We start from the raw sequence: 57671 nt of genomic DNA, 5'->3' as shown, positions 1-57671 counted from the left end.
GAGTTCACCTATGGTGTGCTGAAGAAGCTCGGATGGGACAAGGATCTCACCGAGGCCGAACTCGCCACCATCAACAAGATCGGCGGCAACAATCCGGATGGCGTCGGCTGGGCGGTCGATCTGTCGGGCGGCATCATCCGCGTTACGCTTGAGCACGGCGTAATGGCCTATGGCAACGGCAAGGCCCGCGCGGTGGCGTGGAATTTGCCGGATCCGGTGCCAGTGCATCGCGAGCCGATCTACACGCCACGTCCTGAACTGGTCGCCAAGTATCCGACACGTCCGGACGGACGCCAGTTCCGCATGGCCAATCTCGGCTTTTCGATTCAGAAGGCGGCGGTGGACAAGGGACTTGCCAAGCAATTCCCGATCATCCTCACATCCGGGCGCCTCGTGGAATACGAAGGCGGCGGCGAAGAAACGCGGTCGAACCGCTGGCTTGCCGAATTGCAGCAGGACATGTTCGTTGAAGTGAACACGTCCGACGCGGCCGAGCGCGGCATCAAGGACGGCGGTTGGGTTTGGGTCACAGGACCGGAAAACGGATCGAAGGCGCGCGTCAAGGCGCTCGTTACCGATCGCGTCGGCAAGGGCGTGGCATTTATGCCGTTCCACTTCTCCGGCTGGTTCCAGGGCGTCGATCAGCGCTCCAAATACCCGAAGGGAGCTGACCCGATCGTGCTCGGCGAAAGCGTGAACACAATCACATCCTACGGCTACGACCCGGTCACAGGTATGCACGAGGGCAAAGTGACCCTGTGCCAGATCCAAACGGCGTGAGAGGAGAATAAACGATGGCTCGCGTCAAATTTCTTTGTGATGCCGACCGTTGCATTGAGTGCAACGCCTGCGTGACCGCCTGCAAGAACGAACATGAAGTGCCTTGGGGCATTAACCGCCGCCGCGTCGTCACCATCAACGACGGCAAGCCCGGTGAGCGCTCGGTGTCCATGGCCTGCATGCATTGCACCGACGCGCCTTGCGCAGCGGTCTGCCCGGTGTCGTGCTTCTACACCACGGCAGACGGTGTGGTGCTTCACTCGAAGGACCTCTGCATCGGATGCGGATATTGCTTCTACGCATGTCCCTTCGGTGCACCTCAATATCCGAAGGTCGGAAACTTTGGCTCGCGCGGCAAGATGGACAAGTGCACCTACTGTGCGGGCGGTCCGGAAGCTGACAACTCGCCGGCCGAGTACGCCAAATACGGCGCGAACCGTCTTGCCCAAGGCAAGCTGCCGATCTGCGCCGAGATGTGCTCGACCAAGTCATTGCTTGCCGGCGACGGCGCCATCATCGCGGAAATCTACAAGGAGCGGGTGATGAAGCGCGGCTACGGTTCGGGCATGTGGGGCTGGAAGACAGCCTACAGTGATTCACCGACTGGTTAGCGCGCGTTGCCCGGGGCCCTAACGGCCTTCGGGCAACGTTCGAAGTTGCTCTTGATTGAAAACTGGAAGGTCGTGCCGATGTCGATCTCGCTCTCAACCCTCAAAACCTTGTGTGTCGCGATCGCGTTGCTGTTTGTGCTCGCGCAGCCAACAGCGGCGCAACTGTCCTTCAAGCCTACCGCCGATGCTGTGCATGAAGACCAGCTACTCAAGGCGCTGAAGGAAGGCGACAAGATTACGGGGCGGATCACCATTCCCGATCCGATGGCGTCGAGTCTGATCCAGCCTGCTGGAAAGGACTGGCGCGATTTCCAGCGTCATCAGCTCCCCATCATTGGCGGCGTCGCTATCATTGGAATGCTTGCGTTGCTAGGCATCTTCCTGATGATCCGCGGCCGGATTCGCGTGGAGCACGGCTTCTCAGGTGTCAAGATTCTCCGCTTTGCGAGCTTCGAGCGTTTCACGCATTGGTTGACTGCAAGTTGCTTTATCATTCTGGCGTTGTCGGGCCTGAATATCAGCTTCGGGCGCGTGCTGATCCTGCCTGTGTTCGGCCCCGAGGCGTTCTCCACGCTGACGTCGTGGGGCAAGATCGCCCACAACTATCTCGCATTCCCGTTCATGCTGGGTCTCGTGATCATGTTCCTGATCTGGATCAAGGATAACATCCCTGGAAAGGTCGATCTGCAATGGGTGAAGCAGGGTGGCGGCATTCTGAACAACGGCAAGCACCCACCAGCCAAGCGCTTTAACGCCGGTCAAAAGGGAATTTTCTGGATCGTTATCATTGGGGGGGCGCTGATGTCGTTGTCGGGCTGGTTCCTGCTGTTCCCCTACATTCCTGCCAATGTCACAGCGTTGCAGTTCTGGACCGTCATTCATGCCGTGATCGCCATGCTGTTCATCGCGGCCATGCTCGCCCACATCTATATCGGTTCAGTGGGCATGGAAGGCGCGTTTGACGCGATGGGCACCGGCGAAGTGGATCTCAACTGGGCGAAGGAGCATCACTCGCTCTGGGTTGAGGAGGAGCAGACCAAGGGCCGGGCTCCCGACACCGGCAGTCCCCGGGCCATGCCAGCCGAATAATTCAAGCTATCGATAGGGCTCATATCTATATAAAGGGACTGTCCGGCACAGCTGGGCGGTCCCTTGATTTTTCGGAGTTCGGAATGAGGGTGATAGGTCTTTCGGGGTGGAGCGGGGCAGGCAAAACAACGCTGCTCGCGCGCCTTATCCCGCATCTGATCGCCGATGGCTTGCGTGTCTCGACGATGAAGCACGCTCACAGCAATTTCGATGTCGATATTCCCGGCAAGGACTCGTGGCTGCATCGGCAGGCCGGCGCGACCGAAGTTCTGGTCTCGTCCGGGCGTCGTTGGGCGTTGATGCATGAACTACGCGGTGCACCGGAACCGCCTTTGGCCGAGTTGCTCGCAAAGATGTCGCGTGTGGATTTGCTGATTGTCGAGGGTTTCAAGGCGGACCGGCACCCCAAGATCGAGGTGCATCGCGCGGCGAACGGCAAGCCGCTGATGTTTCCAAAGGACCCGACCATCGTTGGCATTGCCGCCGATATCATGGTGAATACGGAACTGCCCGCCGCCCATCTCGATGACATTCCAGCCATCGCGCGCATTATGCGGGCGGCTGCAGTGCGGATCGAAGATGTACTTGCCCACGAGGCGGCCGGAGCCTGATCACCGATGGCACAACTCTCGGATGACTGCTTCGCGTTTGGCGGACCGATGATGTCCATCGATGAAGCTGTCGCCACTATTGCGGCGCGAGTCACTGCAGTTGCAGACACAGAATGGGTCGATCTCGTCGAGGCCGACGGTCGCGTCCTCGCATTCGACGTCATGGCGCCGTTGGCTCTGCCGCCATTCACCAATTCAGCCGTTGACGGGTATGCTGTGCGCAGCAGCGACCTTCCGCTTGAAGAAGAACAAGCGTTTCCGGTATCCGGGCGCATTCAGGCGGGCGCGTTAATTTCAAGCGCTATCGTACCTGGAGAAGCGGTTCGCATTTTTACCGGTGCCCCGATGCCCGCGGGCGCCGACACTGTGTTTATGCAGGAGGACGTTCGGATTGACGAGGCAGGCAAAGTTATTTTGCCGCCGGGTCTCAAAGCCGGCGCCAATGTCCGTCCAGCCGGCGAGGATATTCCGGAAGGTCATCCGGCGCTGCCCGCAGGGCGGTTGTTGCGACCTCAGGATATAGCACTCTTGGCGGCACTCGGACTGACGCGCGTTGAGATGAAACGCCGACTCCGTGTTGCGGTGTTTTCGACAGGAAATGAAGTGGTGCCGCCCGGCACACAGCGGGGGGCTGCACAACTCTTCGACTCAAATCGCTTCATGCTTACGGCAATGTTGAAGCGGCTCGGCTGTGACGTCAGCGATCTCGGTATTCTGCGTGACGATCGCGCTTCTCTTGCGTCCGGTCTGAAAGACGCAGCAACTCGTCACGATTTGATCCTCACATCGGGGGGCGTCTCTACGGGGGAAGAGGATCACGTCAAAGCCGCAGTCGAGAGCGTGGGTACTCTGGTGCTTTGGCGCATGGCAATTAAGCCGGGGCGCCCTGTGGCGATGGGCATTATTGGCGGTACGCCGTTTATCGGGCTGCCGGGAAATCCGGTGGCAAGCTTTGTGACGTTTACCTACGTCGTCCGTCCGACAGTCCTGGCGCTTGCCGGTACGGCACAACGAAACCCGGTGCCGATGCCTGTGCGCACGGCCTTTACCTACGCCAAGAAAATCGGACGCCGCGAGTATGTCAGGGTGAACCTGCGCAAAGCTGCCGACGGCATGCTGGAGGCGGTGAAATTCCCGCGAGAGGGTGCAGGGCTTCTCTCTTCCCTCGTGGATACAGATGGCCTCGTTGAGCTCGGCGAAGACATCACGTCAGTGAAGCCCGGCCAGATGGTCGGGTTTCTGGACTATTCAAGTCTGGTCTAGTGATGTTAGCCCGGTCCTATCAAGTTATGGCCGGGATCACCCACGCGAGCTCCACTGGTCGTGAATGCGACGTAACCAGGCTCCTGAAACTTATTGAGGAGCACCGACACCGCGGCAGCGGAGAGGCCCGCGAAAATCAATGCGACGATAAAAATTCTCATGGCGTTCCCCAGCAATCATTCCGTCCGTCTATTTTATGGGCGTCGGTACTGCGCAAAGCAAGTTACCCGTTGTCGCGCTTTCGTCGCAGAGTGGCCTTGGAAAGGAGTTTTGAAAATGATGCAGTGCGAGAGGTCGCGTCTGTTCCCCGTTGACGCTGGATTGAGCCTCCGCCATTGAAGAAGCATGACCATGACCAAGCTCGATCTGACCGGTCTTAAGTGCCCGCTGCCGGTGCTGAAGACGCGAAAGGCGCTGAAAGCTTTGCTCGCGGGCGACCGGCTTGAGGTGCATTGCACCGACCCGTTGTCTGTCATCGACATTCCCAACCTGATCCGGGAAACCGGTGATCGCGTTGAGATCACCGAACGCGCCGAGCAACGCATCGTGTTCATAATCGAGAAGGTGGACGGAGCACCCGCTTGAGTGGCCCTGAAACTTCGCCGGCCTGGCCGGTCGAAATCCGGCTTGCCAAAGACAGGCGCTCTATGACCGTCGCCTTCGATGATGGCCAGAGCTTCACTTTCTCCGCGGAACTGCTCCGAGTGACCAGCCCTTCGGCCGAGGTACAGGGGCATTCCGAGGCGGAGCGGAAAACCGTCGGTGGCAAGCGCAACGTTGCCATTCTTTCCGTCGATGCCGTCGGAAACTACGCGGTGCGGATCGGCTTTGATGACATGCACAACACCGGCATTTATTCTTGGACATTCCTGCACGATCTCGGGATCAACGCCGAGCTTCGCTTTCAAAACTATCTCGATGATCTGGCCGCCAAGGGCCTAAGCCGCGACAAGCCCGGCGTCCGCTAGCTTTCGTTATCCAGGCTTGGTGTGCCGGGCGGGCCGGCGGCCATCGGAACTCCGTTTCATATTGCAAGGGACTACAGCAATCGGCTGTTCTGAGCTAAGACATTGGAATAATTCTTGGCATACGAAATGCCAGAAGCTATCGTCCAAAGCTCGAAGCACCTGCAAATGAGACATTCGAATGAGCCATAGCGTCCAGACAGTTCAGCCATTCGAACACCCGGGAGAGGGGCGCAAACGCGCCAAATCAACCCCCAAGGGCCGCCAAATTGACCCCCAAGCGGCTGAAGAAATTGAGATTTTGCTCGGCGACCGGTCGCGGCAGCGGGACCTCCTGATCGAGCATCTCCATCTCATCCAGGACACCTACAACCAGATTTCTGCGGCTCATCTTGCAGCCCTTGCCGACTCGATGAAGCTGGCTTTCTCGGAGGTGTTTGAAACCGCGACCTTCTACGCGCACTTCGATGTGGTCAAAGAAGGCCAGCCCGACCTTCCGCCGCTGACCATCCGGGTTTGCGATTCTCTCACCTGCGCGATGCTTGGCGCGGAAACGTTGTTAGGCGAGTTGAAGAAGAGCGCCGGGCCGGGCGTACGCGTGGTGCGCGCGCCTTGTGTGGGGCGCTGCGACACGGCGCCGGCTGCGGAGGTGGGGCATAATTTTGTCGATCATGCGAGCGTTGAGAGCGTTCTGGCTGCCGCGAAAAGCGGCGACACGCATGCGCACCTGCCGAAGTACATCGATTACGATTCGTATGTCGCCAAGGGTGGCTACGCGTTGCTGACGAAGTTGCGCTCCGGTGCGATGACGAAAGAGGATTTGCTGAAGGCGCTTGATGACGCGTCGCTGCGAGGTCTTGGCGGCGCAGGTTTTCCAACCGGCCGCAAATGGCGCGCCGTGCTTGGCGAGCCGGGGCCGCGCCTGATGGCGATCAATGGCGACGAAGGCGAACCGGGGACTTTCAAGGATCGCTATTATCTTGAAACCGACCCGCATCGCTTTATCGAAGGCATGCTGATCGGCGCGCACGTTGTCGAAGCGCCCGATGTCTATATCTACCTGCGCGACGAATATCCGGCATCGCGCGAAATCATTGAACGCGAAATCAAGAAGCTGCCACCGGGCGGTCCAAAGCTGCATCTGCGCCGCGGCGCAGGTGCGTATATTTGCGGTGAAGAATCCGCACTGCTCGAAAGCATTGAGGGTAAGCGCGGACTGCCGCGCCATAAGCCGCCATATCCGTTCCAGGTCGGGCTGTTTGGTCTGCCGACGTTGATCAACAACATCGAGACGTTGTGGTGGGTGCGCGACATCGTTGAGAAGGGCGGCGACTGGTGGAAATCGCAGGGTCGCAATGAACGCCAGGGCCTGCGCAGCTATTCGGTCTCCGGGCGCGTGAAGAACCCCGGCATGAAGCTCGCACCTGCAGGTGTCACGGTACGTGAGTTGATCGACGAATTCTGTGGCGGCATGGCCGATGGGCACACGTTTCGCGCGTATCTGCCGGGCGGCGCCTCGGGTGGCATTCTGCCGGCGTCGATGGACAACATCCCACTCGATTTTGGCACGCTGGAAAAATACGGCTGCTTTATCGGGTCCGCCGCGGTTGTCATTCTGTCCGATAAGGATGAGGTCAAGGATGCAGCGCTGAACCTGATGCGCTTCTTTGAGGATGAGAGTTGCGGCCAGTGCACGCCATGCCGTGTCGGAACACAGAAGGCTGCGACGCTGATGGAACAGCGCGTCTGGAACCGCGATCTGCTCGATGAATTGAGTCAGGCGATGCGTGACGCATCCATTTGCGGTTTAGGGCAGGCGGCTTCAAACCCGCTAACCACCGTCATCAAATATTTTCCCGAGGAATTCGCGCCCAAGGAAGCTGCAGAATGACGAAGATCCAATTTGAGCTGGACGGGAAAATGGTCGAGGCCCAGCCGGGCGAGTCGATCTGGCAGGTTGCCAAGCGTGAAGGGACCGAGATTCCGCATCTTTGCTATTCGCCGGAACCAGACTATCGCGCCGATGGCAATTGCCGCGCCTGCATGGTCGAGATCGAAGGCGAGCGCGTGCTGGCTGCTTCCTGCAAGCGTATGCCGAATGTTGGCATGAAGGTGAAATCCGCGAGCGCGCGTGCTGTCTCCGCCCGCAAGATGGTGATGGAGTTGCTGGTCGCCGATCAACCGGCACGCGAGACGTCACACGATCCGGATTCCAAATTCTGGAACTGGGCCGACAGGGTCGAGGTCACGGAAAGCCGCTTTCCTGCCAATGATCGCTGGGCGGGCGACAGCAGCCATCCGGCCATGAGCGTCAATCTCGATGCTTGCATTCAGTGTGGGCTGTGCGTGCGTGCGTGCCGTGAAGTTCAAGTCAACGACGTCATTGGGATGGCGTACCGCAATCACGACGCCAAGATCGTGTTCGATTTCGATGACCCCATGGGAGAGTCCACCTGCGTCGCGTGCGGCGAATGCGTACAGGCGTGTCCGACCGGCGCGCTGATGCCGTCCGCGTATCTCGACGCCAACCAAACCCGCACAGTTTACCCCGACAAGACAGTCGCTTCGCTCTGTCCGTTCTGCGGCGTCGGTTGCCAGGTGGAATATCAGGTCAAGGACGAGAAGATCGTCTATGCCGAGGGGCGCGACGGTCCCGCCAACCACAATCGCCTCTGTGTGAAGGGGCGATTCGGCTTCGACTACATTCATCATCCTCATCGGATTACGAAGCCGCTGGTGCGGCTGCCGAATGCGAAGAAGGATGCCCGCGATCAGGTTGATCCCGCCAATCCCTTCACGCATTTCCGCGAAGCGTCGTGGGAAGAAGCCCTCGACATCGCGGCGAACGGCCTCCTCAAGATCCGGAATGAGAAGGGTCTGAAGGCGCTCGCGGGGTTTGGCTCGGCGAAAGGATCTAACGAGGAAGCCTATTTGTTCCAGAAGCTGGTGCGGACCGGCTTTGGCTCGAACAACGTCGATCACTGTACGCGGCTGTGCCACGCGTCTTCGGTCGCGGCCTTGATGGAAGGTCTGAACTCAGGCGCTGTGTCGGCGCCGTTCGCTGCCGCAGCGGATGCGGAGGTGATTATCGTCATCGGCGCCAATCCGAGCGTCAATCATCCTGTCGCCGCGACCTTCATCAAGAACGCGGTGAAGAAAGGTGCGAAGCTGATCGTCATGGATCCGCGCCGGCAAACCTTGTCGCGTCACGCCACCATGCATCTGCAGTTCAAGCCCGGCAGCGATGTTGCGATGTTGAATGCTATGCTGCACACGATCATCACCGAGGGTTTGACTGACGCGCAGTACATCGCCGGCTACACCGAGGGATTTGACGATCTCAAGGAGAAGATCAAGGAATTCCCGCCTGAAAAAATGGAGCCAATCTGCGGTATTCCCGCCGAGACGCTGCGCGAAGTTGCGCGCATGTATGCGAAGGCGAAGTCCTCTCTCATCTTCTGGGGTATGGGCATCAGCCAGCACATTCACGGCACCGACAACGCCCGCTGTCTGATCGCGCTGGCTCTGATCACCGGGCAGATTGGGCGGCCGGGCACCGGACTACATCCGCTGCGCGGACAGAACAACGTGCAGGGCGCCTCGGATGCCGGCCTCATCCCGCTTGCCTATCCGGACTACCAGCGCGTCGAACAGGACCAGGTGCGCGAGTTGTTCGAGAAGTTCTGGGGCCAGCCACTCGACCCGCAGCGCGGGTTGACTGTGGTCGAGATCATGAACGCGATCCACGCCGGCGATATCAACGGCATGTATATTGAGGGCGAGAATCCGGCGATGTCCGATCCGGATTTGCAGCATGCGCGTGAAGCGCTCGCGAAGCTTGACCATCTCGTGGTGCAGGATCTGTTCGTGACGGAAACCGCGTTCCATGCCGATGTCATCCTTCCCGCCTCCGCATTTGCCGAGAAGGTCGGCACGTTCACCAACACGGACCGGCGTGTGCAGATTGCGCGCCAGGTGATCAAGCCGCCCGGCGACGCAAGGCAGGATCTCTGGATTATTCAGGAGATCGGCAAGCGCATGGGTCTCGACTGGAATTACAGCGGTCCCGCGGATGTCTTCACGGAAATGACGTATGTCATGCCGTCACTGAAAAACATCACGTGGGAACGGCTTGAGCGTGAAGGTGCAGTGACTTATCCGGTCGACGATCCCTTCAACCAGGGCAACGAGATCATTTTCACCACCGGTTTTCCGACGGAAAGCGGGCGCGGCAAGATCGTTCCGGCGCGCGTCACGTCGCCCGACGAAATTCCGGACGACGAATACCCTATGGTGCTCTCGACGGGCCGCGTGCTTGAGCACTGGCACACGGGATCGATGACGCGCCGGTCTGAGGTGCTCGACAGTATCGAGCCGGAAGCAGTTGCTTTCATGTCGCCAAAGGATATGCGGCGGCTGAACGTGTGGCCGGGCGATTTCATAAGACTGGAAACGCGCCGCGGCGCTATCCAGGTCAAGATTCGCTCCGATCGCGACGTGCCGGAGAACATGGTGTTCATGCCGTTCTGTTACGCCGAGGCGGCAGCAAACCTTCTGACCAATCCCGCGCTTGATCCGTTCGGGAAAATTCCTGAGTTTAAGTTCTGCGCTGTGCGTGTGGAACGCGCAGAGATTCGCACTGCGGCGGAGTGAGAACCAGTAGGCCGATGTAGAGGGCACGACGCTCGATGCCGCCGTACCCTTTATTGTGCGGCGCCGGACCGGATAATTCACAGTTGAGTATCGGCTGGACCACGCAGCCGGATTTCCCGCGGTCGCATATCTGCATAATCGCCAGATCTTGCCGCGCGTGCGCGGCTTTATCGATTGGCGTGCGTCTGAGTTCGCTCACAGTGGCAACAGTGGCACATGACTCGTTCAAGCCTAAATCGCTCGCTGATTGAGCATTTTAGGCAATCGTAGGCAGGTGACCGGCTGGGAGCCCGTCAGCTTGACCAGAAGCGCTCAGCCATTCTGCACGGAGCTTCGGAATTAGCGCCGATCGCGGGGCGTACACAGTTGTTAAAAATTCCTTTCGGCCCACATTTTGAACGGGCAAGATGAGGTGTAATTCGTGAAATATATCAATGTGATAAGCGGGTGAGTTCAGAAGTGTTCTGTGCCGTCACACGGTGTCACACGACTGTCATCCAACCTCCATAAAAGCTCTATGCCGGACCTCTAAGGAGACGGCCCCGGGAAACAATCTCCGATGATTGTGCACCCGCTCACACGATGGAGAGACCCAGTGAATTTCGTCAAAACAGTCGTCGCTGCTGGCCTTGTCGCCGTATCGACCTCGGCCTTTGCCGCCGACATCACAGGTGCGGGTGCGACGTTCCCGTTCCCCGTCTATTCGAAATGGGCTGACGCTTACAAGAAAGAGACCGGCAATGGTCTGAACTACCAGTCGATCGGTTCCGGCGCCGGCATCAAGCAGATCCAGGCCAAGACCGTGACCTTCGGCGCGACCGACGCGCCGCTCAAGGCTGAGCAGCTTGAGAAGGATGGCCTCATTCAGTGGCCGATGGTGATGGGCGCGATCGTGCCTGTCGTGAACCTCGAAGGCATCAAGCCAGGCGAACTGGTGCTCTCCGGTGAACTGCTCGGCGACATCTATCTCGGCAAGATCACCAAGTGGAACGATCCTGCCATTGCCAAGCTGAACGCGAAGCTTACCCTGCCTTCGGATGCCATCACCGTCGTGCGGCGCTCGGACGGGTCGGGAACAACCTTCAATTTCACCGACTACCTGTCCAAGGTCAACGCCGAGTGGAAGGCCAAAGTCGGCCAGGGAACCGCGGTTGAGTGGCCCACCGGCGTCGGCGCCAAAGGCAACGAAGGCGTTGCAGGCAACGTCGGCCAGACCAAGAATTCGATCGGTTACGTTGAGTATGCTTACGCCAAGCAGAACAAGCTGACCTATGCAGCGATGACCAACAAGTCTGGCAAGACCGTTCAGCCGACTGTAGCGTCATTCCAGGCTGCGGCGTCCAACGCCGATTGGGCCAAGGCTCCCGGTTACTACGTGATACTGACCGACCAGCCGGGCGAAGGCTCATGGCCGATCACCGCTGCGACCTTTATCCTCATGCACAAGGTTCCGGTCGACAAGGCTGCGTCCGCGGAAGCGATCAAGTTCTTCAAGTGGTCGTTCGAGAAGGGCGCCAAGATGGCTGAGGATCTCGATTACATTCCGATGCCCGAACCGGTCGTCAAGATGATCGAAAAGACCTGGTCGGCAGACATCAAGAGCTAAGCAAACGTTCCGGAGGAGAGGCCAGCCTCTCCTCCGCTTTCTTTGACGGCGACCGGCGCCAGACGTGTACGGCCAGCAGACATCAACTAGAGTGAGTGGGACAGGGGACGAGCGTGGCAGAGATGGCCGTTCAGAGCACCTCGATAGACGAAGCCGGGCCTTACGACCGCGCGAAGGCACTGAGCGCCTTCAAGTTCGGTGACAGGGCATTCTACTGGACCACCCGAGCCTGTGCACTCGCGGTCCTTCTCATTCTCGGCGGCATTATTCTCTCGCTGATAGCGGGCGCGTGGCCTGCGATGAAGGAATATGGGTTTGCGTTCCTTTGGACGCAGCGCTGGGCGCCGTCCGCCGATCCACCGGTTCTCGGTGCCCTTGGCCCGATTTACGGCACGCTGGTGACGTCAGTGATTGCGATGATGATCGCTATTCCGATCGGTATCGGCATCGCAATCTTTCTGACCGAGTTGTGTCCGCAGTGGCTGCGTCGGCCGATCGGCATGGCAGTCGAACTCCTCGCCGGCGTTCCGTCGATCATCTACGGCATGTGGGGTTTCTTCGTGCTTGGCCCGTTCCTGGCAAATACCTTTCAACCCTTCATGATCAAGATATTCAGTGGCGTACCTATTCTCGGCACGATTTTCGCGGGGCCTCCGTCTTATCTGAGCCTGTTCAACGCCGCGCTAATCCTCGCGATCATGGTGCTGCCGTTCATTACCTCGATCTCGGTTGACGTGTTCAAGACGGTCCCGCCCGTGCTGAAGGAGGCCGCTTACGGTGTCGGTTGCACTACCTGGGAAGTCGTTCGTAACGTCGTCATTCCCTATACGCGGGTCGGCGTGATCGGCGGCATCATGCTGGCGCTCGGCCGCGCGCTCGGCGAGACGATGGCCGTCACCTTTATTATTGGAAATTCGTTTCGGATATCCTCATCGGTCTTTGCGCCCGGTACGACAATTTCAGCTGCAATCGCCAGCGAATTTGCCGAAAGCGACGGCCTGCACCAGTCCGGCCTCATTCTGCTTGGCCTGCTCCTGTTCGTTCTGACGTTCTTTGTGTTGGCCGCCGCGCGGTTGATGCTGATGCGTCTTGAGAAGAAGGCGGGGAACTGAGCCATGAACCCGATTTATGCTTCCCGCCGCCGTTCTGACATTGTAGTCCAATTTCTGTGTCTCGGCGCCGCACTGTTCGGCGTTACCTGGCTTGCACTAATTCTGTTCACGCTGTTCTACAACGGCCTTGCGGGTCTGAATCTTCAGATCTTCACCGAGAACACGCCGCCGCCAGGATCAACCGAGGGCGGACTGCTCAATGCCATCGTCGGTTCGATCATCATGACGGTCCTCGGTGTCGGCATTGGCGCGCCGATTGGACTGTTTGCTGGCACTTATCTCGCTGAATACGGCAAGCACGACCGGCTGACGTCGGTGATCCGCTTCATCAACGACATCCTGCTGAGCGCGCCGTCGATCATCATAGGCTTGTTTGTGTACGGTGCAGTGGTGGTGCCGATGGGCGGATTCTCGGCGTTGGCGGGCACACTGGCGCTGGCGGTCATCGTCATTCCAGTTGTGGTGCGTACGACTGAAGATATGCTTGGCCTTGTCCCTAACCCGCTGCGAGAAGCGGCGTCTGCGCTCGGCTTGCCGCGCTCGCTGGTTATCAAACGTATCGCCTATCGTGCTGCGCGCTCAGGTCTCATCACCGGTGTGTTGCTGGCCACCGCGCGCGTTGCCGGTGAAACCGCGCCACTGCTGTTCACGGCGCTCAGCAACCAGTTCTTTAGTCTCGACCTTACCAAGACGATGGCCAACCTTCCGGTGACCATCAACAACTTCGTCCAGAGCCCATACGAATACTGGAAGCAGCTCGCATGGAGCGGCGCTCTGCTGATTACCCTGACCGTACTTGCCCTTAACATTGGCGCGCGCATTCTTGGCGCCGAGAGGACATCGAAATGAGCGAACAGCTTTCAGTGAGTGTTGATCTTCCACGCGGGCACGTGCCTGGGATGGCTGGCCATGCCGAACCGCGGGCCAAGGTGACAGCGCGTGACCTAAATTTCTACTACGGCGAACATCACGCCTTGAAGAACATAAACCTTACTCTCGGCGAGAACCGCGTCACCGCGTTTATCGGTCCGTCTGGCTGCGGTAAATCGACATTGCTGCGTATCTTCAATCGGATGTACGATCTCTATCCGGGCCAGCGCGCGGTCGGACATCTCATGCTGGATTCGACCAACATGCTTGATCCAAAGCTCGATCTCAATCTGTTGCGCGCCCGGATCGGCATGGTGTTCCAGAAGCCGACACCATTTCCGATGACGATCTATGAGAACATCGCGTTCGGGATCAGGCTCTATGAGAGGATTTCAAAGTCGGAGATGGATGGCCGCGTCGAGGCCGCATTGAAGGGCGGGGCGCTCTGGAACGAAGTCAAGGACAAGCTGAACGCCAGCGGTCTCAGCCTGTCGGGCGGCCAGCAGCAACGCCTGTGCATCGCGCGGACTGTCGCCGTTCGCCCCGAGGTGATCCTGTTCGACGAGCCTTGCTCGGCGCTCGATCCGATCTCGACTGCGAAGATCGAAGAACTGATCCAGGAGCTGAAGGAAGACTACACAATCGCCATTGTGACGCATAATATGCAGCAGGCGGCGCGTGTGTCGGACAAGACCGCGTTCATGTATCTCGGCGAACTGATCGAATTCGACGACACCAACAAGATCTTCACATCGCCGACCGATCGGCGCACGCAAGACTACATCACCGGCCGCTTCGGCTGACGCGTATTTCGCGGGAGAGAAATATCATGGGTTCAGATCACACAGCCAAGGCGTTCGATGAAGACCTTCAGGAACTCAATCGGCTTGTCGCCGAGATGGGCGGCCTGGCCGAACGACAGATCGTCGATTCCGTTGACGCGCTGATCCGGCGTGATGTTGTGCTCGGCAAGCGCGTGGTCGCTGCCGATCTTGATATCGACAAACTGCAGCATTTGATCGAGGAGCGTGCGGTCCTGACGATTGCACGCCGTCAGCCGATGGCGGTCGATCTGCGCGAGATCGTCAGTTCGATGCGCGTTGCGACTGACCTCGAGCGTATCGGCGACCTTTCCAAGAACATCGGCAAGCGCGTTGCTGCGCTCGATAGTGATTTCCATCCGCTGAAATTGATCCGCGGCCTCGAGCACATGACCGACCTTGTGCAGTCGCAGGTGAAGTCGGTGCTGGATGCCTACGCGGCGCATGATCTGCCTGCCGCCATGGTGGTCTGGAAGGGCGACGAGGAGGTCGACGCGATCTGCACCTCGCTGTTCCGTGAGCTGCTGACCTATATGATGGAGGATCCGCGCAACATCGGCTTTTGTATCCACCTGATGTTCTGCGCGAAGAATATCGAACGGATCGGCGATCATGCGACCAATATTGCAGAGACCGTGTTCTATATGATCGAAGGCCAGCAGATGATCGATCAGCGCCCGAAGGGTGACATGACGAACTTTGCAACGGCCGCGTCAGGAAGCTAACGTGTATCAACTGAAGGATCGAGCATGAGCGCCCGAATTCTTGTGGTCGAGGACGAAGAAGCGCTAACGACGCTGCTTCGCTACAACCTTGATGCCGAGGGTTACGACGTCGAAACGGTAGCACGTGGCGACGATGCAGATACGCGGCTCAAGGAGCACATTCCTGATCTTATCGTCCTCGACTGGATGCTCCCCGGTCTGTCCGGCATTGAGCTTTGCCGTCGGCTGCGTGCGCGGCCCGAGACCAAGCAGATTCCGATCATCATGCTGACGGCGCGCGGCGAGGAAAGCGAGCGGGTGAGGGGGCTTGCGACCGGTGCGGACGACTACATCGTGAAGCCGTTCTCGGTGCCTGAACTGCTCGCGCGCGTGAAGGGTCTGTTGCGGCGCGCCAGTCCTGAGCGCCTCGCCAGCGTGCTTGCATTTGGCGACATCGAACTGGATAGAGACAGGCGGCGCGTTGCCCGCTCGGGCCGTCCGATCGATCTCGGGCCGACTGAGTATCGGTTGCTGGAATTTTTCCTTGAGCATCCGGGGCGCGTGTTCAGCCGCGAGCAGTTGCTCGATGGCGTCTGGGGACGCGACATCTACATCGACGAGCGCACGGTAGACGTTCACATCGGCCGGCTGCGGAAGCTGCTGAACCTCGGACGCGAATCGGACCCGATCCGCACCGTCCGCGGCGCGGGCTACGCGCTCGACGATCGCTTCGCCAAGGCCGAGTAGAAGGCGTGTGGTCTGTTGGACGGAATCTGCCGACGGCCAGATGCAGCTTAGCGATCTGACGATTCCATGCGTCCGGCATAGCGTGGCAATTCGGCTGACTTGTCCGGTTTGAGGACGCCCATCACAGCGCGCGCGTGCCCAAGGCTGATGACTGCGATGTCGCGGGTGGGCTGGCCTGCGCGGGGTTGCGCTTTTTCAACCAGCAGCAATCCGCCTTCCTCGTAGATTTTTTCCGTGCCGACACCTGTCCAGAGCGTTTCTCTCGCGTCGTAGAAATCTTCAACGCTTTCCGTAGTGAACGCGATTTGATCAATATCGAGTTTATAGCCGAGCCGCTCAAACCGGCTGACAATGTCTGCGTCCGACATTTTGATGCGCGCGCGAGGCAAGCTCAACGTGGATTTCCTCCCTGTTGCAGGCTTTCTCACCGTGGTGCGGCGGAAGGCTGCATGGACCCATGATGTTGTGGAGAATCGCGCCGTTTGCGGCGTCATTATTGGCGACAGGTTGGGTGTGGCGGGTACGGGTGTAAAGTCCCCTTTCTGAGAAACCGGCCTTTCGCGTCGCAGCAGGGTCCGAGCCCGGCGTTGGTGCGTCGCACACGCCAGCGTGCTTCACTCACAAACTTGTGCCGCCAGCGGCTGAAATTCGATGGCGGGGTTTGGAAACTCCATGTTAGCCTTGCCCTTGACGAGGATGCAAAGTCCCGTCCCGCTAATGGGCAAGGAGACCAAAATGGCCTGGAAGACCCCAAGGATCGTCGAAGTGCCGGTCGGCATGGAAATCAACATGTATGCCTGCGCGGCGCGGAAGTAGCACGCAACGCGCTATCAAACTCGCAGTGAAGCGATCCAGTTTGCGTCAGGAATCCCTCGAATGACGAGGTGTTCGTGCGCGGTGTCGGATTTGTTGGCGTCTGTGATGCCGACGTCTGCCATCAACCAATCCGGTCATTGAATCGAAGGCGGAGCCTAATGCGCGTCGTCGTTCTTGGGGCTGCGGCGGGCGGCGGAGTTCCTCAATGGAATTGCAATTGTGAGGTCTGTCGGGTCGCGCGCGATGAGCGTCCCGAACTGCGTGCGACACAGGCGTCGGTCGCCGTTAGTGCGGACGGTGAACACTGGTTTCTGATCAATGCCTCGCCGGATCTGCGCCAGCAGGTGATTGCGACGCCGCAGCTCCACCCCAGGGCAGGCCAGCTGCGGCACAGCCCCATTGTCGGCGTCATTCTGACCAACGGCGAAGTGGATGCTGTGGCCGGACTGCTGTCCCTGCGGGAGGGATGGCCGTTTACGATCTACGCCCACCAGCAGGTTCTTTCCATCCTCAAGTCGAACAGCATTTTCAATGTGCTTGATGAAAAGCGCGTGCGGCGAGAGCCGATTGAGTTTGACGTGGCATTTGAGCCGAAACTCCCTGACGGTTCTCCGTCGGATCTCGAGGTTCTTCCATTCGCCGCCCCCGGAAAGCGGGCATGGTACCTCGAAGGTGAGACACGTGCTGACGGCACCGAAGATCTTGGCGATACACTAGGCCTCCGGATCTCCGACAAGCGGAGCGGGGAGCGCCTCTATTTTCTCGCTGCCTGCGCGGCGCTGACCCCAGAGTTGAGGCAGCGTCTTCAAGGTGCGCCCCTGATTTTCTTCGACGGGACATTGTGGCGCGACGATGAACTGATCGCCGCAGGCCTCGGCGTCAAGACTGGACAGAGAATGGGGCACATGGCGATGTCTGGCGAGGACGGGGCGATGGCCGCCCTTGCGGACCTCGGTATTACCCGCAAAATTTTCCTGCACATCAACAATTCGAATCCAGTCCTGCTTCCAGGCTCTGCGGAGCGTCAGGCTGCCGACCGCGCGGGCTGGCAAATTCCTTCGGATGGGATGGAGATCATCATTTGATCGCGACGAGTGTGTTTGCACTAAAGGCAGGAACTTCGCTTGCGACAGCGGATGAACTCGAGACTGCGCTACGAGAGATTGGCGCGACGCGCTACCACAACCTGCATCCGTTTCACCGGTTGCTGCATGGTGGCAAGCTCAACAAGGGACAAGTGCAGGCTTGGGCGCTGAACCGTTACTACTATCAGAGTTCCATTCCGATCAAGGATGCGGTCGTGATTTCGCGGTTCCGCGATCGCAATATCCGGCTCGAATGGCGGCATCGGATCGAGGACCACGATGGCGATGTCGACACGGAGGGCGGGATCGAACGCTGGCTGAAACTAACCGAGGGGCTTGATCTGGACACCGCTTACGTCGAATCCGCCGAGGGAATTCTCCCCGCAACGCGCTTCGCCGTGGATGCCTATGTGCACTTCGTCCGAGATCGGACGCCACTTGAGGCAATCGCATCATCCCTGACCGAGCTGTTTGCCCCGAACCTGCACGAGGAGCGCATTTCGGGAATGCTCGCGCATTACGATTTTGTCAATCCGAGTATCATGAGCTATTTCAAGCGGCGCATGGAGCAAGCACCGCGCGATGCCAATTTTGCCCTCGATTTCGTCAAGAAGCATGCAAAAACGCCGGAAGAACGTGAAGCCGTCTGCAATGCACTGATCTTCAAGACCAACGTGCTTTGGGTCCAGCTTGACGCGTTATATCATGCCTATATCGATGGCCATGTTCCGCCGGGTGCTTTTGTGCCGGAGAAGGGCTGAAGGCATTGCGAAGCCGACGGATCGACATAACTGAGCAGAGCCGGCCGGTGCTTGCACGGCATGCGAAGCTGAAATTCGACGAGGCGCGGCAAGTCTGGGTTATTCTGGTGCCGGAGAGGGTGCTTGCACCGGATGAGATTGCGGTGGAAATTTTGCAGCTCTGCGATGGCGTGCGGAATGTCGATCAGATCATCGACGTTCTTGCCGCGAAGTATGCCGCTGATCGTAGTCTGATCGGCGCCGATGTTATCGCAATGCTGCGAGACCTCGCGGAGAAGGGCTTTCTCGCGGAGGCACAGGACACCAAACCATGAGTCCGACGCTGACCGATGCTTCTCGTGTACGCGCCGATCCATCCGATGGATTGGCGGTGCTGGAGGCGCGCAAGTCGCAGGCGGAAACTTTCGGCATTCCATTGGCGGTCCTTGCAGAACTCACACATCGCTGTCCGCTGCAATGCCCATACTGTTCGAACCCGCTGGAGCTTGAGCGTGGCGGCGCAGAACTCACCACCGATGAGTGGAAGCGCGTTCTGAGTGAACTCGCCAAAATCGGCGTACTCCAGATTCATTTTTCCGGCGGCGAGCCGACGGCGCGTAAGGATCTCATTGAGATCGTTCAGCATGCCACCAATGTCGGACTATATTCAAACCTGATCACGTCTGCTGTGCTGCTCACGAAGGACAAGCTGGCCGCTGTGGCCGATGCGGGGCTGTGCCATGTCCAGATCAGCTTTCAGGGCAGCGAGTCGGGCGTGGCTGATCGTGTCGCCGGATTGAAAGACGCCCACACGAAGAAGATCGAGGTTGCGGGTTGGGCCCGTGAGCTTGGTCTGCCGTTGACGGTGAACGCGGTCATGCATCGCCAGAACCTGTTTCAGCTTGCGGATGTTATTCAGATGGCCGTCGATCTCGATGCCGACCGGCTCGAAGTTGCCAACGTTCAATATTACGGCTGGGCGCTGAAGAACCGTGCAGCGCTGATGCCGACAATGGAACAGATCGATGAAGCCTCGCGCATCGTCGAGGAGGCGGAGGTGCGGCTGAAAGGCATCCTCGCTATCGATTATGTCGTGCCGGACTACTATGCGTTGCGTCCCAAGAAATGCATGGGTGGCTGGGGACGGCAGTTCTTCAACATCTCGCCGTCGGGCAAGATCCTGCCGTGCCATGCGGCGGAAACGATCACGGGTCTCAAATTCGAGTCGGTGCGGGATCATCCGATTGCGTGGATCTGGCAGAATTCGGAAGCATTCAACCGGTATCGCGGCACTGGCTGGATGCCGGAGCCGTGTCAGAGCTGCGAGTACAAGGAAGCCGATTACGGTGGCTGCCGCTGCCAGGCCTTTGCGTTGACCGGGAATGCCGGCAACACCGATCCGGCCTGCGCGCTCTCGCCAGTTCATGAACAGATTTTCAGGGCTGCGATGAATGAGGCGGCCGGTGGCGACCGACGCTTCATCTATCGCAATTTTTCCGGCGGCACGCTCGAGGCAGATACGCATGGGGCCTGACGCCGCCGACATTGTGACTTCGGGTAAACAGGCAGGTCGTTCTGCACCGCTCTCCGCACAGCATATGACGGTTGGTGACGGTCACGAGATTTATGTTGAGACAGTCGGACGCGCGGATGGCATTCCCGCGGTCTATCTCCACGGCGGCCCCGGCAGTGGCTGCCAGCCCGATCATCGGCGATTGTTCGATCCGCTGCGGTTTCACGCGGTGCTGTTCGATCAGCGTGGCGCGGGCAGGAGCCGCCCCAACGGCGCGCGCGATGCCAATACGCTGCCGCATCTGATCGCGGACATGGAAATCATCCGCGAAAATTTTAGGTTCGAGCGATGGCTCGTAGTCGGCGGCTCGTGGGGGGCGACGCTGGCGCTGGCCTACGCGCAGGCTTATCCGCAGCGCATTAGCGGGATCGTTCTACGCGCAACGTTTCTGGGGACGCGGGGCGAATTGGAAGGCGCGTTTCTCGATCGGCTGCCCTGTCTCTATCCGGGTTTGAACGAGGACTTCCTGGGTCTGCTTCCTCCTGAGGAACGTTCGCGACCGCTTGAGGCCTATTGGCGGCGTATTCTCGATATTGATCCTGCTATCCACGGACCCGCGTCTCGCGCCTGGCACGACACCGAGCGCATTCTGTCGGAGCATAAGCCCGCGAAAACACGGCTTGATCTTGCTTCGGTGAAAGATGTTGCGCGCGGTCTTCCGTCGACACCATTCATGGAGGCTCATTACTTCCAGAACGGATGCTTCATGCAGCCCAGACAACTCTTGAAGAATGCCGGACAGTTAAAGGGGATTCGCGGAACAATCGTGCAGGGACGTTACGATCTGCTTTGTCCGCCCTCCACTGCGCACGCGTTGCTGAAGGTCTGGCCGGACGCAACCTTCCGGATGGTCGAGGCTGCTGGCCATTCGCTGTATGATCCCGGTGTGAGAGATGCGGTCATAGCGGCGATCGATGAACTGTCACAAGCCTGAGAGGGAGGACGAGCACGTTTTCCGATTGAAGACCGGAAGAGAAGTAGGGGAAACTGTAACCTTAGGTCCATGCGTGCCTGTTACGGCACGTAATAAGGGCCTTTTCGCAGGGAGAAACGAATGACGATGCTATCATCCGCGTCACGTAGCGTGTTACTTGCAAGCGTTTTCGCCGGGTTGTTCGCGTTCAACGCGAATGGCCAACAGCCCACCGCGCCAAGCGACTCATCGCCACCCACTGCAGCGCCGGCACCCGCAACTCCGACGACGCCCGCCACGCCTCCGCTTCCCGCACCAGCGGCCGCAGCACCGGCTCCCGCGCCGACTGCGCAAGCTCCCGCAGCTCCAGCATTGCCGCCCGGTTCACCGCTGATCGGACGTCCGGACAATGCCGCCGCCGCCAAGCTTGCACCCATGTCTATGCCACCGATCGCGGCTGCGGCAGACAGGTTGCCAACAGCCAAGCTGAAGCTGCCGCCTGGATTCAATATCGAGGTTTATGCCTCTGGCATGGCCAATGCTCGCTCACTCCGCGAAGGAGACAAGGGCACGGTGTTTGTCGGTAGCCGCCTCGTCGACAAGGTCTATGCCATTACCAGTAAGGACGGCAAACGCAGCGTCAAGGTTCTTGCTTCAGGTCTTTACCGTCCGAACGGTCTCGCGTTCCACAAGGGGACTCTTTACATCGCTGAGCTTTCGAAGATCTCGAAGATAGAGAATGTCGAGGACAAGCTCGATAATCCGCCAAAGCCGACGATGATCTATGACGACCTTCCGAAGGACGAGGCGCATGGCTGGAAGTTCATCGGCATTGGTCCCGACAATAAACTTTATGTGCCGATTGGCCAGCCGGGCAACAACGTGCTGCCGAGCGACAAGCACGCGCAGATTCGCCGGATGAATCTGGACGGCTCTGGTGTCGAAGTCGTAGCGCTGGGCGTGCGCAACACTGTCGGGTTCGATTGGAATCCGGTAAACAAGCAGCTTTATTTCACCGACAACGGCCGCGACTGGGCCTCTGAGGACATTCCGGAGGATGAACTGAATCGTGTGACGAAGACCGGCGAACATTTCGGAGCACCGTTCTGCCATCAGGGTAATTTTTCTGATCCGGAGTTCGGATGGGGCCGATCCTGCAAGGAGTTCACCGCCCCGGTGGGCTTGATGGGACCGCATACCGCCGTGTTGGGCATGCGTTTCTATACGGGAGATATGTTCCCGAAGACATACAAGAATACGATCTTCGTGGCGCGCCATGGATCCTGGAACAAGAGCAAGAAAGAGGGCGGTGACGTCATTGCCGTCAGGTTAAGCAAGGACGGCACTGTCAAATCGATCGAGCCGTTCATCACCGGATTCCTGGAGGAAAACAAGTACATTGGCCGCCCTGTCGATGTGCAGCAGATGAAGGACGGCTCGCTTCTGGTCTCCGACGACTGGAATGGCGCGGTCTATCGTATCACCTACGGCAAGCAGAAGACGGCTGCAAAATAGACGTCTTGGTTTCACTCATGACCGGAAGCGGAAACGCTTCCGGTCGCTTTCTGAAGTGGTGCCTGTTAGCAACGCTACGGTATTGCTGGAATTTCGAATGCGCTGTTTTCTCGTTTTTCTTGCCCTTGCCATTATACCGGTGGTGGCATGGGCCGAAACAGTTCAGGAGCGCGCCGCGCCGTGTCTGGCCTGTCACGGCGAAAGCGGAAGGTCCGAAATCGAAAATACGCCATCGCTTGGGGGGCAACAGCCAGCCTATGTGTTGATCCAGCTTTACATGTTTCGCGAAAAAATGCGGACCTTCGACATCATGAACGAGATGGCGAAGGATTTGACGGATGACGATCTACGCGCGTTCTCCGACCATATTGGAACTTTGAAGAATCCGCCTCCACCGGATGACGCGGGCGATCCGATGCGTATGCTGCAGGCGCAGGATCTGGCGCAGCGGTACCGCTGCAACGCCTGCCATAACGTCGACTTCGCTGGCCGTGACAACGTTCCGCGCATTGCCAATCAGCGTGAAGATTATCTCGCTAAGACCATGCGCGAGTACAAGGACAACAGCCGCCGTGGCTATGATGCGACCATGGCCGATGTGCTTCAGTCAGTGACCGATCAGCAAATTCTTGATCTAGCCTATTATATCGCCCGGGTGCGCTGACGTTTTCGTACACAATGATCAGTTTGGCAGCGTCACGTCGACTGTTAGCCCAGAATACCAGGCCGCAAGATCGGCGATGTCCGTGTCCGACAGCGGCTTAGCTACCACATTCATGGTCTCATCCTTGCGCTCCTCGGAGCGGAAGGCCTTCATTTGCTTTTCCAGATACATCGCGGGCGAGCCCGCGATGTTGGGCGCCATTGGCATCTTGGAAATTCCGTCGATGCCATGACATGCTGAGCACATCTGAGCCTTTTTGCGTCCGGCCTTGGCATCGGCGGCCTGGATTGTACCGCTAGAAGAAACTATCACGCTCAAGACAAGCAGGCCGACAAATACGCGCACGCTCATTTTCTTGTTTCCGTTTTGCGTCGTCACGTTATGACGCCTATAAAGACCCGCCGCGAAAGAGGTTAGGCTCGTTCGCAGCGGGTATATCGTTATGCCTGATGCTTACTTGCCGTCGTAGGTAATCCTGTAGAGCGCGCCGGCGAGATCGTCGGACACCAGGATCGAGCCGTCACGCAGAGTTGCGATGTCGACAGGACGTCCCGTATATTCGCCGTCCGACGTCAACCAACCAGACGCGAAGACTTCTGTCTTGTCGGCACTGCCGTCAGCTTTGAGTGACGTGAACATCACCCTTGCGCCGACCGGATCCGTGCGATTCCACGATCCATGCTGGGCCGAGAAGATGCCGCCGCGATATTTGGCCGGAAACGACTTGCCGTTATAGAAAGTCATGCCGAGGTCGGCGGCATGGGCGTCCATCTCGACTTCCGGATACACGACGTTGGCCGGGGGAGTATCGGTCTTGTACTCGACGGTGCGAACCTTGCCGCCGCCGAAATACGGGAAGCCGAAGTTCTGCCCCATCTGGGTCGCACGGTTCAACTCGCCGGGCGGGATGTTGTCGCCCATGCCGTCGACCTGATTGTCCGTGAACCAGAGCTGATTGTTCTTCGGGTTGAAATCCATGCCGACCGAATTACGGACGCCCTGGGCATAAACTTCGCGGTTCTTGCCATCCTGATCGATGCGGATGATGCCGCCGATCCCGTGCTTCGCATAGCCTTCAAGTTTGTCTTTCGCGGGCACGTTGAATGGTTGCCCGAGCGAGACATAAATCTTGTTGTCAGCGCCGACGCGGCAGACACGGGCGGTGTGATTGAAGCTTTCGTCTTCCTTGGGGATCAACTCACCCTGCGGGACGACCACAGCGACAGCGATATCCGGGCTCTCATAGAAGAACTCGGCGGCAGGGAAGTTGAGGATACGGTTCTGTTCTGCAACGAAGAGGAAGCCATCCTTGGAGAAGCAAACACCGTTCGGAATGGTGAAGCTGACAGACGGAGCGAACTCTTTCACTTCTTCCGCAAAACCAGCCTTGCCACGATCCGTGACGGCGTAGACCTTACTCTTGCGTGTTCCGACGAAGGTCACGACACCTTGCGGTCCGACGGCGATATGCCGGGCGTCCGGAACGAGCGCATAGAGGCTGATTTTGAAGCCAGGTGGCAGTTTGATCTTGGCAAGGTTCGCCTTGATCGCGTCGACCTTGCGGCCGGTCTGCGGCACGGTTGGAATTTCAGTGACGCCGGTCTTCTGGAAATTGCCGAGCTTGTCCAGATTGTTGTTGGGAGTTTGAGCAGATCCGGAAATTGCCGATGCGTAGACAAATGCAACGGCAGCGACTGAAGTCAGGGCGTGATTTTTGAAAGCGTAAAACATGATTTATCCTCCCGGTAGGGTCTAATTTTTGGCGTTTTACGGGCGAGAGCCTATCGCAGCATCACCGTTACGCAAGGTGATGCGCTTCAGAAGTTTTTCTGGCGGCGCAGCATTTCGCCGCGATGGTATCGCGTGATTGTGATTTGTTATGGAAGGAGACAGCCGTTTGAGCGGATGACGCGAGGCTTCCAACCACCAATATTGCGATCGCGAGGGCCGATACACTGCCGGCTGAAGCGCGCCCTTACCGAGATAGATTACGGCTGTGTGACACCGACGACCTCGCCATCCTCTTTGACGAAGGAGGTGACTGGATTTTGCAGCAGTTCAAGCACCAGCTCCGACGGGCGGCAGAGGCGCACGCCTTTGGGTGTCTCGACGATCGGTCGATTGATCAGGATCGGATGGGCCATCATCGCATCCAGCAACTGGTCATCGGTCAATGCCGGATCGGCAAGACCAAGCGCCTCAAACGGCGTACCTTTTTCGCGGAGCAATGCGCGCACCGGAATGTTCATGGCCTTGATCAGGGAGGCGAGTTGGTCGCGGGAAGGCGGCGTATCGAGATACTCGATGACCTTCGGATGTTCGCCACTCTGCCGGATCATTGCGAGCGTGTTGCGCGACGTTCCGCAGGCAGGGTTATGATAAATGGTGATAGTCATGACGAGGTATCCAGTTTTGCGCTTCCAAACGGGACGGCAAGATCGGTGACCTGCTCCGGCGTTAGAGTGCGCGGGTTCATGCCGCGGGTCATCAAATAGAGCTTTGCTGTTTCTTCAAGCTCTTCCATGGCAAAGACGGCAGCTTCGAGTGTATCGCCGGCAACAACTGGACCATGATTGGACAGCAGCACGCAGGAGTATTGTCCGGCGAGCCCGCGGATCGCGTCCGCCACCGCAGAATCGCCCGGACGAAAGTAGGGCAACAGCGCCGTCGCGCCACAGCGCATCATGTAATAGGGCGTCAGCGGCGGAAGCGCCGCCTTCGGGTCGATCTCGGGGAGCATGGACAACGCGACGCAGTGGGCGCAGTGCAGATGCACGACAGCCCGTGCGCCACGCCTCGTTTCATACAGGGCTGCATGGAGTGGAATTTCCTTGGTGGGAGCGTCCCCCGACAGCAGGCGGCCGGATCCGTTCAGCCGCGAAATACGGGCGGGATCGAGAAAGCCGAGTGAGGCATTGGTCGGTGTAACCAGCCAGCCGCCATCGTCAAGGCGGACACTGATATTCCCTGAAGACCCCGGGGTCAGGCCCCGTTCAAACAATGAGCGGCCGAATTGGCAAATTTGATCGCGAAGCCGTGTTTCCGTCATGGGGCCGCCTTTCGGCTCGCTTTTTCCCACGGTTTTGAACGCGGCTCAAATGCCATTTTGGACGCGCCACGAGCCATGCTACCAAACCTCTAACCGCTCGACGCCAACGTACGAGCAAGCAACAAAATGAGGAAACATGTCCATCAAAGTTGGGCGCGTCGGAGTCGTCGGTCTCGGGTCGATGGGCTTTGGCATGGCGTTGTCGCTCATGCGTGCCGGATTCGACGTGGCGGGCTGTGACGTTGCATCGGACATCATTGCGCGCCTTGCCGCAGAGGGGGCCCGGGGCACATCGTCGCCGGCAGAGGCAGCAGACGGCGCCGATGCCGTGGTCAGCGTTGTTGTGAACGCGGCGCAGACTGAGGCTATCCTGTTCGGTGCTAAAGGCGTCGCCGAGACGCTGCCGAAAGGCGCGGTTTTCATATCCTCGGCGACGATGGACCCGGACGTGGCCAGGAGCTTGGCTAAACAGCTTGAGGCGAGCGGCAGGCATTACCTCGACGCGCCGATCAGCGGTGGGGCGCAACGTGCAGCGCAGGGCGAATTGACCATTCTTGCGTCCGGCAGTCAGGCGGCATTTGCCAAAGCGAGGCCGGCGCTCGACGCGATGTCCGCAAAGCTCTACGAACTTGGCGATGAGCCGGGGCAGGGTGCCGCGTTCAAGATGATCAATCAATTGCTGGCCGGAGTGCATATCGCTGTCGCCAGCGAAGCGATGGCTTTTGCGGCGAAGCAGGGCCTCGACATTTGCAAAGTTTATGAAGTGATCACGGCATCCGCAGGAAACTCGTGGATGTTCGAGAACCGAATGCCGCATGTGCTGGACGGAGATTACACGCCGCGTAGCGCGGTCGATATCTTCGTCAAGGACCTCGGTATCATTCAGGACATGGCACGAACCGCGAAATTCCCGGTGCCCGTATCGGCGGCTGCCTTGCAGATGTTTCTGATGACGTCCGCTGCCGGTATGGGCCGCGATGACGATGCCTCGGTGGCGCGAATGTATGCGCGCGTGACGGGAACGAAACTGCCTGGGGAAAAGAACTGACTGTGTATTAGGAGCCGAGATGCCTCACTTTGCCGCCAATCTCAGTATGATGTTTAACGAAGTACCGTTTCTCGATCGCTTCGACGAAGCGGCGAAAGCGGGCTTCGCGGCAGTGGAATTTCTGTTTCCCTATGAGCATTCGCCTGACGATGTTGGCGAGCGGCTTCACCGCAATGGCCTGACGCAAGCATTGTTCAACTTGTTTCCAGGTGACTGGAACAAGGGTGAGCGTGGGTTTGCCGCCTTGCCGAACCGCTTCGCCGATGTGCAGGCTAGCGTCAAGCAGGCTCTCCCGTACGTCAAAGCGACGGGCGTCAAGCGCCTGCATTTGATGGCGGGCATCGCTGACCGGAGCGACCCAAAAACGGTCGATGCATTTTGCCGCTCTGTGGTATGGACCGCGGAGGCGCTGGCCAAGGAAAATGTCGATCTGATGCTTGAGCCGATCAATCCGCGTGACGTGCCAGGTTATTTTCTCAACGATTTCGATTTTGCCGCAGGCGTGATTGGCGACCTCAACATCCCGAACCTGAAACTGCAATTCGATATCTATCACCGGCAGATCGTTCACGGCGACGTCACCATCGCCCTGCGGAAGATGATGCCGATAATCGGACATATCCAGATCGCCAGTGTGCCCTCACGCAACGAACCGGCGGGAGAGGAACTGAACTACCCGTTCCTGTTCGATGAACTGGACCGGCTCGGTTATAACGGCTTCGTTGGTTGCGAGTATCGACCGAAGGGAAATACGGTCGATGGCCTCAGCTGGTTCGGGCCGTATGCCGCGAAAACGGGAGCGCGCGCGTGACGCTGGCGCTGGGCTGCATTGCCGACGATTACACTGGGGCATCTGATCTCGCCAACATGCTGACCCGTTGCGGTTTGCGCACAGTGCAGACCATTGGCGTCCCAAACGATGCGCTGGCGCTGCCCGATGTCGATGCAGTAGTGGTGTCGTTGAAAAGCCGTTCTATCGAGGCATCTCAGGCGGTGACACGGTCGCGCGAGGCCGACAAATGGCTTCGGGCCCACGGTGCATCCCATATCTTGTTCAAGATCTGTTCGACATTCGATTCCACCGACGCCGGGAATATCGGCCCGGTGATGGATGCACTGCGCGCGGACTCGGGCGACGACATCGTGCTTGTGACGCCCGCGTTTCCAGGCACGGGGCGCACGGTCTATCAGGGCAACCTGTTCGTCGGCAGTGTCCCGCTCAACGAAAGCCCGCTGAAGGATCATCCGCTCAATCCGATGCATGACTCCAATCTGGTGCGCGTGCTGGCGCGGCAGAGCAGGTCCAGGATCGGTCTTGTCGATCTCGCGGCTGTCGCAAAGGGTCCCGACGCGATCCGAGCGCGCCTCGCCGAGTTAGCGAAGCAGGGGGCTGGCGCTGCCGTTATCGATGCTGTGTTCGATCCCGAACTTGAAGTTATTGGTCAGGTTGCCCTCGATCATCGGTTGTCGGTTGGAGCGTCCGGGATGGGGCTTGGACTCGCGCGAGGATTGGTCGCGTCGGGCAAGGTAACGCCGGCTTCATCGGGCTCGGATCACAAAGCGATTGGAGGGCCAGTTGCATGCCTTGCCGGAAGCTGCTCACAGGCGACGCTGGCGCAGATCGCGCAGGTGGAAAAATCGATGCCGGTGCTGCACCTCGATCCGGAAGAGATCGTTGCGGGTGAAGCGGAAGCGGAACGCGCGCTTGAATGGGCGCGGGCGAATATCGGCAAGGGACCCGTGCTGATTGCCAGCAGTTCGACGCCTGATCAGGTTTCAGCGCTTCAGGCCAAACACGGTCGCGATGCCGCAGGTCACGCCATCGAGCAGACATTGGCCGCGATCAGCGAGGGGCTTGTTGCCGCCGGTGTGCGGCGTCTCGTTATCGCGGGAGGCGAGACATCCGGCGCCGTGGTGGACCGTCTTGGCATCCCGGCGTTTCTGGTCGGACCAGAAATCGCCGCTGGCGTTCCGGTCCTTCGTTGCGTCGGTTGGGGCAAGGGTGAGGCCGTGATGGCGCTGAAGTCCGGTAATTTCGGCGGTCCGGATTTCTTTAACGACGCCATCCGCCTGATGCCATGATCTCGCGGAAAGTCAGCCTTCCTTGAAGCCGTACTCTTGCTGATTTCCGGTTGCGCCGTAATATTTGTACGGCAGGAATTTGCCCGACATTGTGATTTGCACGAAACAGGAGGTGAAGCAGGGGCGCTTTCGCGAGGATCTTTACTTCCGGCTCAACGTATTTCCGGTTGAGACCGTGCCGCTACGTGATCGTCGCGAGGATATTCCGTTGCTGGCGCAGCATTTCCTGGCCAGCGAAAGCAGATCGTTCAAGTCCGATCTGCGATTGTCGGAAGGCGATGTGCGCCGCCTGATGCTATATGATTGGCCTGGCAACGTTCGCGAACTGCAGAATGTGATCGAGCGCGCGGCGATCCTGGCTCAGAACGGCCGGCTGCGGATTGATCTGCCGATCCAGCAGGGCGAAACTGAATTACTCGCCGCATCGCGCCGTCCCGAGAATTCACCGCAGCCCATCATGACCGATGATGAAATGCGTGAGCACGAGCGCAACAACATTCTGGCGGCGCTGAAGGTGTCCGGCGGCAAGGTTTTCGGAAAGGGCGGCGCAGCGGAACTGCTGGCCATCAAGCCGACCACGCTGGCGTCGCGGATCAAATCGCTCGGAATTTCGGCACGAAACCTCGATTCGCCAATGCGTTAGGCAGTCCTTGCCCGTTGTTAGCGCTTGATAGCGGCTTGTTCAGGTGTTCTGCTCAAAAAACGAGCCATCGAGGTTGTCGCGTCGTGTCCATTGCCGTCGCCCTGCACCACGTCACACGCTATAAGTATGACCAGCCAGTCAGCCTCGGACCGCAGGTCATCCGGCTGAGGCCGGCGCCGCATTCCCGCACCCGCATTTCCAGCTATTCGCTGAAAGTTCTGCCCGAGACGCATTTCGTCAACTGGCAGCAGGATCCGCAGGGGAACTGGCTCGCGCGTTTCGTATTTCCGGAACCGACACGCGAGTTCAAGATCGAGGTGGGTTTCATCGCCAACATGGCGGTGGTCAATCCGTTCGATTTCTTTGTCGAACCTTATGCCGAAACGTTTCCGTTTCTGTATCCGCCGGATATCGCGGACGAACTCGCGCCATATCTGAAGACCGAACCTGTGACACCATCGCTTGCGCAGTATCTTGCAAGCATTCCGCGCGAACCGACCAACACGGTGAACTTCCTCGTTGATCTCAACGCAAAGCTGCGCGACAGGGTCAGCTACGTCATCCGCATGGAGCCAGGCATCCAGACGCCCGAGGAAACGCTGCAAAGCGGTGCAGGTTCTTGCCGCGATTCCGCGTGGCTTCTGATCCAGGCGCTGCGCCATCTCGGATTGGCCGCGCGGTTTGTCTCGGGCTATCTCATTCAATTGCGTCCCGACATCGACCCGCTACAGGGACCGCGCGAAGTCGAGACTGATTTCACGGATCTGCATGCATGGGCGGAAGTCTATCTGCCGGGCGCTGGATGGATTGGATTCGACGTGACATCCGGTATGCTGACAGGTGAGGGGCACATTCCCGTGGCCGCGTCCCCGCATTACCGAACGGCCGCGCCGATCAGCGGCAACGTCGGTTCGGCGAACGTCGAGTTTGGCTTCGAAATGAAGGTGACGCGCATCAATGAAGCGCCGCGCATCACCAAGCCATTCTCTGATGACTCCTGGCGACGTCTCGATTCGCTCGGCGAAAAGATCGATGCTGATCTGGCGGCGGACGACGTGCGCCTGACGATGGGTGGTGAACCGACGTTTGTCTCTATCGACGATCTGGAATCTGCCGAGTGGAATACCGCTGCGGTCGGCCCGACAAAGCGCGGTATCGCTGACGACCTCATCCGTCGTTTGCGCACGCGGTTCGCGCCGGGAGGCTTGCTGCATTACGGACAGGGCAAATGGTATCCCGGCGAGAGTCTGCCGCGCTGGGCGTTCGGGCTTTACTGGCGCAAAGATGGTGTGCCGATCTGGCGAAATCCGGATTTGATCGCGCCGATGGAAGGTCCGCGCTCGGCGAAGATTGAGCAGGCGGAAAAGTTTGCAGCGCATGTTGCCGAGAAACTGGGCGTGGATGCGAGCAATGTACTTCCCGCTTACGAGGATCAGGCACACTGGTTGCTGAAGGAGAACAGTCTTCCCGGCAACGTTGATCCGAGCGATTCAAAACTGGCGGATCCCGAAGAGCGTTCGCGGATGGCGCAGGTGTTTCAGCAGGGATTGAACGTGCCGCGTGGTTTTGTGCTGCCGGTGCAGCGCTGGAACGCGAAAGCTGCGAGCCGCTGGCGCAGCGAGAAATGGAATTTGCGGCGTGGAAACCTGTTTCTGATGCCAGGCGATTCGCCGCTCGGGCTGCGGCTGCCAATGAGTTCGTTGCAATGGATTCCGCCGGAAGACTATCCCTACATCGTCGAGCAGGATCCAATGGAGGAACGCGGACCGCTGCCGGTGTTCGATGGCGGCTCACCACCACCCGAACCGGCCGCGCGACCTCCCGTATTCGACGACGGCTCGCAGATGGGCGTCGCGCCGCGTCAGTTCATCCAGGAGCAGCAGGTTGGGGACGGCAAGGGCGGTGTCCGCACGGCCTTGTCGATCGAAATCCGTGACGGGATTCTGTGTGCGTTCATGCCACCGGTCGAGAAGCTCGACGATTATCTTGAATTGATCGCCGTGGTCGAGGCGACCGCTGAGGACATGAAACTTCAGGTTCATGTCGAAGGCTATGCGCCGCCTTACGACCCGCGTGTCGAGGTGATCAAAGTCACCCCTGATCCCGGCGTGATCGAGATCAATGTTCATCCGGCAAAAAACTGGCGCGAGATTGTCGATACGACAATCGGTCTCTACCAGGAGGCGGCGCATGTTCGCCTCGGCGCGAACCGTTTTCTGATCGACGGCCGCCACACCGGCACCGGCGGCGGAAATCATGTCGTGATCGGCGGCGGGACTCCTGCGGATTCGCCCTTCCTGCGACGGCCTGATCTGCTCAAGAGCGTGGTGCTGTTTTGGCAGCGCCATCCATCTTTATCGTATCTGTTCTCGGGCATGTTCATCGGTCCGACCAGTCAGGCACCGCGTATCGACGAGGCGCGACACGATGCTCTTTATGAACTCGAAATCGCCATGGCACAGATCCCGCCGAAAGGCGAAAAAGTCCCGCTGTGGCTGGTCGATCGCACGTTCAGGCATCTGCTGGTGGATATTACCGGCAACACCCATCGCGCAGAAATCTGCATCGATAAACTGTACTCGCCGGACAGTCCGACGGGTCGCCTCGGTCTGGTTGAATTCCGCGCGCTTGAAATGCCCCCCGATGCGCGCATGAGTTTGGCGCAGCAACTTGTGATCCGCGCGCTGATCGCAAAGTTCTGGCGCGAACCACAGGACGGTCGTTTTGTGCGCTGGGGCACGACGCTGCACGATCGTTTCATGCTGCCGTATTTTCTCTGGCAGGATTTCAAGGACGTGCTGTCGGATTTGGAAGAGGCGGGCTACGACTTCGAGCCCGAATGGTTCGAGGCGCAGCTTGAATTCCGCTTTCCACTTTTTGGCAGGGTGCAGCACAGCGGCGTGACGCTGGAGTTGCGTCAGGCGCTGGAGCCCTGGCATGTGCTCGGCGAGGAAAGCACCGGCGGTGGCACGGTGCGTTACGTGGACTCCTCCGTGGAGCGCCTGCAGGTCAAGGTCAGTGGTCTCGTCCAGGGACGGCACGTCGTCACCTGCAATGGCCGTCGCTTGCCGCTGACAGATACCGGGCGCTCAGGTGAGGGCGTTGCCGGCGTGCGCTTTAAGGCTTGGCAACCATCGTCCGGGCTTCATCCGACCGTCCCGGTTCATGCGCCACTGACCTTCGATATTATCGATACTTGGAATGGACGCTCGCTCGGCGGCTGCGTCTATCACGTCGCTCACCCCGGGGGGCGCAGCTACGAGACCAAACCGGTCAATAGCTACGAAGCTGAGGCGCGGCGGCTGGCACGGTTTCAGGATCATGGCCACTCGCCCGGCCCAATATCCGTGCCTTCCGAGGAAAGAACCCTCGAATTTCCCCTGACTCTGGACCTCCGGACGCCACCCCCGCATTGAGGCCGCCGCCATAATCGGCGAAATTATCGCGGAAAGCAGAAAGCGAGTCGGGATGGCGGACACGAGGAACGGAGAGACCGGATCGCGGCGGGTGCAGCAAGACCTTCTTGACTGCACGCGTGGTTACACACCACTCCCGGGAATCCCCGACGAGTTTCTCGACGCCAAAGGCGAGCCCCGTGAGGTCTGGGCACGGTTCTTTGATGCGTTCTCCACGCTAGCGCCGGGCGAAATTGAGCGCCGTTTTGCGTCCGCCGATCAGCACATGCGCGAGGCTGGCGTTACCTACCGGACGCCGGGGGACGCGGCAGACCGGATGTGGCCGCTCAGTCACCTGCCTCTGCTGATCGATGAAGCCGAATGGAATCAGATTTCGCAAGGTGTCGCCCAGCGGGCAGAGCTTTTCGAGCAGATTTTGCGCGATCTGTATGGCGAAGGCCGATTGATCGCCGATGGGGCGTTGCCTGCGGCCGCTATCGCAGGAAGTTCAGAATATCTGCGCTCCGTCAGCGGCGTGTCGCCGCCCGGTGGCCAATATCTCAATCTCTATGCCGCCGACATCGGCCGTGGCCCCGACGGACGCTGGTGGGTGTTGAATGATCGCACACAGGCGCCATCCGGCGCGGGCTATGCGCTTGAGAACCGGCTGGTGTTGTCGCGCGCGCTGACAAACCTCTACACATCGATGAATGTCGAACGAGTCGCGCCATTTTTTGAAGCGTTCCGCGATAGTTTGCGAGGAATCGCGGATCGCGACGAGCCGCGCATCGGCCTGTTGACGCCCGGCAATTTGAGCGAGACGTACTTCGAACACGCCACGCTGGCGCGCTATCTGGGATTTCTTTTGGTGGAGGGCGACGATCTCGCGGTGAGCGAGGATCGGCTGCATGTTCGCACCGTTGCAGGTCTGAAACGGCTGGACGTGCTGTTGCGGAGGGTCGATTCCAATTCGCTCGATCCGCTCGAACTCGACGCACGATCCATGCTTGGTGTGCCGGGTTTGATCGATGTCGTCAGAAAGGGCGGTGTAGCAGTGGCCAACATGCCCGGATCCGGCGTGATGGAAGCGCGAACGTTGCTGGATTTCTGCCCAGCCTGAGCCATCGCTTCTTCGGCGAAGGGCTGAAGATGCCGCATATCGCGACGTGGTGGTGCGGACAAAAATCGGCGCGCGAGGAGGTGCTGTCGCGGCTCGACGAAATGGCAATCGAAGGCGCTTATGGCCAGTCGGTGCCCGGATTTCCCGGGCGTGGTCCGATTATCGGCGGCTCGCTGTCCAGGGAAGAGCGCGCACAACTGGTAGACGCCATCAATAAGCGCGGGATCGATTATGTCGGGCAGGAGATGGTGCGCCTTTCCACCACGCCGGTCTGGGACATGGGACACATCTCTCCGCGTCCGTTCGTGCTTCGGGTGTTTGCTGCCGCGACACCAAACGGCTGGACCATTCTGCCGGGTGGATTTTGCCGTATCGCCGATCAACCCGATGCGCGCGCCGTGTCTATGGGTGAGGGTACCCGAGCGGCCGACGTCTGGGTGGTGTCGGAGAAGGAAGTCGCCACCTCGACATTGCTGCCGCCCAGCGATTCCGTTCGCATAAAGCGCATCGCCGGGTGGGTGCCTAGCCGCGCAGCGGACAATCTGTTCTGGCTCGGCCGCTATCTGGAACGCGCGGAAGCTACGCTGCGGCTGGTGCGCGGGCTGGGTGGCGCGTTGCGCGAACCTGGCAAGGGCCCGTCGCCTATGCAGCCGGTGATCGAACGGATTCAGCGGCTGCTCGTTGCCTGGGGGGCGACCACGCCCTCGGCGCGCGCCAAGCTGGCTACTACCGCCGCGCAGTCGTTGCAGGCGCACGACAAATTCGGCTCCGCGCTCTCGCTGGTTCGCTCGGCGCAGCGCACGGCAAGGACGTTGCGCGAGCGGCTGTCCCCCGACGCATGGCATGTCATCACCGGCATGGTGGAGCGTCTGTCGGAAAGGGCCGAGGACGACGAGGCTCTGCTGGAGGCGGCGGAATGGACGCTGCAGTCGCTGGCGACATTCGCAGGCCTGGCGCAGGAGAACATGAACCGCGCGGCTGGCTGGCGCTTTCTCGAAATGGGGCGACGCGTCGAACGCGCGATCAACACCGCGCGTTTTGCCCGCCAGTTCGCCTATGACACCGCGACGGGCGAGGACCTTGATCTACTGCTGACCCTGGTCGATTGCCAGATTACCTATCGCTCTCGCTATCTGGTGGGACCACTGCTGGCACCGGTACGCGACCTCGTGGTGTTGGATACATACAATCCGCGTTCGGTGGCGTTTCAGATCGCCGCGCTCAATGAGCACATCGCCAGTCTTCCGAGCATGCGAGAAGGCGGGTTGATTGATCCGCCGCATCGTCTCGCTGTGACGCTTCAAGCCGCGATGACGGCGGGTGAGGCAGAGGCGTTCGACACCAAAGCCCTGTTCGCGCTCGAGCAAAATTTGCTCAACCTCGCCGATGCCATCGGTTCACATTATTTTCCGCATGGCAGTAGCGCATTGCGCCCGGAGAAGCTGACGGGGTTCGCGTGATCTACGACATCCGTCATGTCACGACATATTCCTATGAAAGCCCGGTCAGCTTCGCACGGTGTTCGCTGAGGCTCGAACCAAAAACTGGCGATGGACAGCAGTTGATCTCGCATAGCGTCGAGATCAAGCCGATTCCATTGGAACGAACGCTCAGAACCGATTTTTTCGGTACCCGCACTGAAAGCATTGTGATCGAGGCTGCCCATCGCGTTCTGCGTATCGATGCGCGCTCGCGCGTGGACGTCGCGCGCATCCCGCCATCTCGGGATATGAAATCTCCGCCTTGGGAGAAGGTGCGCGAGGCGGCCTTCACGACGAACGACCTCGCGGCAAGTTCTCCGGTGGGTTACCTGTTCGCAAGCCCGCTGGTGCCGATCCTGTCACCGATCACCGACTATGCAGCGGCGAGCTTTTCGACGGCAGGTGGAATTTTCGGCTCAGTGGCAGACCTGATGCGGCGGATCAATCAGGACTTTGTTTACGACTCCAAAGCGACGGAAATCGCGACGCCTTTGCAGGACGTTTTCAAGAAGCGGCGCGGGGTGTGCCAGGATTTCGCACACATCATGATCGCAGGGCTGCGCGGTTTGGGACTCCCGGTGGCCTATGTCAGCGGGTATCTGCGAACCACCCCGCCACCAGGGCGCCCGCGGCTTCAGGGCGCGGATGCGACGCATGCATGGGTATCGGTCTGGTGCGGTGAGGAGCTTGGCTGGATGGGTTTCGATCCGACCAACGATCTGGTGATTGGCAACGATCACGTGGTTCTGGCTGTGGGTCGCGATTATACGGATGTTTCGCCTGTCGATGGTGTGATCGTCGGATCGCGCAAACAAAAGCTCGCCGTGGCGGTGGATGTGATCCCGGCGGAATAAAATGCGCGGCCCATTTACGCGAGGCGATCAGCTCTTGTGGCTGCCGTCGGCGCAGAACGAAGCGCGGATGTTGCAATCTGCCGCGCTGCGGCCCTCCTTGCGGCAGCGTGCCGAGGCAGCATCAATGGCCTGGCCAAGTGTTGCGCCTTCGGCGGTGTAGGCTCCCCAATAACGGGTTCGGCGGATGCGGGTCGTATAGAAGGCCATTGCGCCGCATTTGGTGGTTGAGGAAATCTTGCAGCCGCGGCCGCCGTTGTTGACGCACAGGGTCAGCGCGCGCGCCTCAGCCTCGTCGCGCGTCGTCTTTTGCCAAACAGCCCCCCATGCTCCGCGTGCCGCGAAACCGATAGCGGCCCACTGCTCGGCAGGCGGTGCTGGAGTTTTAGGCTTGAGCGATTCAAGACGTATCTTGGCGATTGGGGCGAAGGTCCCGTTTGGATATTTATCGAGATAGGCCGCTATCTCAGCGGGATTCCGAGAGTCCTTCACCGAATTCCAGAAGGTGATTTCGGCGCTGGAGTCGGTCTGTGCGAAGGCTGTTGCGGGTTGCGAGAATAAAGCAACCGCAAGCGCCAGCGCACACCAAATCCCGCGTCGCATCTCCTCGCCCCGTTTCGAGTTTGGCGCAGACTAAAAGCCCGTTTTGGCCTTGTCGAGCGGGCGGGATCGCGTTCCTGCGGATAACCCCTTCCTTCGGTTGTGTTGTCCGCGTTGTGTGGCTTTCATGAAAGTCAGTGAGCGGGGGACACGTTACTTTTTCGATCGCTTGCGGCTTTCTTTGCTGTTTTCGTTGTGCGGGATTTCTTCTTCGCGGGCACTTTTTTCCCTTCCTTTCGTGCTTCCGAAAGGCCGATCGCGATTGCCTGCTTTCGGCTCTTGACTGTTTTGCCTGATCTTCCGCTCTTCAACGTGCCCTTTTTTCGCTTGTGCAATGCACGCGCGACTTTCTTCGTCGCTGCTTTGGAATACTTTCGCGCCATGACCGTCTCCGCATTGCCCCGACCTTCGATAATCGCTTCCGAAGGCGATCGGTTCCGATTCGCGGGTGAGCAGGGATGGCGGAGGCAGTGTGACGATGCCGGAAGGCTAGCGGCCGTTTGCTGCAGTCACTATCCAGATCGAACCGCCGAGTGGGACCGTATCGCCCTTTTGATGCGCAGCGAGCGCAGCGCGAAGCGATTGCGTCGTCGCCTCGATTTTATCTGGCGGCTGGTTCTCAAGCGCGCGGCTGGTGGGGCCGATGGCAAGGGTTGTCTCGATGGCTGCTTCGAGCCCGCGGCCGGTTGCAATATCGAGCAACAGGTCGATTCGTTCCATACCGATGGCGGTAAAGCCTGCCTCGCCTAGGATGCGGCGAACTCGGTCTTCGCTGGCGAACGAGAATGGACCCGGATCCTCCGGCTTCATTTCCGGGAGCTTAGGAACATGTTTGTACGCTTCCTGGAGGCCGAGCATCATCCAGGGATTGTCGCGCGGCGTGCGCCAGCAAGCGAACGCAAGGCGGCCGTTCGGACGCAAAGCTTTGCGCATGTTTGCGAAGGAGTCCGATGGCTGCGCAAAAAACATGACGCCGAAACGGGAAAACAGCAGGTCGGCGTTCGCCGGGGCAAATGGATGCACTGTCGCGTCGGCCAGAACAAACTCGACCGGCGCCCCTGCCGGTGCAAGCTCCCGGGCCCGGCCCAGCATCGGCTCCGAAATGTCGACACCGATAACGCGCCCTGTGCGACCGACCTCTTTCACGAGATCGAAGGAGGTAGCTCCGCAGCCGCAGCCGACATCGATAATGGTTTCCCCGGTCTTGACGGTGGCGCGATCGATCAGGACTTCAGACACGGGCCCAAGGACGACATCCTGAAGCTGCTGCCGGTCGGTCCAGTGACGGCCGGCTGGACCGTTCCAGTAGGCGATTTGATCGGCGTTGCGGTCGTCGATGGCAGGTTGGGTCATGAGGCACTCCGGTGACGCCCGTTCTTTTCTAGGCCAGTCCGGCGGTGCTGAACAGGAAAGCCTGCCATGCATCGCCGGTTGGCCGGGGTGCCTTATCGAGGTCCAGCCGTAAGTTCCGCAGCGTGGTCTCAGGAGCCTTTGAAAAGGATTTTACCGGTACCTTTGGCGGCGTGCGAAATCGCGGCTGCGGATTCGATCAGCGGATAGGTTGCTTCCACCGGCGTGAAAATCGTTCCGTCCGCGACCCACCCGGCCATCTTCTTCTGAACCTCAACAACGCGCGCCGGCGTGCTCTTGTTGAACCAGTTCAACAGCCAGAAACCCTTGAGCGTAAGGTCGCGAAAGATGTTCGGCGCCGTGAAGAAGGGACCCGGCCCGCCGCTCATCACGCCATAAGCGACCAGTGTGCCGCCATTGGCCAGGCAGTCGTTCAGTGGCATCAGGCCCGGTCCACCGACGCTATCCAGCGCTAGCATGATCTTCGCTTTGCCTGTCGCTTCCGCAACCCGCTTGGCCAGATCAGGGCCTTCTACCAGAACCACATCAGCGCCGAGCCTTTTCAACTCGTCGACGAGTTCGGGGCGGCGCACGATGCTGACGGTATGGACTCCCATATGTTTGGCGATGGCGATGACCGCACGACCGACCCCCGAGTTGCCGGCGCTCTGGATAATCCAGTCTCCCTTCTTGAGGGAGACATACTCCGTCAACAGAAGGTAAGCAGTCGGAGGGTTCACCATCAGCATCGAGAGCTGCTGTGGGTTCGCGCTGGGTGGCAATGCAAACAGCCCATCGGCTTTGACCTTGCTGCGCGTCAGCCAAGTTGATGTCCCCCTTGGGAACAGCACGCGGTCGCCTTCCTTGATTCCAGCGACGCCGGAACCGACTTTGACCACGAGCGCCACACCTTCAGAACCGACAGGTGCGGGCAGTTTTGGCTTCACGCCATAAAGGCCACGCATCAGCACGAGATCCGAGGGGTTGATCGGCGAGAATTCCATATCGACAACGATTTCGCCGGCTCCGGGGGCGCCCGGATCGGGAATAGTGACGGTTTCAACTACTTCCCATGGCTTGCCAAACGCATTGAGTTGAACGCTGTGCATGGTGTCCTCCCAAAATCGCCGCTTTGCGACCGAGCCACAAATGTTATTCTTAGTCCAATATGACAACTAGTCTTGATCAGCAACTAAATGAAGGAAATGACTGGTATGCGTGAGCCCTCATTCGTCCGGTTGAACTGTTCGATCGCGCGGGCGCTCGCGATGCTCGGCGATTCATGGTCCCTCCTGATCCTGCGCGACGCGCTGGCAGGCGTTCGTACGTTTGAGGGTTTCATGCGCGGTCTTGGCATCGCGCGGAATACGCTGACCGACCGGTTGCGGCACTTGGTTGAAGAGGGGATGCTGGCGCAGATGGATGTCGGCAAACGCGGAACGCGGTTCGAGTACGTTCCGACACAGAAGGCAAAGGAATTTCAGGCCCCGCTGATGGCGATCATGCAATGGGGCGACCGCTGGGTATCCGGACCCGGCAACGAACCGGTCATTGCTGTTGATCGCGAAAGCGGTGCGCCGATCAAGCCGCTGGTTGTACGAACCGCTTCAGGCCGGCCTGTGTCGTCCGACGAACTGATGTACAAGCCTGGACGTGGTGCGACGACCGCGACGCGGGACTATCTGCTTGCGAAGAACAACCGAGTGGCAGCCACTACCACGCCCGGAATAAAACGCTCGCGTTGACTCCGCCGAAACCGAAGCCGTTTGACAGCACATGCTCTATGGCCATAGGCCGCGCGGCACCACGCACGAGGTCGATGCCTTCCGCGGCAGCATCTGGGTGATCGAGATTGAGCGTGGCTGGAGCGATCTGATCGCGCAGCGCCAACACTGAGAAGATGGCCTCAAGCCCGCCTGCCGCACCAAGCAGATGACCGGTGGCGGATTTTGTGGAACTGACTGCAACCCGTCCTTCCGTGCCGAACACAGCCTTGATCGCTGCGAGTTCACCATTGTCGCCGACCGGCGTCGAGGTCGCATGAGCGTTGAGGTGCTGAACCTCGATCGGCGAGATGCCGGCCTGGCGCAGGGCAATTTCGATCGAGCGGCGAGCGCCGTCGCCATCTTCCGGTCCGGCCGTCATGTGGTAGGCGTCGGATGTCGTGCCATAACCAACAAGTTCGGCAATCGGCGTTGCGCCGCGACCAAGTGCGTGGTCGAGCGTTTCGATGACCACGATGCCTGCGCCTTCGCCCATAACGAAGCCATCGCGGTCGCGATCGAAGGGACGTGACGCGCGTTGCGGCTCATCGTTGAAATTGGTGGAGAGCGCGCGGGCAGCGGCAAATCCGCCGAGGCTTACACGATCGATGCACGCTTCCGCACCGCCAGCGATTGCTACGTCCGCTTCACCCGCGAGCAAGAGGCGCGCGGCGTCTCCGATTGCCTGTACGCCGGCTGCGCATGCGGTCACGGGTGCGCCCAGCGGTCCCTTGAAACCGTGGCGGATCGAAACCTGTCCGGCGGCAAGGTTGACGAGAAACGACGGGACGGTGAACGGCGACAGCCGACGCACGCCGCGTTCATCGGCGGTGCGAACCGCATCGACAATGGCGGGAAATCCGCCGACACCCGAGCCGATGATGGTCGCCGTGCGCTCGCGCGAACGCGCATCCTGAGGCACCCACCGGGACTGTGCAATCGCTTCGTCCGCCGCCAGCATGGCGAACTGGATAAAGCGATCCATCTTTTTCTGGTCTTTCTTTTGAACTGCGCGGTCGGGATCGAAGCCGAATTCCGGATCGTCAACGATATCGGGCACGGTGCCACAAGCCTTAACCGGCAGATCGGCGGCGACATTATCAGATAGTGCGCGGATGCCGGACTGACCGGCGATCAGCCGCGACCAGTTGCTCTCGACGCCGCAGCCAAGCGGCGATACGGCACCCATTCCGGTGACGACTATCCGTCGTATGGAGCTGTTTCGTTTCACGATCTCACCACAGGTTGCTGAGAGGTAACGCAGCCCGTTCGCCGGGTGTGCGGCTTCGCGCACCGGCGAAGTTCCGCCGGTGCCCTATTCGAGAGCGCAAAGCCGATCAGCTGAGCTTGCGCTCGACGGCGATGGCGGTTGCTTCGCCGCCGCCGATGCAAAGCGAGGCGATACCGCGTTGAACGTTGTTCTTCTCCATCGCGTGCAACAACGTCACGATAAGCCGCGCGCCGGTTGCGCCGATCGGGTGACCGAGCGCGCACGCTCCGCCATTGACGTTGAGTTTGTCACGCGGAATTCCGAGATCTTTCGCTGCTGCCATCGGCACTACGGCGAAGGCTTCATTGATCTCGAACAGATCGACGTCGCTAACGCTCCAGCCGATCTTCTCGAGCAGTTTGCGGATTGCTGGAATGGGAGCGGTCGTGAACCAGTCAGGAGCCTGGCTGTGCGTCGAGTGGCCCTTGATCTCTGCAAGGATCGGCAGACCTTCGCGTTCCGCAATCGAGCGGCGGGTCAACACCAGCGCGGCCGCGCCGTCGGCATTTGCCGACGAAGCTGCAGGGGTAATGGTGCCGTTGGGGCGGAACGCCGGCTTCAGGTTGGGAATTTTGGCGGGATCGACCTTCAGCGGATGTTCGTCGTTTTCAACAACACGAACTCCTGCCTTTTCCTTGACCGAGATTGGCGCGATCTCTTTCTTGAAAGCGCCACTCTGGACTGCGTTGCGCGCCCGCGTCAGCGTTTCAACCGCGTAGTCGTCCTGATCCTTGCGGCTGAACTGATAGGCTTCTGCGGCGGCTTCGCCAAAGTCACCCATCGAGCGGCCAGTCTCGTAGGCGTCCTCGAGACCATCCATCATCATATGATCGATGATGCGGTCGTGACCGACGCGATAGCCGCCGCGTGCCTTTTGAAGAAGGTATGGCGCATTGGTCATGCTTTCCATGCCGCCAGAGACAACAATGTTTGCCGAACCTGCGTTGATGAGATCGTGGGCCAGCATCGTGGCTTTCATGCCCGAGCCGCACACCTTGTTGATCGTGGTGGCGCCGGTGGCGTCGGGCAGTTTCGCGCCGCGCGCAGCCTGGCGGGCAGGGGCCTGACCTTGTCCTGCGGGAAGAACGCAGCCCATCAGAACTTCGTCGATCTGGTCGGGCGACAGTTTGGCTCGTTCCAGCGCTGCGCCAATAGCGTGGGATCCGAGATTATGCCCGCTGAACGACGAGAGGTCGCCTTGAAAGCGGCCAAGAGGAGTGCGAACTGCGGAAACGATGACGACGGGATCGGACGTGGACATGCAACTGCTCTCCTGGTTCGCGCACGGCGCCTGTCCGTGTTAGATGACACGCATCATATGAATGGATGCGGAAATTGCAATCCGCCTCTGGACAATAAAAGCATGAATCGAGTCCGGACAAGCGGCCTGACGTTTAAAACATGCCTTGGCATGCCAAAACTCGCATGAGTTATTTTCGTGCGTCGGATGAGTTATTTTCGTCTGTCGAGAAATGCCTGCATGTGGCGCTGCGGTTCGCCGGTCAGGAATGATTTTCCGAAGACTTCGACGCTGAGATTGACCGATTCTGTAAGCGGGAGTTCTTCCCATTGTCTCAAGAGCGCCTTTTGGTTTCGCATGGCTTCGGGCCCACATTCCGCGATCGCGGTAGCTGCGGTTGCTATTGCCTGATCAAGATCGGCCTCGGAAACGACCTGATCGACCAGTCCCCAGTTCAGTGCGGTGGGCGCATCGATGGTGGCAGCGGTCAGAATAAGCCAGCGGGCGCGTCCCCAGCCGATCAGTCTTGGCAATAGGGCCGCATGGATCACCGAGGGGATACCGACTTTGACCTCCGGCATTGCGAACTTCGCGTCTTGTGATGCGATCCGCAGATCGCATGCTGCGGCAAACTCGAGTCCGCCTCCAAGACACCATCCGCGCAGACGGGCGATTACCGGCGTTGGAAACTGCCGGACAGCTTCGCAGAGATCACGCAATCCGGTGATGAATTTTTCAGCTGAGGCCTGATCGAGGGTCGCCATTTCCTTGATGTCCGCGCCTCCGATCATGCTCTTTTCGCCCGAACCCCTGATGATCAGGACGTGGATGCCGCGGTCCTTCCCCAGCAATTCCAGCCCTTCGCGAACGCCATGGATCACTGCCGAGTTCATGATGTTGAGTGGACCGGCGTTGGTGATGGTCAATTGTGCAACGCCGTTGTCGCCGCGGGTGACGTGGCAATATTCGTTGATCGTTTGCATTTTTTGAAGCCTGACAGTTGCGAGGGGATGTCAATGTACGCGATGGTGCGCGATCCACTATCTGTCGTCAAATATCGTGCATGGCAGCCATTTTTCCCGCGAAACAGGCGCTTTTATCGGCAAGGCATGTTATTATATGATCAGAGACATCTGATGAGGCGGTGATGCGTTATTCGAAGGACCACAAGGCGGAAACCCACGACCGGATCGTGAAGAACGCGTCCGTGCGTCTGCGCGAACGTGGCGCGGCGAGCCTTGGGGTTGCGGAGTTGATGAAGGAAGCCGGTCTGACCCACGGCGGATTCTATGCTCATTTTGCGTCCCGTGACGCGCTCATCAGCGAGGCTTTCGCCCACGCAATGCAGCAAACCACCGGGCGGTGGCGCAAGCGCGCGGAGCAGTCGCCGGCAGACAAGCGTCTAGCGTCGATTGTGAATGGCTATCTGTCCGCTGAGCATCGCGATGACGCTGGTAACGGTTGCGCGTTGCCGTCGCTGGGCGTCGAGGTGTCGCGGGCCAGTCCAAAAACGCGCAAGGCTTTCGCCAGCAAGCTCGAGGACATGATCGCGATGCTTGCGGAGCAATCCCCGGATATGCCCGCAAAGACGGCTCGCCGCGAAGCTATCGCTGTTATTGCAACCATTATGGGGGCGATGATTCTGGCGCGAGCGGCAGGAACGGGCGAATTCTCGGATGAGATTCTCAGCGCCGGCCGTCACGCCGCGCTGCGGGGTGAGAACGCGGCAAAACCGCGCACGAAGAAGCCCAAAGCCAAGGCCGAGGACTGAACACCCGGCAGCATCTCTTTGCATTGCACGCCACCGTGCTGTGCGCAGAACCGGGTTCCTAATCCGGTTGTTGCGGTGCTAGAAGCTTCCAAACACTCGCTTTTGGAGGATACGCATGCGCACGATCGGTCATTTTATTGGCGGCAAGGAAGTCAAGGGCACATCTGGCCGCTTTGCGGACGTGTTTGAGCCGATGACGGGTGAGGTGCAGGCCAAGGTGGCGCTGGCCTCCAAGGCGGAGATGCGCGCTGCGGTGGAAAACGCTGTGGCCGCGCAGGTCGGGTGGGCGAACACGAACCCGCAGCGCCGCGCGCGGGTGATGATGAAATTCCTTGAATTGGTACAGCGCGATTACGACAAGCTGGCCGATCTGCTGGCGCGCGAGCATGGCAAGACGGTTCCTGACGCCCGGGGCGATATCCAGCGCGGTCTCGAGGTCGTCGAATTCGCCTGCGGCATTCCGCACCTGATGAAGGGCGAATACACCGAAGGCGCGGGCCCCGGAATCGATATCTATTCGATGCGTCAACCCCTCGGCGTGGTCGCTGGCATCACCCCGTTCAATTTTCCGGCGATGATCCCGATGTGGAAGTTCGCGCCCGCGATCGCCTGCGGCAATGCTTTCATCCTCAAGCCCTCGGAGCGCGATCCCGGCGTGCCGATGGCGCTGGCCGCTCTGATGATCGAGGCGGGCTTGCCGCCTGGCATCCTGAACTGCGTCAACGGCGACAAGGAAGCGGTCGACGCCATCCTCGACGATCCGGATATCAAGGCCGTCGGCTTTGTCGGCTCCTCGCCGATCGCGCAGTACATCTATGAGCGCGCGGCAGCCAGCAACAAGCGCGCGCAGTGCTTCGGCGGCGCCAAGAACCACGCCATCATCATGCCGGATGCTGACATGGACCAGACCGTCGATGCGCTGATCGGTGCGGGCTACGGTTCGGCGGGCGAACGCTGCATGGCGATCTCGGTCGCGGTGCCGGTGGGCAAGACCACGGCGGACCGCCTGATGGAAAAGCTCATTCCACGGGTTGAAAGCCTGAAGATCGGTCCCTCGACCGATCCGTCCGCGGACTTCGGCCCGCTGGTGACAAAGGCGGCGCTGGAACGTGTCAAGGATTACGTCGAGATCGGTATCAAGGAAGGCGCGAAACTGGCCGTCGACGGCCGCGGCTTCAAGATGCAGGGCTACGAGAAGGGCTTCTACATGGGCGGCTGTCTGTTCGACAACGTCACCAAGGACATGCGCATCTATAAGGAAGAGATCTTCGGCCCCGTGCTGTCGGTAGTGCGCGCCCACGACTACAATGAAGCCCTGGCGCTCCCGTCGGACCACGACTACGGCAACGGCGTTGCGATCTTCACCCGCGATGGCGACGCGGCGCGCGATTTCGCGGCCAAGGTCAATGTCGGCATGGTCGGCATCAACGTGCCGATCCCGGTTCCGATCGCGTATTACACCTTCGGCGGCTGGAAGAAGTCCGGCTTCGGTGATCTCAATCAGCACGGCCCGGATTCGATCCGCTTCTACACCAAGACCAAGACCGTCACCTCGCGCTGGCCTTCCGGCGTCAAGGACGGTGCGGAGTTCTCTATCCCGACGATGAACTAGATCAACAAGCGAGCGCGCCATGCAATTCGCTCTGACCGAGGATCAAATCGCGGTTCGCGACATGGCGCGCGAATTCGCCGCCGAAAAGATCGCGCCGTTTGCGCTGAAATGGGATGAGGAAAAATTCTTTCCCGTCGATGTCATGCGGGAAGCGGCTGCGCTCGGCATCGGCGGTATCTATATTCGTGACGATGTCGGCGGCTCGGCGCTGACGCGTTTCGATGCAGCGCTGATCTTCGAGGCGTTGGCAACTGGCTGTCCGACCGTTTCGGCGTTCATCTCGATCCACAACATGGCCTCGTGGATGATCGATCATTACGGCTCGGACGCGCAGCGCCAGAAGTGGCTCCCGCGTCTTTGCACAATGGAATTGCTGGCGAGCTATTGTCTTACCGAACCGGGTGCAGGCTCGGATGCGGCGGCACTCAGCACGCGCGCGGTGCGCGACGGCGATCATTACGTCTTGAACGGTCAGAAGCAGTTCATCTCCGGCGCGGGAAAGAGCGACATCTATGTCGTGATGGCGCGCACCGGCGGCAATGGTGCGGGCGGCATTTCCACGCTGGTGGTCGAGGGCGATACGCCGGGCCTGTCCTTCGGCGCCAATGAACGCAAGATGGGCTGGAACGCCCAGCCGACCCGCGCGGTGATCTTCGAGAATGTGCGGGTTCCCGTCGCTAATCGTATCGGCGAGGAGGGCATCGGCTTCAAGATTGCCATGTCCGGCCTTGACGGTGGACGCCTTAACATCGCGGCATGTTCGCTCGGCGGAGCACAGTCCGCGCTCGACAAGTCGCTCGCTTATCTGAGGGAGCGCAGGGCGTTCGGTCAGCGGCTCGACGAATTCCAGGCGCTGCAGTTCCGTCTCGCCGATATGGCCATCGAGCTGGAAGCAGCGCGCACGTTCTTGTGGCGGGCTGCCGCGTCGCTCGACCGCAAGGATCCGGACGCGACCATGCTTTGCGCGATGGCCAAACGCTTCGGCACCGATGCCGGTTTCGAAATCGCCAATCAGGCGCTGCAGCTGCACGGTGGATATGGCTATCTGTCGGAATACGGCGTCGAGAAAATTGTACGGGATCTGCGTGTGCATCAAATTCTTGAAGGGACAAACGAAATCATGCGCGTCATCGTTGCGCGCAAGCTGATCGAAGGTGCGCGATGAGCGCGCATGCGGCGATGGCTGAATCACCGGAAAAGGACCTGATCGTTTGCCGCGAAGGCGCGGCCGGGATCATTCGGCTGAACCGGCCGAAGGCGATCAACGCGCTGACACTCGAGATGACGCGCGAGATCGTTGTTGCGCTGGATGAATTCGAGGCGGATCCCGGAGTGTCACTGGTTCTACTGGAAGGTGCGGGCGAGCGCGGACTGTGCGCCGGTGGCGACATTCGCGGGCTCTATGAAAGTGCGAAGGCAGGCGGCGATCTTGGGCCGGTCTTCTGGCGTGAGGAATACATTCTGAATGCCCGCATTCCCGAGTTTCCGAAGCCCTATGTCGCCTACATGGACGGCCTCGTCATGGGCGGCGGGGTCGGGCTGTCGGCGCATGGTGCGCATCGGATCGTAACCGACAAGACGAAAATGGCGATGCCTGAAGTCGGTCTGGGTTTCTTCCCGGACGTGGGCGGGACGTGGCTGTTGTCACGCGCTCCCGGCGAAATTGGAACTTACTTTGCCTTGACGGGGCAAACCATGACGGGCGCTGATGCGGTCTATGCAGGTGCGGCGGATGTTCTGATTACATCGAGTAACTGGGCGGGGCTTCGCGATGCGCTGACCAATGCGCCGTTGCGGGCGACCAGCAACGATGTCCGCGCGATCATGGCGCAATATGCGGCTGCTGATATTCAGGCGCCGGTTGCAACCCATCGCGAGCAGATCGATCGGGTCTTCGCCCACGATACAATGGAAGCGATCGTGGCGGCCCTCAAGCAGGATGGTTCGGAATTTGCGCTGGCGACGCTGAGGGCGCTGTCGGAGAAATCGCCGACTGCCCTCAAGGTGACGTTAGAACTGCTTCGCCGCGCGCGCACCTCCAAGTCGCTTAAGGAAAGCCTCGTTCGCGAATACAATTCAGCGCTGGCGGTTTTCACGAGCTCTGAATTTGTCGAGGGCGTTCGCGCAGCCATTATCGACAAGGACCGCAACCCGAAATGGTCGCCGTCGCGGATCGAGGATGTCACGCCTGAGATCGTCGAGAAGTACTTCGCGCCGAACGGAAAATACAAGCTGGTCTTTCCAGACTGACGTCACTGAACAACGATAACGAGGGCAGGAAATGGCAAACATTGCATTCATCGGTCTTGGCAACATGGGTGGACCCATGGCGGCCAACCTCGTCAAGGCTGGGCACAAGGTTCAGGGGTTCGACCTCGCGCAGGCGTCCAAGGACGCGGCCAAAGCAGATGGCGTCAGTATTGCGGCGAGTGCGGCTGAAGCCGTAAAGGACGCACAGATCGTCGTCACGATGTTGCCCGCAGGCAAGCATGTTCTGGGCGTGTGGAAAGAGATCATTCCGTCGGTCGGCAAGAACACGCTGATGATTGATTGTTCGACGATCGACGTGGAGAGCGCGCGGCTTGCGCACGCTCACGCAACCGAACACAATTTGCCCTCGATCGATGCTCCGGTGTCCGGCGGTACCGGCGGCGCGAAGGGCGCGACGCTGACATTCATGTGCGGTGGGACCACTGCGGCATTCGCGGCTGCGAAGCCCGTTCTGGAAAACATGGGCAAGAAAGTTGTCCATTGTGGCGAAGCGGGTGCGGGGCAGGCGGCCAAGATTTGCAATAACATGATCCTTGGCATCTCGATGATCGGCGTATCGGAGGCCTTCGCACTCGGCGAGAAACTCGGCCTGTCGCATCAGGCGCTATTCGACGTGGCCTCAACTTCGTCGGGCCAGTGCTGGTCACTGACCACGTATTGCCCGGTCCCGGGTCCGGTCCCGGCTTCGCCTGCGAACAACGAGTACAAGCCGGGGTTCGCAGCCGCGCTGATGCTGAAGGATTTGCGTCTGTCGCAGGAAGCTGCGAAAGCCGCCGGTGCGGCGACGCCGCTCGGTGCACATGCGGAGAGCATCTACGATGCCTTCGAGAAAGCCGGCCACGGCGGCGTCGATTTTTCCGGTATCATCAAGCATGTTCGTGGGCTGGCGAAATAGGGTTCCTTGATGACGACATTCCAGGACGCGCGCGCTTTCCTGCTCAAACATCGTACCGACTACGACAAGGCCATTGCGGGGTTTCGCTGGCCGGACGAGAAGCAGTTTAACTGGGCGCTCGACTGGTTTGATGCTGGTCTGGCCAGCAATCCCGAAAGCTGCGACCGCACGGCGCTCTGGATTGTCGATGCCGCCAGCAACACCGAGACGAAACTATCGTTCGCGGCGTTGTCGCGCAGCTCTAACCAGACCGCGAACTTCCTGCGCGATCTCGGCCTTAAGCGCGGCGACCATCTGCTGTTGCTGCTCGGCAATGTGGTGCCGTTGTGGGAAACGATGCTGGCCGCCATGAAGCTGGGCGTCATCGTCATCCCGGCAACGACATTGCTTACGGCAGATGAATTGCGAGATCGCTTGGATCGCGGCAGGGCAAAGGTCGTCGTCGCCACGCAGGATCAGGTGGCGAAATTCGAAGGCCTCGGCGGCGAGGATTTCACCAAGATTGTCGTCGCGGCCACGTCCGAGCATAGAGGCTGGCGGCGGTTCGAGGATGCAGCGAATTATCCGGATACATTCACGCCGGACGGCGCGACCAACGCGAACGATCCGATGCTGCTGTATTTCACGTCCGGCACCACGGCCAAGCCGAAACTCGTGCTGCACAGCCACAGCAGCTATCCGGTGGGTTCGCTCTCCACCATGTACTGGCTCGGACTTCAGCCGGGCGACGTTCATCTCAATATTTCGTCGCCGGGTTGGGCCAAGCATGCGTGGAGTTGTTTCTTCTCGCCATGGAATGCGGGCGCGACGATCTTCATCGTCAATCAGCCGCGTTTCGATGCAAAAGGTTTGCTGGCCACGGTTGCGCGCTGTGGCGTGACGACGCTGTGCGCGCCGCCAACCGTATGGCGGCTGTTCATTCAGGAGCGGCTTGCTGACTACAAGGTCTCGGTGCGCGAAGTTTGTGGCGCCGGCGAGCCGCTTAACCCGGAGGTGATCGATCAGGTCAAGGCGGCGTGGGGGCTGACGATCCGCGACGGGTACGGCCAGACTGAGACAACGGCGTTGGCTGGCAATTCGCCGGGACAGCCCGTGAAAGTCGGTTCTATGGGACGGCCGATGCCGGGCTACCAGGTTCAGGTAGCTGACGCCGATGGCAACCTCGCGAAAGAGGGCGAAGTGCGACTCTTGCTGGGCGCCAGTCGTCCGACGGGGCTGATGCTTGGCTATCAGGGCGAGGACGGCAAACCGAAGGGCGCGGACGGCGAGGTCTATCAGACCGGCGACGTGGTGTTCCTCGATGATGATGGCTACCTGACCTTCGTCGGTCGTTCCGATGACGTGTTCAAATCGTCTGATTATCGGATCAGCCCGTTCGAGCTCGAAAGCGTGTTGCTGGAGCATGAACTCGTCGCTGAGGCGGCCGTGGTGCCGACGCCGGACCCGATCCGTCTCGCGCTTCCCAAAGCTTATGTCTCGCTGGTGCCGGACACCGCGATTACGCGGGACACGGCGCTTTCGATCTTCAAGTACGTTCACTCGCGGCTCGCGCCGTTCAAGCGCATTCGTCGCATCGAACTGGTGACGGAACTTCCGAAGACCATTTCCGGCAAGATTCGCCGCGTTCAGCTTCGCCGCCTCGAGCACGACAATGACCGCAAGGACGCGTTACGCGGCCAGGAATTCCGCGAGGAGGATTTTCCGGAATTGCAGGTCGGGCAGAGCGCCGTACGGTAACAACTCCGGTCGATTTTCAGGCATATCTCCCATCCGCAGCTTGTTTGAAACGGTGTCCAGGCGCTGTTTCCGGCAAGGAGTGAACACGCCTGAGTATTGGCGTTTGTCCGCAAATTTCGCTTGGCCGGACCGCTGATCTGTGGAATGTGCCAACCCAGCTTGAATTTGAGGGAATGGCCGATGGGCGTTGCGATGGATCTGGAAGACTACCTGAAACTCGTGGGCACCGAACTCGGCGTTTCGGAATGGCATACCGTCGATCAGAAGCAGATCGACGCTTTCGCCAACGCGACCGAAGATTTTCAGTTTATTCACATCGATCCCGAGCGCGCAAAGCGTGAAACGCCATTCGGCGGTACCATTGCGCACGGCTTCCTGTCGCTCTCGGTTCTGCCTAAGCTTGCCTACGCCACCATGCCAACGCTGAACGGCGCGGCGATGTCGATCAACTATGGCTTCGACAAAATCAGGTTTCTCACGCCCGTGCGGGCCGGCAAGCGCGTGCGTGCGCGTTTCGTGTTATCTGAAGCGACCATGAAGTCGCCGAAGGAACTCCTGGCGCGTACCAATACGACGCTGGAAATCGAAGGCGAACCAAAGCCTGCACTGGTCGCGGACTGGCTCGGAATGCATTTCTTCGCATAACTCAAGGGACGATCATGGCAATCAGATTCGATGGACGCGTTGCGGTTGTGACCGGTGCTGGCGCAGGGCTCGGTCGCGCACATGCGCTCGGTCTTGCAAAACTCGGTGCGCGGGTTGTGGTCAACGACATGGGCGCGGCGCGCGACGGCAGCGGCGGTTCGGTCAGTCCGGCTGAAGCGGTCGTGGAAGAGATCCGCAAGGCGGGCGGCGAGGCAATGGCCGACGGCGCGGACGTCTCGAACTTCGAGCAGGTCAAGGAGATGGTCGCCCGCGCCTCGATGAAATGGGGCAGCGTCGATCTGATGGTCGCGAACGCTGGAATCCTGCGTGACAAGTCCTTCGCTAAAATGGAGCCGGACGATTTCGCCAAGGTGATCGCCGTGCATCTGACCGGCACGTTCAACTGCTGCCGCGCTGTGTGGGACGGCATGCGTGAGCGCAACTACGGCCGCATCGTTGTCACGACCTCGTCGTCAGGCCTGTTCGGCAACTTCGGGCAAGCGAACTACGCCGCCGCGAAGGCGGGTATGGTCGGACTGATGAACGTCCTTGCCGAGGAGGGCCGCAAGACCAACATCAAGGTCAACACGATCTCTCCGACGGCTGCGACGCGCATGACAGAGGGTTTGATCGGTCCGGAGATCCTCGCGCTGATGAAGCCTGAAGCGATCACGCCCGCGGTGCTTTATCTGCTGAGCGAAGATGCGCCGACCCGGACCATCATGGGCGCGGGCGCAGGTTCGTTCGCGGTGATCAAGGTGGTCGAGACCGAAGGTCTCAACCTGCCGCAGGATCAGTGGACGCCTGACGCCATCGCGGCGAACTTTGCGAAGATCGGCGACATGTCGACGGCGCGTGATCTTGGCGGTGCGTTCTTCCAGACCTTCAAGTATGTCGAACAGGCCGCCAAGGCCGCGGGCATCAAGCTGCCGTCGATGGGCGGTTAAGCAACTTGGATGTCGCTGTCATCGGTGCCGGTCCTGCGGGGCTGATGGCGGCTGAAGTTTTGGCGGCGGGTGGTGCGCGCGTCACCGTCTATGAGTGTATGCCATCGGTGGGACGCAAGTTTCTGCTGGCGGGACGCGGCGGCCTCAATCTCACCCACAGCGAACCGCTGGATCAATTCCTCCAGCGCTACCGCGAAGCCATGCCGCATCTCCGGTTTGCCATCGAAGCATTTCCTCCCGATGCACTGCGCGCCTGGAGCGAAGCTCTCGGCCAGCCGACCTTCGTTGGGTCGAGCGGAAGGATATTTCCGCAAGCCATGAAAGCATCGCCGTTGCTGCGCGCGTGGCTGCGGCGTCTCGACCAGTCGGGGGTTCAGTTGGCGCTTCGTCATCGCTGGACGGGATGGAGCGCGAATGGTGAGTTGCAGTTCGAGGCACCCGAAGGTCTGACGTCGCTCAAGCCTGATGCGGCTGTGATCGCGCTTGGCGGCGCAAGTTGGCCCAAGTTGGGTGCAGATGGTGGCTGGATCGATTCGTTCAAGGCGAAGGGCGTTGAGATTGCACCGCTGCGTGCGGCCAACAGCGGCTTCCGCGTCGGATGGTCGGATCTGTTCCGCAACCGCTTTGAGGGACAGCCATTGAAGGGTGTTGCGTTATCGTTCGGCGGAGAGACGATGCGCGGCGAGGCGACGATCACACGCGAGGGTATTGAGGGTGGTGCGATCTATGCGCTGTCGGCTCCGATCCGCGATGCGGTGCTGGCGCATGGCGAGGCTGTCCTCCATATCGCGCTGCGGCCTGACCTCGCCAAATCCGATCTGACCACGCGCGTCAGCGCACCGCGACAGAAGCAGTCGATGTCGACTTATCTAAGAAAGGCCGCGGGTCTTTCGCCGGTTGCTATCGGGTTGTTGCAGGAAGCAACAATTGCTGCGGGACTAAATCTATCTGCGATGGATTCAGAAACACTCGCCGCCCTTATCAACGCCGTTCCCGTCAAGCTTACCGGCGTTGCGTCGATTGAGCGCGCAATTTCGACGGCAGGCGGGATTACCTTCAATGAGATCGACGAGCATTACATGCTGCACAAGCTTCCCGGCGTATTTGTTGCCGGCGAAATGCTGGACTGGGAGGCGCCGACCGGCGGCTACCTGTTGCAGGCGTGCTTTGCGACTGGCGCTGCGGCGGGGCGTGGCGCGCTGAACTACCTGAAGCGCTAAACCCCGCTCTCGATTTCCTCGCGCAGCATTTCAAGTTCGAGCCACTTTTCTTCGGCCGCGTCCAGCTCGGCATGCGCCTTGGCGATCGCAGCGGAAGCGGTATCGAATTTTTTGCGATCCTTTGCGTAGAGTTCAGGATCATCGAGCAGCTTCTGCTGCTTTGTGATCTCGGCCTGAAGCTTGGCCATCGTCTTCGGCAACGTCTCCAGCGCGTGCTTTTCGTTGAAGCTGAGGCGTCGTTTGGCAGCCGTCACCGGCGCAGGAGCCGCACTTTTTGCGGCCTTGGACGTTTCGGTGGCCGCCGCCTTGATGGCCTTTTCCTGCAGGTCTGCGCCGCGTTGCGCCAGCATGTCGGAATAGCCGCCGGCGTACTCGATCCATTTGCCGTCGCCTTCTGGGGCGATGACGGACGTCACGACGCGGTCGAGGAAATCGCGATCATGGCTGACGAGAATGACGGTGCCTTCATAATCACCGAGCATTTCCTCCAGAACGTCGAGCGTTTCGAGGTCGAGGTCGTTGGTGGGTTCGTCCAGCACCAGCACGTTCGATGGCTTGGCCAGTGCGCGGGCCAGCATCAAGCGTCCACGCTCTCCGCCGGAGAGGACCTCAAGCGGCGTGCGGGCCTGCTCCTGCTGAAAGAGGAAGTCCTTCATGTAGCCGATGACATGTTTCGGCTTGCCGTTGACCATGATGCTGTCGCCGCGTCCGCCGGTCAGGGCGTCGGCCAGCGTCGTTTTGGGATCGAGGCTTTCGCGATGCTGGTCGAGGGTCGCCATTTCGATATTGGCGCCGAGGCGGATCGTGCCGGTGTCCGGTGCGTCGGTTCCCGTCAGCATGCCGATCAGCGTGGTCTTGCCCGCGCCATTAGGGCCAATGATGCCGATGCGGTCGCCCCGCGTTACGCGGATGGAGAAGTCATCGACGATGGGCCGTTCGCCGTATGATTTTCCGATGTGTTTCGCCTCGATCACCAGCTTGCCGGAGGAATCGGCCTCGGCGGCGGCGAGATTCGCCTTGCCCGCGGTGCCGCGATAGTCCCGGCGCTGGTCGCGCAGTGCGAACAGATTGCCGAGGCGCTTGACGTTGCGTTTGCGTCGGCCCGAGACGCCGTAGCGCAGCCAGTGCTCTTCCGCGACGATCTTGCGATCGAGCTTGTGCTGGTCGCGCTCTTCTTCCGCCAGCACTTCGTCGCGCCATTCCTCGAAGGCGCTGAAGCCTTTCTCGATGCGGCGGGTTTCGCCGCGGTCGAGCCAGACCGTGGCGCGTGAGAGATTGGAGAGGAACCGCCGGTCGTGGCTGATGATGACCAGCGCGCTGCGTCGGCTGGCGAGTTCGCCTTCCAGCCATTCGATGGTGGTGAGATCGAGATGGTTGGTAGGCTCGTCGAGCAGCAGGATGTCGGGCGAGGGGGCGAGCACGCGCGCCAGTGCCGCGCGCCGCGCTTCGCCGCCGGACAGATTGGCGGGATCCTCGGTGCCGGTCAGGCCGAGTTGTTCGAGGAGATACTGCGCCTGATAGTGATCGTCCCCCGGATTCATTCCAGCCTCGACATAGGCGAGCGTCGTCTTGAAGCCATCGAAGTCCGGCTCCTGTGGAAGGTAGCGGATGGTTGCGCCGGGCTGTACGAAGCGGGAGCCGCGATCGGCTTCGACCAGGCCTGCGACGATCTTCAGCAGCGTGGATTTGCCGGAGCCGTTACGGCCGATCAGACAGACGCGTTCGCCTGCGGACACGGCAAGCTCAACGCCCGCCAACAGCGGCGTGCCGCCGAAGGTGAGCGCGATGTCTTTCAACTGGATCAGGGGAGGCGCCATGTCGTCGGAATACCTTACTTCTGGTCTCTTGCGCGCTGGATGCGGCGAATGGTCTGGTCGAGTGCCGACAGGAACGCCGAGCGGTCGCGCGGGGAAAACGAGCGCGGCCCGCCGGTAACTTCGCCGCTGGAGCGCAGATCGGTCATCAGATTGCGCACCGCCAGCGTCATGCCGATGGATTCTTCCGAGAACGGCTTGCCGTTTGGCGCGATCACGTCCGCACCGGCCTTCACGCAGCGTGCCGCCAGCGGGATGTCGGATGTGACGACGATATCGCCTTTTTGCGCGCGTTCCGCAATCCAGTCGTCGGCGGCGTCCATGCCGCTGCCTGCGGCGATCCGCTCGATCAGCGGATCGTTCGGCACACGGATGAAGTTGCCCGCGACGACGCTGACGGGCAGACCGTGCCGCGCGGCGACACGGTAGATCTCATCTTTCACCGGACAGGCATCGGCATCGACGTAAATGCGGGTGGCGGGGGTCAAGGTTGTTCCATTCAGGTTTGCGCTGCTGGTAGCCTAACGGCGTCAAAATGGCGAGTGGAAGACGGAGGATGCGGACTGCGAGGCATGCAGCGGTGCGGCTTGTCTTGGTCCCGCTGTTGCGTACCATCCGGGCCGATAACGTAAAAATCCGAGGAAACGATGACCGCGCTTAAGCCGTACAGCATCCACGCCTACAATCTCGCCAAGAACTCCGAAAACAAGATGCACGACGATTCGGTCGCTCGCCGGTTCGGGTTTCAGGGCGGGCTGGTCCCCGGTGTCGATGTCTTCGCCTATATGACCCACATGCCGGTGGCGAAATGGGGCCGGGCATTTCTGGAGCGCGGGCTGATGGACGGCCGGTTTTTCAAGCCGGTTTATGACGGCGAAACCGCCGTGGTGACGGCGGAGGAAATCGATGGCGGCCTCGCCATCAAGGTCGAAAGCCGCGGCGAGCTGTGCGCGAGCGGCACGGCGTCGATGCCGTCCGATGCGCCGAAAATCTCGCTCGGAGACTTTCAGGTTGCGGCGCCCGTCGGCAAGCATGCGCCCGCCGATGAAAAGACCTATCAGACCGGCAAGTGGCTCGCCATTCCGCCGTTCACGCTGGGCGCACATGGCTCATCCGAGTATCTGCGCGATGCCCGCGAAACCGATCCGCTCTACGACGATGAGAAGATCGTTCACACCGGCATGCTGCTGCGGACGATGAACTGGGCGCTGATGGAGAACGCCATCCTGGGTCCGTGGATTCACGTCGGCAGCACCATCCGTTATCTGGCGGCAGCGTCGGTTGAGGATGAACTCACCGTGCGGGCGAAGGTCACCGGCAACTACGATCGCAAGGGCCACAAGTTCGTAGAGCTCGACGGCCTGATCGTGGCGAACGGCTCAAAGCCGATCGCGCATTGCCAGCACATTGCGATCTATCGTCCGCGCGAGACAATGGCGGCGTAGGTGGCTGTTGCGCGAAATCTCTTTCCTCGTCGTCCCCGCGAAAGCGGGGACGACGAGTGGGTGTGCTGAGGCATCCCGCCTCGTCTCGAACTCCGATTCAAATTTCAAACAGCCACGCGCATTCGCTCTCGCGCTTCGCGCGAGGTGAGCTTTCAATCGTGCCCCTTGAAAAGGTGAGGGGCATGGAGCGCCGCGAGGCGCAAATGTGTTGTTTCGCTTCCCGTGCGAAGGGAAGCGCGTCGCCTCACGGCGCTCCATTCGCGGCGACTTTGGGCGAGGGGAAG

54 protein-coding genes and 3 pseudogenes (1 of these 57 running past the window's edge) are annotated in these 57671 nt (G+C 59.9%); 41 read left to right on the top strand and 16 right to left on the bottom strand.

Annotated elements, in window-relative coordinates; genetic code table 11:
* From BN32_RS08025 to phoB, 15 genes are all read left to right on the top strand, one after another.
* Positions 1–780: the 3' end of a formate dehydrogenase subunit alpha gene (locus BN32_RS08025; protein WP_019197637.1), read on the top strand. The gene continues 2187 nt to the left of window position 1, outside the view; only the last 780 of its 2967 coding nucleotides appear in the window; its start codon lies off the left edge, out of view; its stop codon occupies positions 778–780.
* Between the two features lie 14 nt (positions 781–794).
* Positions 795–1391, top strand: a complete 597-nt coding sequence (gene fdh3B / locus BN32_RS08020) for a formate dehydrogenase FDH3 subunit beta (RefSeq protein WP_006019899.1) — start codon at positions 795–797, stop codon at positions 1389–1391.
* 78 nt (positions 1392–1469) lie between these two features.
* Complete coding sequence (locus BN32_RS08015) at positions 1470–2480, top strand: formate dehydrogenase subunit gamma (protein ID WP_040426131.1); 1011 nt, start codon at positions 1470–1472, stop codon at positions 2478–2480.
* An 83-nt stretch (positions 2481–2563) separates the two neighbouring features.
* Positions 2564–3091, top strand: coding sequence for a molybdopterin-guanine dinucleotide biosynthesis protein B (gene mobB, locus BN32_RS08010; RefSeq protein ID WP_019197635.1), 528 nt, complete (start codon positions 2564–2566; stop codon positions 3089–3091).
* 6 nt (positions 3092–3097) lie between these two features.
* Complete coding sequence (locus tag BN32_RS08005; RefSeq protein ID WP_019197634.1) at positions 3098–4354, top strand: molybdopterin molybdotransferase MoeA; 1257 nt, start codon at positions 3098–3100, stop codon at positions 4352–4354.
* A gap of 345 nt (positions 4355–4699) precedes the next feature.
* Positions 4700–4939, top strand: coding sequence for a sulfurtransferase TusA family protein (locus tag BN32_RS08000; protein WP_019197632.1), 240 nt, complete (start codon positions 4700–4702; stop codon positions 4937–4939).
* Complete coding sequence (locus BN32_RS07995; RefSeq protein WP_040425570.1) at positions 4936–5322, top strand: gamma-butyrobetaine hydroxylase family protein; 387 nt, start codon at positions 4936–4938, stop codon at positions 5320–5322. The genes BN32_RS08000 and BN32_RS07995 overlap by 4 nt, the downstream gene beginning before the upstream one ends.
* Positions 5323–5500: 178 nt before the next feature.
* A complete protein-coding gene (locus tag BN32_RS07990) occupies positions 5501–7210 on the top strand; it encodes an NADH-ubiquinone oxidoreductase-F iron-sulfur binding region domain-containing protein (protein ID WP_040425569.1) in 1710 nt (569 codons plus the stop codon).
* Positions 7207–9972: a formate dehydrogenase subunit alpha gene (gene fdhF, locus BN32_RS07985; protein WP_019197629.1), complete on the top strand. Its 2766-nt coding sequence runs from the start codon at positions 7207–7209 to the stop codon at positions 9970–9972. The genes BN32_RS07990 and fdhF overlap by 4 nt, the downstream gene beginning before the upstream one ends.
* 595 nt (positions 9973–10567) lie before the next feature.
* On the top strand, positions 10568–11578 hold the full coding sequence (pstS, locus tag BN32_RS07980; protein WP_019197628.1) for a phosphate ABC transporter substrate-binding protein PstS: 1011 nt from the start codon (positions 10568–10570) through the stop codon (positions 11576–11578).
* A 122-nt stretch (positions 11579–11700) separates the two neighbouring features.
* Positions 11701–12690 (top strand): phosphate ABC transporter permease subunit PstC, encoded by a 990-nt coding sequence (pstC, locus tag BN32_RS07975; protein ID WP_040426130.1) that lies wholly within the window; start codon positions 11701–11703, stop codon positions 12688–12690.
* Between the two features lie 3 nt (positions 12691–12693).
* Positions 12694–13539, top strand: a complete 846-nt coding sequence (pstA, locus tag BN32_RS07970; RefSeq protein WP_019197626.1) for a phosphate ABC transporter permease PstA — start codon at positions 12694–12696, stop codon at positions 13537–13539.
* Positions 13536–14363, top strand: a complete 828-nt coding sequence (gene pstB, locus BN32_RS07965) for a phosphate ABC transporter ATP-binding protein PstB (protein ID WP_019197625.1) — start codon at positions 13536–13538, stop codon at positions 14361–14363. The genes pstA and pstB overlap by 4 nt, the downstream gene beginning before the upstream one ends.
* A 26-nt stretch (positions 14364–14389) precedes the next feature.
* Positions 14390–15106, top strand: a complete 717-nt coding sequence (phoU, locus tag BN32_RS07960; RefSeq protein WP_040425568.1) for a phosphate signaling complex protein PhoU — start codon at positions 14390–14392, stop codon at positions 15104–15106.
* A 24-nt stretch (positions 15107–15130) separates the two neighbouring features.
* Complete coding sequence (gene phoB, locus BN32_RS07955; protein ID WP_019197622.1) at positions 15131–15832, top strand: phosphate regulon transcriptional regulator PhoB; 702 nt, start codon at positions 15131–15133, stop codon at positions 15830–15832.
* A 47-nt stretch (positions 15833–15879) separates the two neighbouring features.
* On the opposite strand, the gene BN32_RS07950 is transcribed toward phoB, so the two are convergent.
* Positions 15880–16227 (bottom strand): hypothetical protein, encoded by a 348-nt coding sequence (locus BN32_RS07950; protein WP_040425567.1) that lies wholly within the window; start codon positions 16225–16227, stop codon positions 15880–15882.
* Positions 16228–16567: 340 nt separating this feature from the next.
* Between BN32_RS07950 and pqqA the strand changes: the two genes are divergently transcribed.
* The 6 genes from pqqA (at position 16568) to pip (ending at position 20980) form a co-directional block, all read left to right on the top strand.
* Positions 16568–16648, top strand: a complete 81-nt coding sequence (gene pqqA, locus BN32_RS07945; protein ID WP_040426128.1) for a pyrroloquinoline quinone precursor peptide PqqA — start codon at positions 16568–16570, stop codon at positions 16646–16648.
* A gap of 158 nt (positions 16649–16806) precedes the next feature.
* Positions 16807–17733: a pyrroloquinoline quinone biosynthesis protein PqqB gene (gene pqqB, locus BN32_RS07940; protein WP_019197618.1), complete on the top strand. Its 927-nt coding sequence runs from the start codon at positions 16807–16809 to the stop codon at positions 17731–17733.
* Positions 17730–18494, top strand: coding sequence for a pyrroloquinoline-quinone synthase PqqC (gene pqqC / locus BN32_RS07935; RefSeq protein ID WP_019197617.1), 765 nt, complete (start codon positions 17730–17732; stop codon positions 18492–18494). The genes pqqB and pqqC overlap by 4 nt, the downstream gene beginning before the upstream one ends.
* A gap of 5 nt (positions 18495–18499) precedes the next feature.
* The gene (gene pqqD / locus BN32_RS07930) at positions 18500–18808 is read left to right on the top strand and encodes a pyrroloquinoline quinone biosynthesis peptide chaperone PqqD (protein ID WP_040425566.1); all 309 of its coding nucleotides are present in this window, start codon (positions 18500–18502) and stop codon (positions 18806–18808) included.
* On the top strand, positions 18805–20007 hold the full coding sequence (gene pqqE, locus BN32_RS07925; protein WP_019197615.1) for a pyrroloquinoline quinone biosynthesis protein PqqE: 1203 nt from the start codon (positions 18805–18807) through the stop codon (positions 20005–20007). The genes pqqD and pqqE overlap by 4 nt, the downstream gene beginning before the upstream one ends.
* Positions 19997–20980 carry a prolyl aminopeptidase gene (gene pip, locus BN32_RS07920; protein WP_019197614.1) on the top strand — a complete coding sequence of 328 codons (984 nt, stop codon included), beginning with the start codon at positions 19997–19999 and terminating at the stop codon, positions 20978–20980. The genes pqqE and pip overlap by 11 nt, the downstream gene beginning before the upstream one ends.
* 80 nt (positions 20981–21060) lie before the next feature.
* Here the strand turns inward: pip and BN32_RS27115 are convergent, their stop codons facing one another.
* Positions 21061–21396 (bottom strand): hypothetical protein, encoded by a 336-nt coding sequence (locus BN32_RS27115; protein WP_019197613.1) that lies wholly within the window; start codon positions 21394–21396, stop codon positions 21061–21063.
* On the opposite strand from BN32_RS27115, the gene BN32_RS07910 reads away from it, so the two are divergent.
* Positions 21395–22474, top strand: a complete 1080-nt coding sequence (locus BN32_RS07910; RefSeq protein ID WP_244438109.1) for a PQQ-dependent sugar dehydrogenase — start codon at positions 21395–21397, stop codon at positions 22472–22474. The two genes, BN32_RS27115 and BN32_RS07910, sit on opposite strands and share 2 nt — an antisense overlap.
* Positions 22422–23138, top strand: a complete 717-nt coding sequence (locus BN32_RS07905) for a c-type cytochrome (RefSeq protein WP_244438108.1) — start codon at positions 22422–22424, stop codon at positions 23136–23138. The genes BN32_RS07910 and BN32_RS07905 overlap by 53 nt, the downstream gene beginning before the upstream one ends.
* An 18-nt stretch (positions 23139–23156) precedes the next feature.
* Here BN32_RS07905 and BN32_RS07900 read toward each other — a convergent pair whose 3' ends face one another.
* The 4 genes from BN32_RS07900 to otnC all read right to left on the bottom strand — a co-directional run bounded on the left by BN32_RS07900 (position 23157) and on the right by otnC (position 26187).
* Positions 23157–23516, bottom strand: coding sequence for a c-type cytochrome (locus BN32_RS07900; RefSeq protein ID WP_430641898.1), 360 nt, complete (start codon positions 23514–23516; stop codon positions 23157–23159).
* Positions 23517–23591: 75 nt separating this feature from the next.
* Positions 23592–24869 carry a PQQ-dependent sugar dehydrogenase gene (locus tag BN32_RS07895; protein WP_019197609.1) on the bottom strand — a complete coding sequence of 426 codons (1278 nt, stop codon included), beginning with the start codon at positions 24867–24869 and terminating at the stop codon, positions 23592–23594.
* Positions 24870–25126: 257 nt separating this feature from the next.
* On the bottom strand, positions 25127–25534 hold the full coding sequence (gene arsC, locus BN32_RS07890) for an arsenate reductase (glutaredoxin) (RefSeq protein WP_019197608.1): 408 nt from the start codon (positions 25532–25534) through the stop codon (positions 25127–25129).
* On the bottom strand, positions 25531–26187 hold the full coding sequence (gene otnC, locus BN32_RS07885; protein ID WP_019197607.1) for a 3-oxo-tetronate 4-phosphate decarboxylase: 657 nt from the start codon (positions 26185–26187) through the stop codon (positions 25531–25533). The genes arsC and otnC overlap by 4 nt, the downstream gene beginning before the upstream one ends.
* 136 nt (positions 26188–26323) lie before the next feature.
* Here otnC and ltnD point away from each other — a divergent pair, with 136 nt between their 5' ends.
* The 3 genes from ltnD to otnK are packed head-to-tail and all read left to right on the top strand — an operon-like array spanning position 26324 to position 29317.
* On the top strand, positions 26324–27235 hold the full coding sequence (gene ltnD / locus BN32_RS07880) for an L-threonate dehydrogenase (RefSeq protein WP_019197606.1): 912 nt from the start codon (positions 26324–26326) through the stop codon (positions 27233–27235).
* Positions 27236–27254: 19 nt separating this feature from the next.
* Positions 27255–28046, top strand: a complete 792-nt coding sequence (otnI, locus tag BN32_RS07875) for a 2-oxo-tetronate isomerase (protein WP_040425565.1) — start codon at positions 27255–27257, stop codon at positions 28044–28046.
* Positions 28043–29317, top strand: a complete 1275-nt coding sequence (gene otnK / locus BN32_RS07870; RefSeq protein ID WP_019197604.1) for a 3-oxo-tetronate kinase — start codon at positions 28043–28045, stop codon at positions 29315–29317. The genes otnI and otnK overlap by 4 nt, the downstream gene beginning before the upstream one ends.
* A gap of 12 nt (positions 29318–29329) precedes the next feature.
* On the opposite strand, the pseudogene BN32_RS27615 reads toward otnK, so the two are convergent.
* A pseudogene (locus tag BN32_RS27615) lies at positions 29330–29419 on the bottom strand (cyanase); the annotation flags it as partial.
* 1 nt (position 29420) lies between these two features.
* On the opposite strand from BN32_RS27615, the pseudogene BN32_RS07865 reads away from it, so the two are divergent.
* From BN32_RS07865 to BN32_RS07850, 4 genes and pseudogenes are all read left to right on the top strand, one after another.
* Positions 29421–29960 (top strand): annotated as a pseudogene (locus BN32_RS07865) (AAA-type ATPase lid domain-containing protein); the annotation flags it as partial.
* Positions 29961–30043: 83 nt separating this feature from the next.
* The gene (locus tag BN32_RS07860) at positions 30044–33376 is read left to right on the top strand and encodes a transglutaminase family protein (RefSeq protein WP_019197601.1); all 3333 of its coding nucleotides are present in this window, start codon (positions 30044–30046) and stop codon (positions 33374–33376) included.
* Positions 33377–33428: 52 nt separating this feature from the next.
* Positions 33429–35935: pseudogene (locus BN32_RS07855) on the top strand (circularly permuted type 2 ATP-grasp protein).
* On the top strand, positions 35932–36810 hold the full coding sequence (locus BN32_RS07850; RefSeq protein WP_019197600.1) for a transglutaminase family protein: 879 nt from the start codon (positions 35932–35934) through the stop codon (positions 36808–36810). Before BN32_RS07855 ends, BN32_RS07850 begins: the two are co-directional and overlap by 4 nt.
* A gap of 27 nt (positions 36811–36837) precedes the next feature.
* Here the strand turns inward: BN32_RS07850 and BN32_RS07845 are convergent, their stop codons facing one another.
* From BN32_RS07845 to BN32_RS07830, 4 genes are all read right to left on the bottom strand, one after another.
* Positions 36838–37410, bottom strand: coding sequence for a DUF4189 domain-containing protein (locus tag BN32_RS07845; RefSeq protein ID WP_040425563.1), 573 nt, complete (start codon positions 37408–37410; stop codon positions 36838–36840).
* A 131-nt stretch (positions 37411–37541) separates the two neighbouring features.
* Complete coding sequence (locus BN32_RS07840) at positions 37542–37790, bottom strand: DUF6496 domain-containing protein (protein WP_019197599.1); 249 nt, start codon at positions 37788–37790, stop codon at positions 37542–37544.
* Between the two features lie 106 nt (positions 37791–37896).
* On the bottom strand, positions 37897–38760 hold the full coding sequence (locus BN32_RS07835) for a class I SAM-dependent methyltransferase (RefSeq protein WP_019197598.1): 864 nt from the start codon (positions 38758–38760) through the stop codon (positions 37897–37899).
* Between the two features lie 128 nt (positions 38761–38888).
* Positions 38889–39866, bottom strand: coding sequence for a zinc-dependent alcohol dehydrogenase family protein (locus tag BN32_RS07830; RefSeq protein WP_019197597.1), 978 nt, complete (start codon positions 39864–39866; stop codon positions 38889–38891).
* A 105-nt stretch (positions 39867–39971) separates the two neighbouring features.
* Here BN32_RS07830 and BN32_RS07825 point away from each other — a divergent pair, with 105 nt between their 5' ends.
* Positions 39972–40502, top strand: coding sequence for a winged helix-turn-helix transcriptional regulator (locus tag BN32_RS07825; protein ID WP_040426127.1), 531 nt, complete (start codon positions 39972–39974; stop codon positions 40500–40502).
* Here BN32_RS07825 and fabF read toward each other — a convergent pair.
* From fabF to BN32_RS07810, 3 genes are all read right to left on the bottom strand, one after another.
* Positions 40471–41733 (bottom strand): beta-ketoacyl-ACP synthase II, encoded by a 1263-nt coding sequence (fabF, locus tag BN32_RS07820; RefSeq protein WP_082773517.1) that lies wholly within the window; start codon positions 41731–41733, stop codon positions 40471–40473. The two genes, BN32_RS07825 and fabF, sit on opposite strands and share 32 nt — an antisense overlap.
* A gap of 124 nt (positions 41734–41857) precedes the next feature.
* A complete protein-coding gene (locus BN32_RS07815) occupies positions 41858–43051 on the bottom strand; it encodes an acetyl-CoA C-acyltransferase (protein WP_019197594.1) in 1194 nt (397 codons plus the stop codon).
* 191 nt (positions 43052–43242) lie between these two features.
* Positions 43243–44013 carry an enoyl-CoA hydratase gene (locus tag BN32_RS07810; RefSeq protein ID WP_019197593.1) on the bottom strand — a complete coding sequence of 257 codons (771 nt, stop codon included), beginning with the start codon at positions 44011–44013 and terminating at the stop codon, positions 43243–43245.
* A 164-nt stretch (positions 44014–44177) separates the two neighbouring features.
* On the opposite strand from BN32_RS07810, the gene BN32_RS07805 reads away from it, so the two are divergent.
* The 9 genes from BN32_RS07805 (at position 44178) to BN32_RS07765 (ending at position 54128) form a co-directional block, all read left to right on the top strand.
* A complete protein-coding gene (locus BN32_RS07805) occupies positions 44178–44801 on the top strand; it encodes a TetR/AcrR family transcriptional regulator (RefSeq protein ID WP_019197592.1) in 624 nt (207 codons plus the stop codon).
* A 115-nt stretch (positions 44802–44916) separates the two neighbouring features.
* The gene (locus BN32_RS07800) at positions 44917–46413 is read left to right on the top strand and encodes a CoA-acylating methylmalonate-semialdehyde dehydrogenase (RefSeq protein WP_019197591.1); all 1497 of its coding nucleotides are present in this window, start codon (positions 44917–44919) and stop codon (positions 46411–46413) included.
* A 19-nt stretch (positions 46414–46432) separates the two neighbouring features.
* The gene (locus BN32_RS07795) at positions 46433–47578 is read left to right on the top strand and encodes an isobutyryl-CoA dehydrogenase (RefSeq protein WP_019197590.1); all 1146 of its coding nucleotides are present in this window, start codon (positions 46433–46435) and stop codon (positions 47576–47578) included.
* A complete protein-coding gene (locus tag BN32_RS07790) occupies positions 47575–48663 on the top strand; it encodes an enoyl-CoA hydratase/isomerase family protein (protein ID WP_019197589.1) in 1089 nt (362 codons plus the stop codon). Before BN32_RS07795 ends, BN32_RS07790 begins: the two co-directional genes overlap by 4 nt.
* Positions 48664–48694: 31 nt before the next feature.
* Positions 48695–49579 carry a 3-hydroxyisobutyrate dehydrogenase gene (gene mmsB / locus BN32_RS07785; RefSeq protein ID WP_019197588.1) on the top strand — a complete coding sequence of 295 codons (885 nt, stop codon included), beginning with the start codon at positions 48695–48697 and terminating at the stop codon, positions 49577–49579.
* Positions 49580–49588: 9 nt separating this feature from the next.
* On the top strand, positions 49589–51316 hold the full coding sequence (locus BN32_RS07780; protein WP_019197587.1) for an AMP-binding protein: 1728 nt from the start codon (positions 49589–49591) through the stop codon (positions 51314–51316).
* A gap of 180 nt (positions 51317–51496) precedes the next feature.
* A complete protein-coding gene (locus BN32_RS07775) occupies positions 51497–51961 on the top strand; it encodes a MaoC family dehydratase (protein WP_019197586.1) in 465 nt (154 codons plus the stop codon).
* A 14-nt stretch (positions 51962–51975) separates the two neighbouring features.
* Entirely contained in the window at positions 51976–52908 is a 933-nt protein-coding gene (locus BN32_RS07770; protein WP_019197585.1) for an SDR family NAD(P)-dependent oxidoreductase, read from the top strand.
* Positions 52909–52913: 5 nt separating this feature from the next.
* Positions 52914–54128 carry a TIGR03862 family flavoprotein gene (locus tag BN32_RS07765; RefSeq protein ID WP_019197584.1) on the top strand — a complete coding sequence of 405 codons (1215 nt, stop codon included), beginning with the start codon at positions 52914–52916 and terminating at the stop codon, positions 54126–54128.
* On the opposite strand, the gene BN32_RS07760 is transcribed toward BN32_RS07765, so the two are convergent.
* Positions 54125–55945 (bottom strand): ABC-F family ATP-binding cassette domain-containing protein, encoded by a 1821-nt coding sequence (locus BN32_RS07760; protein ID WP_019197583.1) that lies wholly within the window; start codon positions 55943–55945, stop codon positions 54125–54127. The genes BN32_RS07765 and BN32_RS07760 overlap by 4 nt on opposite strands.
* 14 nt (positions 55946–55959) lie before the next feature.
* A complete protein-coding gene (locus BN32_RS07755) occupies positions 55960–56430 on the bottom strand; it encodes a YaiI/YqxD family protein (protein WP_019197582.1) in 471 nt (156 codons plus the stop codon).
* A 159-nt stretch (positions 56431–56589) separates the two neighbouring features.
* Between BN32_RS07755 and BN32_RS07750 the strand changes: the two genes are divergently transcribed.
* Entirely contained in the window at positions 56590–57387 is a 798-nt protein-coding gene (locus BN32_RS07750) for a hotdog fold domain-containing protein (RefSeq protein WP_019197581.1), read from the top strand.
* The last annotated feature ends 284 nt before the right edge of the window (positions 57388–57671 follow it).

This window comes from Afipia birgiae 34632 (assembly GCF_000308295.2).
GTDB classification, from domain to species: domain Bacteria; phylum Pseudomonadota; class Alphaproteobacteria; order Rhizobiales; family Xanthobacteraceae; genus Afipia; species Afipia birgiae.
This window is presented reverse-complemented; position numbering and strand designations above follow the sequence as displayed.

Excerpts from the sequence above, each read along its gene's own strand:
- BN32_RS07805 (WP_019197592.1), top strand. The coding sequence starts at position 44,178 with ATGCGTTATTCGAAGGACCACAAGGCGGAAACCCACGACCGGATCGTG.
- ltnD (WP_019197606.1), top strand. The coding sequence starts at position 26,324 with ATGTCCATCAAAGTTGGGCGCGTCGGAGTCGTCGGTCTCGGGTCGATG.
- mobB (WP_019197635.1), top strand. The coding sequence starts at position 2,564 with ATGAGGGTGATAGGTCTTTCGGGGTGGAGCGGGGCAGGCAAAACAACG.
- BN32_RS07905 (WP_244438108.1), top strand. The coding sequence starts at position 22,422 with ATGGCGCGGTCTATCGTATCACCTACGGCAAGCAGAAGACGGCTGCAA.
- pqqB (WP_019197618.1), top strand. The coding sequence starts at position 16,807 with ATGCGCGTCGTCGTTCTTGGGGCTGCGGCGGGCGGCGGAGTTCCTCAA.
- BN32_RS08005 (WP_019197634.1), top strand. The coding sequence starts at position 3,098 with ATGGCACAACTCTCGGATGACTGCTTCGCGTTTGGCGGACCGATGATG.
- BN32_RS07835 (WP_019197598.1), bottom strand. The coding sequence starts at position 38,760 with ATGACCCAACCTGCCATCGACGACCGCAACGCCGATCAAATCGCCTAC.
- BN32_RS07825 (WP_040426127.1), top strand. The coding sequence starts at position 39,972 with ATGCGTGAGCCCTCATTCGTCCGGTTGAACTGTTCGATCGCGCGGGCG.
- mmsB (WP_019197588.1), top strand. The coding sequence starts at position 48,695 with ATGGCAAACATTGCATTCATCGGTCTTGGCAACATGGGTGGACCCATG.
- pqqE (WP_019197615.1), top strand. The coding sequence starts at position 18,805 with ATGAGTCCGACGCTGACCGATGCTTCTCGTGTACGCGCCGATCCATCC.
- BN32_RS07760 (WP_019197583.1), bottom strand. The coding sequence starts at position 55,945 with ATGGCGCCTCCCCTGATCCAGTTGAAAGACATCGCGCTCACCTTCGGC.
- BN32_RS07815 (WP_019197594.1), bottom strand. The coding sequence starts at position 43,051 with ATGTCCACGTCCGATCCCGTCGTCATCGTTTCCGCAGTTCGCACTCCT.
- BN32_RS07770 (WP_019197585.1), top strand. The coding sequence starts at position 51,976 with ATGGCAATCAGATTCGATGGACGCGTTGCGGTTGTGACCGGTGCTGGC.
- BN32_RS07795 (WP_019197590.1), top strand. The coding sequence starts at position 46,433 with ATGCAATTCGCTCTGACCGAGGATCAAATCGCGGTTCGCGACATGGCG.
- pstC (WP_040426130.1), top strand. The coding sequence starts at position 11,701 with ATGGCCGTTCAGAGCACCTCGATAGACGAAGCCGGGCCTTACGACCGC.
- BN32_RS07780 (WP_019197587.1), top strand. The coding sequence starts at position 49,589 with ATGACGACATTCCAGGACGCGCGCGCTTTCCTGCTCAAACATCGTACC.
- BN32_RS07840 (WP_019197599.1), bottom strand. The coding sequence starts at position 37,790 with ATGGCGCGAAAGTATTCCAAAGCAGCGACGAAGAAAGTCGCGCGTGCA.
- BN32_RS07800 (WP_019197591.1), top strand. The coding sequence starts at position 44,917 with ATGCGCACGATCGGTCATTTTATTGGCGGCAAGGAAGTCAAGGGCACA.
- BN32_RS07775 (WP_019197586.1), top strand. The coding sequence starts at position 51,497 with ATGGGCGTTGCGATGGATCTGGAAGACTACCTGAAACTCGTGGGCACC.
- BN32_RS08000 (WP_019197632.1), top strand. The coding sequence starts at position 4,700 with ATGACCATGACCAAGCTCGATCTGACCGGTCTTAAGTGCCCGCTGCCG.
- BN32_RS07790 (WP_019197589.1), top strand. The coding sequence starts at position 47,575 with ATGAGCGCGCATGCGGCGATGGCTGAATCACCGGAAAAGGACCTGATC.
- otnI (WP_040425565.1), top strand. The coding sequence starts at position 27,255 with ATGCCTCACTTTGCCGCCAATCTCAGTATGATGTTTAACGAAGTACCG.
- BN32_RS07990 (WP_040425569.1), top strand. The coding sequence starts at position 5,501 with ATGAGCCATAGCGTCCAGACAGTTCAGCCATTCGAACACCCGGGAGAG.
- BN32_RS27115 (WP_019197613.1), bottom strand. The coding sequence starts at position 21,396 with ATGGGTGCAAGCTTGGCGGCGGCGGCATTGTCCGGACGTCCGATCAGC.
- otnC (WP_019197607.1), bottom strand. The coding sequence starts at position 26,187 with ATGACGGAAACACGGCTTCGCGATCAAATTTGCCAATTCGGCCGCTCA.
- BN32_RS07830 (WP_019197597.1), bottom strand. The coding sequence starts at position 39,866 with ATGCACAGCGTTCAACTCAATGCGTTTGGCAAGCCATGGGAAGTAGTT.
- pqqA (WP_040426128.1), top strand. The coding sequence starts at position 16,568 with ATGGCCTGGAAGACCCCAAGGATCGTCGAAGTGCCGGTCGGCATGGAA.
- BN32_RS08015 (WP_040426131.1), top strand. The coding sequence starts at position 1,470 with ATGTCGATCTCGCTCTCAACCCTCAAAACCTTGTGTGTCGCGATCGCG.
- arsC (WP_019197608.1), bottom strand. The coding sequence starts at position 25,534 with ATGACTATCACCATTTATCATAACCCTGCCTGCGGAACGTCGCGCAAC.
- BN32_RS07910 (WP_244438109.1), top strand. The coding sequence starts at position 21,395 with ATGTCTATGCCACCGATCGCGGCTGCGGCAGACAGGTTGCCAACAGCC.
- BN32_RS07845 (WP_040425563.1), bottom strand. The coding sequence starts at position 37,410 with ATGCGACGCGGGATTTGGTGTGCGCTGGCGCTTGCGGTTGCTTTATTC.
- pstB (WP_019197625.1), top strand. The coding sequence starts at position 13,536 with ATGAGCGAACAGCTTTCAGTGAGTGTTGATCTTCCACGCGGGCACGTG.
- phoB (WP_019197622.1), top strand. The coding sequence starts at position 15,131 with ATGAGCGCCCGAATTCTTGTGGTCGAGGACGAAGAAGCGCTAACGACG.
- fdhF (WP_019197629.1), top strand. The coding sequence starts at position 7,207 with ATGACGAAGATCCAATTTGAGCTGGACGGGAAAATGGTCGAGGCCCAG.
- fdh3B (WP_006019899.1), top strand. The coding sequence starts at position 795 with ATGGCTCGCGTCAAATTTCTTTGTGATGCCGACCGTTGCATTGAGTGC.
- phoU (WP_040425568.1), top strand. The coding sequence starts at position 14,390 with ATGGGTTCAGATCACACAGCCAAGGCGTTCGATGAAGACCTTCAGGAA.
- BN32_RS07750 (WP_019197581.1), top strand. The coding sequence starts at position 56,590 with ATGACCGCGCTTAAGCCGTACAGCATCCACGCCTACAATCTCGCCAAG.
- pip (WP_019197614.1), top strand. The coding sequence starts at position 19,997 with ATGGGGCCTGACGCCGCCGACATTGTGACTTCGGGTAAACAGGCAGGT.
- BN32_RS07810 (WP_019197593.1), bottom strand. The coding sequence starts at position 44,013 with ATGCAAACGATCAACGAATATTGCCACGTCACCCGCGGCGACAACGGC.
- pstA (WP_019197626.1), top strand. The coding sequence starts at position 12,694 with ATGAACCCGATTTATGCTTCCCGCCGCCGTTCTGACATTGTAGTCCAA.
- BN32_RS07895 (WP_019197609.1), bottom strand. The coding sequence starts at position 24,869 with ATGTTTTACGCTTTCAAAAATCACGCCCTGACTTCAGTCGCTGCCGTT.